At 69.2% G+C, this 41,766-nt stretch carries 39 protein-coding genes, 1 tRNA gene and 1 pseudogene (1 of these 41 running past the window's edge); 16 read left to right on the top strand and 25 right to left on the bottom strand.

Annotated elements, in window-relative coordinates:
* Nucleotides 1-276: 276 nt before the first annotated feature.
* The gene (locus ABVF28_RS13080; protein ID WP_371030792.1) at nt 277-1,797 is read right to left on the bottom strand and encodes an amino acid permease; all 1,521 of its coding nucleotides are present in this window, start codon (nt 1,795-1,797) and stop codon (nt 277-279) included.
* A 128-nt stretch (nt 1,798-1,925) separates the two neighbouring features.
* On the opposite strand from ABVF28_RS13080, the gene ABVF28_RS13075 reads away from it, so the two are divergent.
* Nucleotides 1,926-2,429 (top strand): VanZ family protein, encoded by a 504-nt coding sequence (locus ABVF28_RS13075; RefSeq protein ID WP_371030791.1) that lies wholly within the window; start codon nt 1,926-1,928, stop codon nt 2,427-2,429.
* On the opposite strand, the gene ABVF28_RS13070 is transcribed toward ABVF28_RS13075, so the two are convergent.
* Together ABVF28_RS13070 and ABVF28_RS13065 are read right to left on the bottom strand one after the other, a co-directional pair.
* Nucleotides 2,426-3,541, bottom strand: coding sequence for a sensor histidine kinase (locus ABVF28_RS13070; RefSeq protein ID WP_371030790.1), 1,116 nt, complete (start codon nt 3,539-3,541; stop codon nt 2,426-2,428). The two genes, ABVF28_RS13075 and ABVF28_RS13070, sit on opposite strands and share 4 nt — an antisense overlap.
* Nucleotides 3,538-4,233, bottom strand: coding sequence for a response regulator transcription factor (locus tag ABVF28_RS13065; RefSeq protein WP_104311630.1), 696 nt, complete (start codon nt 4,231-4,233; stop codon nt 3,538-3,540). The genes ABVF28_RS13070 and ABVF28_RS13065 overlap by 4 nt, the downstream gene beginning before the upstream one ends.
* An 86-nt stretch (nt 4,234-4,319) precedes the next feature.
* Here ABVF28_RS13065 and ABVF28_RS13060 point away from each other — a divergent pair, with 86 nt between their 5' ends.
* Nucleotides 4,320-5,030: a M15 family metallopeptidase gene (locus tag ABVF28_RS13060; protein WP_371030789.1), complete on the top strand. Its 711-nt coding sequence runs from the start codon at nt 4,320-4,322 to the stop codon at nt 5,028-5,030.
* A gap of 1 nt (nt 5,031) precedes the next feature.
* Here ABVF28_RS13060 and ABVF28_RS13055 read toward each other — a convergent pair whose 3' ends face one another.
* The 3 genes from ABVF28_RS13055 to arfB form a co-directional block, all read right to left on the bottom strand.
* On the bottom strand, nt 5,032-6,456 hold the full coding sequence (locus ABVF28_RS13055; RefSeq protein WP_371030788.1) for a cytosine permease: 1,425 nt from the start codon (nt 6,454-6,456) through the stop codon (nt 5,032-5,034).
* Nucleotides 6,453-6,869, bottom strand: coding sequence for a nuclear transport factor 2 family protein (locus ABVF28_RS13050; protein ID WP_179556973.1), 417 nt, complete (start codon nt 6,867-6,869; stop codon nt 6,453-6,455). The genes ABVF28_RS13055 and ABVF28_RS13050 overlap by 4 nt, the downstream gene beginning before the upstream one ends.
* Before the next feature lie 196 nt (nt 6,870-7,065).
* The gene (arfB, locus tag ABVF28_RS13045) at nt 7,066-7,488 is read right to left on the bottom strand and encodes an alternative ribosome rescue aminoacyl-tRNA hydrolase ArfB (RefSeq protein WP_104311626.1); all 423 of its coding nucleotides are present in this window, start codon (nt 7,486-7,488) and stop codon (nt 7,066-7,068) included.
* An 89-nt stretch (nt 7,489-7,577) separates the two neighbouring features.
* Here arfB and ABVF28_RS13040 point away from each other — a divergent pair, with 89 nt between their 5' ends.
* The 4 genes from ABVF28_RS13040 (at nt 7,578) to ABVF28_RS13025 (ending at nt 11,283) form a co-directional block, all read left to right on the top strand.
* Nucleotides 7,578-8,252: a cyclase family protein gene (locus ABVF28_RS13040; RefSeq protein ID WP_371030787.1), complete on the top strand. Its 675-nt coding sequence runs from the start codon at nt 7,578-7,580 to the stop codon at nt 8,250-8,252.
* A 251-nt stretch (nt 8,253-8,503) separates the two neighbouring features.
* The gene (locus ABVF28_RS13035; RefSeq protein WP_371030786.1) at nt 8,504-10,405 is read left to right on the top strand and encodes an ABC transporter ATP-binding protein; all 1,902 of its coding nucleotides are present in this window, start codon (nt 8,504-8,506) and stop codon (nt 10,403-10,405) included.
* Nucleotides 10,406-10,477: 72 nt separating this feature from the next.
* Nucleotides 10,478-11,020 (top strand): HEAT repeat domain-containing protein, encoded by a 543-nt coding sequence (locus ABVF28_RS13030; protein WP_371030785.1) that lies wholly within the window; start codon nt 10,478-10,480, stop codon nt 11,018-11,020.
* Nucleotides 11,021-11,070: 50 nt separating this feature from the next.
* Nucleotides 11,071-11,283, top strand: a complete 213-nt coding sequence (locus ABVF28_RS13025; protein WP_371030784.1) for a hypothetical protein — start codon at nt 11,071-11,073, stop codon at nt 11,281-11,283.
* Here ABVF28_RS13025 and ABVF28_RS13020 read toward each other — a convergent pair.
* A tRNA-Pro gene (locus ABVF28_RS13020) sits at nt 11,262-11,338 on the bottom strand. The genes ABVF28_RS13025 and ABVF28_RS13020 overlap by 22 nt on opposite strands.
* A 116-nt stretch (nt 11,339-11,454) precedes the next feature.
* Nucleotides 11,455-12,237: an acetoin reductase gene (locus ABVF28_RS13015; RefSeq protein ID WP_371030783.1), complete on the bottom strand. Its 783-nt coding sequence runs from the start codon at nt 12,235-12,237 to the stop codon at nt 11,455-11,457.
* Between the two features lie 281 nt (nt 12,238-12,518).
* Between ABVF28_RS13015 and ABVF28_RS13010 the strand changes: the two genes are divergently transcribed.
* The 4 genes and pseudogenes from ABVF28_RS13010 to ABVF28_RS12995 all read left to right on the top strand — a co-directional run bounded on the left by ABVF28_RS13010 (nt 12,519) and on the right by ABVF28_RS12995 (nt 16,598).
* On the top strand, nt 12,519-13,757 hold the full coding sequence (locus tag ABVF28_RS13010; protein WP_371030782.1) for a hypothetical protein: 1,239 nt from the start codon (nt 12,519-12,521) through the stop codon (nt 13,755-13,757).
* A 184-nt stretch (nt 13,758-13,941) separates the two neighbouring features.
* Nucleotides 13,942-14,226 (top strand): annotated as a pseudogene (locus tag ABVF28_RS13005) (MFS transporter); the annotation flags it as partial.
* Nucleotides 14,124-15,191, top strand: coding sequence for an MFS transporter (locus ABVF28_RS13000; protein WP_371030794.1), 1,068 nt, complete (start codon nt 14,124-14,126; stop codon nt 15,189-15,191). The pseudogene ABVF28_RS13005 and the gene ABVF28_RS13000, both read left to right, overlap by 103 nt.
* A gap of 144 nt (nt 15,192-15,335) precedes the next feature.
* Nucleotides 15,336-16,598: an MFS transporter gene (locus tag ABVF28_RS12995; protein ID WP_371030781.1), complete on the top strand. Its 1,263-nt coding sequence runs from the start codon at nt 15,336-15,338 to the stop codon at nt 16,596-16,598.
* A gap of 511 nt (nt 16,599-17,109) precedes the next feature.
* On the opposite strand, the gene ABVF28_RS12990 is transcribed toward ABVF28_RS12995, so the two are convergent.
* From ABVF28_RS12990 to ABVF28_RS12970, 5 genes are all read right to left on the bottom strand, one after another.
* Nucleotides 17,110-17,547: a hypothetical protein gene (locus ABVF28_RS12990; protein ID WP_371030780.1), complete on the bottom strand. Its 438-nt coding sequence runs from the start codon at nt 17,545-17,547 to the stop codon at nt 17,110-17,112.
* Nucleotides 17,548-17,879: 332 nt separating this feature from the next.
* Nucleotides 17,880-18,860 (bottom strand): glutaminase A, encoded by a 981-nt coding sequence (glsA, locus tag ABVF28_RS12985; RefSeq protein ID WP_371030793.1) that lies wholly within the window; start codon nt 18,858-18,860, stop codon nt 17,880-17,882.
* Nucleotides 18,861-18,969: 109 nt separating this feature from the next.
* Nucleotides 18,970-20,016 carry a glutaminase A gene (glsA, locus tag ABVF28_RS12980; RefSeq protein ID WP_371030779.1) on the bottom strand — a complete coding sequence of 349 codons (1,047 nt, stop codon included), beginning with the start codon at nt 20,014-20,016 and terminating at the stop codon, nt 18,970-18,972.
* A gap of 9 nt (nt 20,017-20,025) precedes the next feature.
* Nucleotides 20,026-21,738: a flavin monoamine oxidase family protein gene (locus ABVF28_RS12975; protein ID WP_371030778.1), complete on the bottom strand. Its 1,713-nt coding sequence runs from the start codon at nt 21,736-21,738 to the stop codon at nt 20,026-20,028.
* Nucleotides 21,735-23,243: an amino acid permease gene (locus tag ABVF28_RS12970; protein ID WP_371030777.1), complete on the bottom strand. Its 1,509-nt coding sequence runs from the start codon at nt 23,241-23,243 to the stop codon at nt 21,735-21,737. Before ABVF28_RS12970 ends, ABVF28_RS12975 begins: the two co-directional genes overlap by 4 nt.
* Before the next feature lie 134 nt (nt 23,244-23,377).
* Between ABVF28_RS12970 and ABVF28_RS12965 the strand changes: the two genes are divergently transcribed.
* From ABVF28_RS12965 to ABVF28_RS12945, 5 genes are all read left to right on the top strand, one after another.
* Nucleotides 23,378-24,886 (top strand): PucR family transcriptional regulator ligand-binding domain-containing protein, encoded by a 1,509-nt coding sequence (locus ABVF28_RS12965; RefSeq protein ID WP_371030776.1) that lies wholly within the window; start codon nt 23,378-23,380, stop codon nt 24,884-24,886.
* A gap of 157 nt (nt 24,887-25,043) precedes the next feature.
* Nucleotides 25,044-26,786 carry a sensor histidine kinase gene (locus ABVF28_RS12960; protein WP_371030775.1) on the top strand — a complete coding sequence of 581 codons (1,743 nt, stop codon included), beginning with the start codon at nt 25,044-25,046 and terminating at the stop codon, nt 26,784-26,786.
* Nucleotides 26,774-27,454 carry a response regulator gene (locus tag ABVF28_RS12955; protein ID WP_371030774.1) on the top strand — a complete coding sequence of 227 codons (681 nt, stop codon included), beginning with the start codon at nt 26,774-26,776 and terminating at the stop codon, nt 27,452-27,454. Before ABVF28_RS12960 ends, ABVF28_RS12955 begins: the two co-directional genes overlap by 13 nt.
* Nucleotides 27,455-27,528: 74 nt before the next feature.
* Nucleotides 27,529-28,089 carry an RNA polymerase sigma factor gene (locus ABVF28_RS12950; protein ID WP_104311611.1) on the top strand — a complete coding sequence of 187 codons (561 nt, stop codon included), beginning with the start codon at nt 27,529-27,531 and terminating at the stop codon, nt 28,087-28,089.
* Nucleotides 28,086-29,024 carry a hypothetical protein gene (locus tag ABVF28_RS12945; RefSeq protein WP_371030773.1) on the top strand — a complete coding sequence of 313 codons (939 nt, stop codon included), beginning with the start codon at nt 28,086-28,088 and terminating at the stop codon, nt 29,022-29,024. The genes ABVF28_RS12950 and ABVF28_RS12945 overlap by 4 nt, the downstream gene beginning before the upstream one ends.
* Before the next feature lie 136 nt (nt 29,025-29,160).
* Here the strand turns inward: ABVF28_RS12945 and ABVF28_RS12940 are convergent, their stop codons facing one another.
* The 3 genes from ABVF28_RS12940 to ABVF28_RS12930 are packed head-to-tail and all read right to left on the bottom strand — an operon-like array spanning nt 29,161 to nt 33,282.
* A complete protein-coding gene (locus ABVF28_RS12940) occupies nt 29,161-30,387 on the bottom strand; it encodes a serine hydrolase domain-containing protein (protein ID WP_371030772.1) in 1,227 nt (408 codons plus the stop codon).
* Nucleotides 30,388-30,430: 43 nt separating this feature from the next.
* On the bottom strand, nt 30,431-32,089 hold the full coding sequence (dacB, locus tag ABVF28_RS12935; RefSeq protein WP_371030771.1) for a D-alanyl-D-alanine carboxypeptidase/D-alanyl-D-alanine-endopeptidase: 1,659 nt from the start codon (nt 32,087-32,089) through the stop codon (nt 30,431-30,433).
* Nucleotides 32,086-33,282 (bottom strand): serine hydrolase domain-containing protein, encoded by a 1,197-nt coding sequence (locus ABVF28_RS12930; protein WP_371030770.1) that lies wholly within the window; start codon nt 33,280-33,282, stop codon nt 32,086-32,088. The genes dacB and ABVF28_RS12930 overlap by 4 nt, the downstream gene beginning before the upstream one ends.
* Before the next feature lie 169 nt (nt 33,283-33,451).
* Here ABVF28_RS12930 and ABVF28_RS12925 point away from each other — a divergent pair, with 169 nt between their 5' ends.
* Nucleotides 33,452-33,961 carry a hypothetical protein gene (locus tag ABVF28_RS12925; RefSeq protein WP_371030769.1) on the top strand — a complete coding sequence of 170 codons (510 nt, stop codon included), beginning with the start codon at nt 33,452-33,454 and terminating at the stop codon, nt 33,959-33,961.
* Nucleotides 33,962-34,072: 111 nt separating this feature from the next.
* Here ABVF28_RS12925 and ABVF28_RS12920 read toward each other — a convergent pair whose 3' ends face one another.
* The 9 genes from ABVF28_RS12920 to ABVF28_RS12880 form a co-directional block, all read right to left on the bottom strand.
* Entirely contained in the window at nt 34,073-34,300 is a 228-nt protein-coding gene (locus ABVF28_RS12920) for a hypothetical protein (protein ID WP_211890695.1), read from the bottom strand.
* Nucleotides 34,301-34,376: 76 nt separating this feature from the next.
* The gene (locus ABVF28_RS12915; protein WP_371030768.1) at nt 34,377-34,598 is read right to left on the bottom strand and encodes a hypothetical protein; all 222 of its coding nucleotides are present in this window, start codon (nt 34,596-34,598) and stop codon (nt 34,377-34,379) included.
* A 214-nt stretch (nt 34,599-34,812) separates the two neighbouring features.
* Complete coding sequence (locus tag ABVF28_RS12910; protein ID WP_371030767.1) at nt 34,813-35,835, bottom strand: MBL fold metallo-hydrolase; 1,023 nt, start codon at nt 35,833-35,835, stop codon at nt 34,813-34,815.
* Between the two features lie 246 nt (nt 35,836-36,081).
* Entirely contained in the window at nt 36,082-37,029 is a 948-nt protein-coding gene (speB, locus tag ABVF28_RS12905; protein WP_104312534.1) for an agmatinase, read from the bottom strand.
* 658 nt (nt 37,030-37,687) lie between these two features.
* A complete protein-coding gene (locus ABVF28_RS12900; protein ID WP_371030766.1) occupies nt 37,688-38,947 on the bottom strand; it encodes a M20 family metallo-hydrolase in 1,260 nt (419 codons plus the stop codon).
* Between the two features lie 8 nt (nt 38,948-38,955).
* A complete protein-coding gene (locus tag ABVF28_RS12895; protein WP_371030765.1) occupies nt 38,956-39,918 on the bottom strand; it encodes an NAD(P)-dependent oxidoreductase in 963 nt (320 codons plus the stop codon).
* 10 nt (nt 39,919-39,928) lie between these two features.
* Nucleotides 39,929-40,711, bottom strand: coding sequence for an amino acid ABC transporter ATP-binding protein (locus ABVF28_RS12890; protein ID WP_371030764.1), 783 nt, complete (start codon nt 40,709-40,711; stop codon nt 39,929-39,931).
* A complete protein-coding gene (locus ABVF28_RS12885; RefSeq protein WP_371030763.1) occupies nt 40,711-41,676 on the bottom strand; it encodes an amino acid ABC transporter permease in 966 nt (321 codons plus the stop codon). The genes ABVF28_RS12890 and ABVF28_RS12885 overlap by 1 nt, the downstream gene beginning before the upstream one ends.
* 40 nt (nt 41,677-41,716) lie before the next feature.
* On the bottom strand, nt 41,717-41,766 hold the end of the coding sequence (locus ABVF28_RS12880; protein ID WP_104311599.1) for an ABC transporter substrate-binding protein. The gene runs 841 nt beyond the window's last position; only the last 50 of its 891 coding nucleotides appear in the window; its start codon lies beyond the right edge, outside the window; the stop codon is at nt 41,717-41,719.

Raw genomic sequence — 41,766 nt, 5'->3', positions numbered from 1 at the left:
AACGCCAGAATGTCCGACCTACGCGCAGCAACAGACGCCGGATCCGAAGGGTCAAACCCCGGGTTCGGGAGGTCGTGCTCGCGGGGCTGTTGCATGCCCCCAACACTACGGACAACCACCGACATTCCGCGGTTTCGTGGATAACTTTCTGCACCGATCGCGACCGAACATCGGCCACCCTTGGACTTATCCCCAGACGTGGTTGGAACCTAGATTCCCGACTTCCCGAACATAGCTTCGAATCAACGGGTCAGGCAGTGCAGAAATCAGGTTCACTTACTTCTTCTGTGCGTTGTCAGATCCGGGCGCCTCAGTTCCTGCAGCCCCTTCGTTCACCTCTCCGCGCAGCAGCTGCACGGGGTCGACGCCCTGCCTGCGCAGGTGCCGGTTGGTGAGCGCGCAGGCGACGGCGATGACCGCGGTCATGCCCAGCGTCGCGAGCAGCTGCTCCCGAGAGCCCTCGTTCAGCATGGTCAGCACGACGATGACGACGAGGATCACGGCCGCCAGGATGCTCAGCCAGGGGAAGCCGGGCATGCGGGCTGTGAGGGTCTCGCCGCGCGCATCCGCTCGCCGCCGCAGCACGAGCTGGGAGGCGGTGACGGTCGCCCACAGCACGATGAGGGTCGAGCCGACGATGTTGAGGAGGGTCGGCAGGACGGCGTCGGGCGCGAGGAAGTTGAAGATGACGGTGAGGAAGCCGACCCCGACGGAGACGAGCACGGCGACGGTCGGCGTGCCGTTGCGGGCGAGGCGCTGCATTCCGCGGGGCGCGAAGCGGCGCTCGGACAGCGAGTAGACCATGCGGGAGGCGCCGTAGAGGTTCGCGTTGAGTGCCGAGAGCAGGGCGATGACGATGATGGCCGACATGATGAGGTCCACGCCGGGGATGTTCGTGAGGGCGAGCACGGCGGCGAACGGGCCGGCGACGACGGCCGGGTCCATCCACGGCAGAGCGGCGACGATCACGAACACGGAGCCGATGTAGAAGAGCAGGATGCGCCAGAGCACGCTGCGCACGGCGCGGCGGATGCTCGTGGCGGGGTCGCGGGTCTCGGCGGCGGCGATCGCGGTGAGCTCGGTGCCGCCGAAGCTGAACATGACGATGAGGAGCGCGGCGGAGATGCCGAGGATGCCGGTCGGCGCGAAGCCGTCGTGCGCGACGAGGTTGGACAGCCCGGGTGAGGGCACGTCGGGGATGAGCCCGCAGAGGAGCGCGGCGCCGAGGGCGAGGAAGCCGATGATGGCGGCGACCTTGAGCACCGCGAACCAGAACTCGAAGGAGCCGTAGCGGCGCACGCCGAGGAGGTTGATGAGGGTGAACGCCACCATGAAGGCGAGCGCCCAGACGCCCTGCGGGATGCCGGGGGTCCATGCGGCCACGATGGCGGCGGCGCCCGTGGCCTCGGCGGCGATGACGATGACGAGCTGCATCCAGTAGAACCAGCCGAGCGTCGCACCCGCGGTGGCGCCGAACGCCTTCGCGGCGTACACGGAGAAGGCACCGCTCTGCGGGTCGGCGGCGGCCATCTCGGCGAGCATGAACAGCACGAGGATGACGAGGAGGCCCGCGACCGCGTACGACACGATGACGGCGGGTCCGGCGACCGCGATCGCCTGCCCGGAACCGACGAAGAGGCCGGCGCCGATCGCCCCGCCGAGGCCCATCATCGCGAGCTGCCGCGGCGTCAGCGAACGCTGCAGGTGGTGCGCGTCGCTCTTCTGGCCGGCGACGGCTTGCGGTTCGCGCGCGGCCTCATGCGGGTTGCTGTTCTCGGATGCGCTTGCGGAAGTCACAAGCCGGAAGTCTCTCACGAATGGCGAGCGCGGCCCGTCGCCTGTGGAATCCGCCCACCCGCCGGGTATCGTCCGCGTATCGAAACTCGCATACGCTCCCGCAACACGCCCCTCGAGAGGCTGTAGCCATGAGCTACAGCCGCGCAGACCAGACCCTCGAACTCCCGACGACCGGGGCGTTCGTCAGCGCCCAGCGCCAGCCGCGGACTCGTCGTCCGTCGCGCGCGCCGCGCTTCCTCGTGGCCGTGCTCTTCCTCGCGTACCTGGTGATGCTCACGTGGCTCATCGTTTGGAAGCTCGAGGCCCCGTTCGTCGGATGGGGTGAGATGCGGGCGCTCAAGCTCGTCCCGTTCGTCGCGAGTGAGGGGTACGCGGCGAGCCTCCCGCTCGAGGTGCTCGCGAACGTCGCCGTCTTCATCCCGTTCGGCCTCTGCACGGGCTACCTGTGGCGTCGGTCGCCCGGCCCGAAGACGTTCTTCGCGGCCGGGTTCGCGAGCCTCGCCATGGAGACCACCCAGTTCGCGCTTGCCGTCGGCAGCTTCGACACGAGCGACATCATCGCGAACACGGTCGGCGCGCTGATCGGTGCCGCGGTCGTCGCGCCGAGCGTGCGGCGCTCGGCGTTCAGCTAGGTGCTGCCGCCCGCCGGTGCGCCCGTCGCGGCATCGGTGGCGAGCGGCAGCCGCACGGTCACGCGCAGCCCGCCGCCGTCTCGCGCCGCGAGCCGCATGGACCCGCCGTGCGCCTTGACGACGCTCTTCACGATCGCCAGCCCAAGCCCGACACCGGCGTGGTCGCTGCGCGCACGCTGCTCGCCTCGCTGGAACGGCTCCGTCAGCGTGGCGAGCAGGCCATCGCCGATCGGGCTGCCGGTGTTCTCGACGACGAGGACTGCCGCATCCGTCGCCGAACTCGTCGTGAGGGTGACCGAGCCGCCCTGCGCCAGGTTGTGCACGATCGCGTTGTGCAGCAGGTTCGTGGTGAGCAGCGAGATGAGCGCGGGCGAGCCGATCGTGGTCGCGGCCTCCCCCGCCGTCTCGATGGCGACGCCGCGCTTCTCGGCGAGCGGCAGCAGCGTCTCGGCGGCCTCCTCGGCGACGAGCGACAGGTCGACGCGCTCGGTCGCGAACGTGCCGTGCTCGGTGCGGCTCAGTACCAGCAACGCCTCGGTGAGCTCGATGGCGCGCGCGTTCACCGAATGCAGGCGCCCGAGGACCTCGTCGTGGTCGTGGTCCGGGTCCCTGCGGGCCACGTCGAGGAGCGTCTGCGAGATGGCGAGCGGCGTGCGCAGCTCGTGCGAGGCGTTCGCGGCGAACCGCTGCTGCTGGTCGACGTGCGCCTCGAGCTGCGCGAGCATCGCGTCGAAGCTGTCGGCCAGCTCGGTGAACTCGTCGCTCTTCCCGTAGAGGCGGATGCGGTGCGACAGCGACCCTGCCGCGGCGGCCCGCGTCGCGGAGGTGATGCGGGTGAGCGGGGCGAGCATCCGCCCGGCGAGGAACCAGCCGCCGACGAGCGCGAAGACGAGCAGGAACAGCAGTGCCCACGCCGCGGCGGGAACGAACGCGCGCACGAGGTCGGTGCGGCCGGGGAAGAACGTCCACTCGCTGGCCATCGCCTCGGCGGGCACGTAGCGGAGCAGGAACGCGTAGACGACGGCGAGCAGCAGCGCGCCGGCGATCATGAGGAAGCCGGCGTAGCTCAGGGCGAGCTTCAGCCGCACGCTGAGCCCGCGCTGCCGGGTCACCGCTGGTCGTCCTCGTCGAGCACCGAGTTCGCTTCGGCGTCGATGCGGTAGCCGACACCGGGCACGGTCATGATGAGCCAGGGCTCGCCGAGGCGCTTGCGCAGGGCGGAGACGGTGATGCGGACGGCGTTCGTGAACGGGTCGGCGTTCTCATCCCACGCCTTCTCGAGCAGCTCCTCGGCGCTGATCACTCCCCCGCCCGCGCTCATGAGCACCTCGAGCACCGCGAACTGCTTGCGCGTCAGCGCGACGTAGCGTCCGTCTCGGTACACCTCGCGGCGGAACGGGTCGAGCTTCAGGCCAGCGATCTCGTGGATGGGCGGGCGGCTGTGCGCGCGGCGGCGGTTGAGGGCGCGCAGCCGGAGCACGAGCTCCTGCAGCTCGAAGGGCTTCGTGAGGTAGTCGTCGGCGCCGAGCTCGAAGCCGGACGCCTTGTCATCGAGGCGGTCGGCGGCCGTGAGCATGAGGATGAGCACGCCGCTGTTCGACGCGACGATGCGCTTGGCGACCTCGTCGCCGGAGGGGCCCGGGATGTCGCGGTCGAGGACGGCGACGTCGTAGTCGTTGACGCTGAGCAGCTCGAGCGCGGCGTGCCCGTCGCCGGCGATGTCGGCGGCGATCGCCTCGAGGCGCAGCCCGTCGCGGATCGCCTCCGCCATGTAGGGCTCGTCCTCCACCAGCAGCACACGCATGTGCCGATGATACGAGCCGCGGCATATTGCCGGCGTATGCGAAAGACGGAATGCCCCTTCAACGTGCGCGCACGTGGACTTGTCGTATGACGCTCACCAGCCCGACCCGCCACCAGCGCACCGACGACGACCAGCCACCTCGCAAGCGAGGCGTGCGACTGCTGCTCGGCGGCGCATCCCTCGTCGCGCTCGCAGGCCTCGGGGTTGCGCTGTTCTCGGCGCAGCTCGGCGAGACGACGGCGTCGCACACCGAGCTGCCCGTGCAGGACACGCTGCTCGCGGAACCCTCAGAGCTTGGGCCTGTTGAAAACGGCGACTCACCTGTCTCGGAGACAGACGGCGCCGAGAACCCAGACGGGCGCCTCCAGTTCGGCACGACCGCCTTTGACACCGAGTACGCGGGCATCGGCAAGCTGTCTCCCGAGCTGCGTGATGCGCTCCAGGCAGCGACGCGCGACGCGCAGTCGGCGGGCGTGTCCGTCATGGTCAACAGCGGCTGGCGCTCCGTCGAGCTCCAGGAGCAGCTGCTGCAGGATGCGGTCGCCGAGTACGGGTCAGAGGACGAGGCGTCGCGGTGGGTCGCCTCGCCCGAGACGTCGCTCCACGTGTCGGGCGACGCCGTCGATGTGGAAGGCAACGGCGCATCCGACTGGCTCGCCACCAACGGCGCCAGCTACGGGCTGTGCCTGACGTACCTCAACGAGCCGTGGCACTTCGAGTACCAGGCTGGCGCATCCACGAACGGATGCGCGGAGCCGTACGCCGACCCGACGGACGACCCGCGGTTGCGCGGGTAGGTCAGCGGCCCCGCGTCGGCTGCCCCGCCTCTTCCTCCTCGTCGAGCAGGTGCCCCGCCTTTATGGCGTCGCGCGGATCGGCGAGCGCGAGCGGCTTCACGCCGCGCAGCGCCCAGGTGAGGCCAAGGTAGAGGGCGAAGCTCACCGCGAAGGCCGGGATGTTCGCGCCGATGGGGCTCGGCGCGACGTACGCGAGCACGTAGGAGAGGGCCGCTCCGACGATCCATACGGCCACGGCCACCCAGTTGATGCCGCGCAGGTACCAGTAGCGGCTCTCGCGCCGCTCCTGCAGGATCTGCCGCGAGTAGCTGCGGCGCTTCAGCAGGTAGTAGTCGGCGATCATGATCGCGAAGACGGGCACGAAGAACGCGCTGATGATGAACAGGAAGTCGGTGAACTGGTTCAGCAGGCCGAGGAACGTGGACCCGATGATCGAGATGATGCCGAGGATGATCGCGGTCGGCAGGAAGCGCAGGTGCCACTTCGACTGCGCGTTGATGACCGAGGTGACCATGCCGAAGACGACCATGGTGTTGGTCGCCATGACCGACAGGAAGATGGCGATGCCGAGCGGCCAGCCGAACTCGGCGACGATGACGGTCGGGTCGAACGCGATCGCCTCGCCGCCGCGAAGGAGCACGACGCTGAAGGCGACGAGGCCGAGGAACATGGCGATCGTGGTCGAGAGCGTGTAGCCGACTCCTGAGCCGATGACTCCGGCGACGCTGTTCTTCGCGTGCCGGTTCATGTCGGCGGAGAGGACGGTCCACGAGATCGCCGTCGCGATGACCAGGTCGAGGGTGATGAACGCGGTGCCGCCGAGCTCCGCATCCACGGTCATCGCCGCGAAGTCTCCGGGGCTGAACGCGCCGAACGCCGCCGCGAACACGAAGCCCATCACGACCAGGATCACGAGCGCCAGCCACGGTTCGACGCGCGAGATGCCCGTGTGGCCGAAGATCGCGAGCACGACGACGATGCCCTGGCAGATGGCGGAGAACAGCATCGGGTTCGAGAAGCCCGTCGCCTCGAACACGAGGTAGTCGACGGTGACGCCGGCGAGCATCGCCTGCACCCAGCTCCACCCCATGAGCACGATGAGGTTGGAGGCCGCCGGCACGAGGCTGCCTCGGATGCCGAACGCACCGCGCGTGAGGGCCATCGTCGGCAGGCCGGTGCGGGTGCCCATGTTGCCGATGAGCACCAGCACGACGACGCCGAGGAGCGTGCCGAGCACGATCATGCCGGTGGCCGTGCCGAACGAGACGCCGGGAACGAAGAGCGTGCCGGTGAGGAGCGTCGTGACGACGAGGTTCGCGGCGAGCCAGATGAGGGCGATGCGGATGAGCGACTGGGTGCCGCGGACGGGGCCGGCTGAGTCGTCCTGGCCGTCGAGGTTCAGGGCCATGGTCTTCGGGCCGGTCATGAGGTGGCCTCCGTGTCCGTCGTCGGCGCAGACAGGTGCTCGTGGATCGCGAGGAGGGATCCGTCGTCGCCGACCGTGAAGACGATGCTCTCCCGCTCGAGGTACGAGTCGGGGCCGTCGGCCGAGTCGATGCTGGTCGCAACCGTGTGGCTGAAGACCGCGCCGCCCGGGAAGACCTGCACGAGGCGGTCGGTGGATGCGCAGGAGGTGACCCGCCAGCCGCCCGCGATCCAGCCCGCCCACAGCGCTTCGTACTCGGCGCGCGAGTCGAGCCGCGCGGGCTCCGGGTGGAAGATGAACGACGCGTCGGGCGCGAACCCGGCGAAGTACGCCTCGGTGTCCGTGGCGCGGAACGCGTCGATGATGGCGTCGGCGGCGTCGAGCACCGCGTCGTGTGTAGGTGTGGTCGACATTCAAGTGCTCCCTTGGACTTGGCGTGCCCTGCCGCGCAGGTGTCGCACGGCGATGATGCATGCAACTGCCGCACTGCGGCCGCCGCTCTACACCAAGGAAACACCCGCTGCCCGAGTCTCGTCCAGGGAACAATCGAACAAGTTTCGGTTCTTGAGGGGCGATTCGCCCGGACGACCGTGGGCTTCGGTCGCCGTCTTAGTCGGCGGCCGGACGCCTGCGTTGCGCCTTGGTCGCGGAGCGCTGGCCCTTCGATTCGAGCCTCCGCCGCTGCGAGCCCTTCGTCGGCTTCGTCGCCCGACGCTTCGGTCCGGGCGGGGCGAGGCCTTCGCGCACGAGGTTCGCGAGCTTCTCGAGCGCCGCCTCCCGGTTGCGGAGCTGCGAGCGCCGTTCAGAGGAGGCAACCGTGAGCACGCCGTCGACGAGGCGCTTCCCGAGGCGATCCAGGAGCATCCGGCGCCGGTCATCGGTCAGCACCAGGGATTCGCTGATGTTCCAGGAGAGCTCGACGCGACTGTCGGTGGTGTTGACATGCTGCCCGCCCGGCCCTGAGGATCGCGAGAACCGCCAGCCGAGCTCCGCGGCCGGAATCGTGAGCGAGCGCGACACCTCCAAGTCCATGCGCCAAGCCTCCCACGCGCACGCAACCCGTGCCGGCCGCGGAAGGCGCAGCGCCTCGCGGGACGGCCGTCGGTGCCTAAGGTGGCCCCATGTCGCAACCGCATCGGAAGCTCGTCGACCTCACGCATCCGCTCGCCTCTGGGATGCAGATCTACCCCGGCGACCCGGAGGTGCGGATCGCGCCCGCCACCTCGCTGGCCGAGCACGGGGTCGTCGTCCATGGTCTTCAGCTCGGCACGCACGCGGGCACGCACCTGGATGCACCCTCGCATTCGATCGCCGGCGGAGACACCGTCGACAGCCTCGACCTCGCTCGGCTCGTCGCGCCGCTGCACCTCGTCGACGTGACGGCAATTGCGGCTCCCTCGCGTCGGATCGCGCTCGCCGAGGTCGCCTCGCAGCTCGATGCGGTGCAGCCTGGCGCGATCGTCGTCTTCAGAACGGACTGGTCAGCGCGGTTCGGGCAGCCGGACTACCTCGAGCATCCCTACCTCGACGTCGCGATCGCCGAGCGGCTGCGTGCTGCGGGCGTGACGGTCGTCGGTGTCGACACCCTCAGTCCGGACCGCACGGACCCGACTGCCGAGTCTGCCGAGCTGCCGTTCCACGAGGTCTTTCTGGGCGCCGGCGGCGTCATCATCGAGAACCTGACGAACCTGCCGGCCGTCGACCCAGCGCGCGACCCCTGGATCTCGGCGCTGCCGCTGCCGTTCACGGGCCTCGACGGGTCCCCGGTTCGAGCGGTCGCGATGCATCGCGCCTGACCGTCGGCGGCGTCGCGATCGCCGAGTGGGTCTCCGTGCAGGCGGCGTGGAACGGAGACCTCGCCGAGCACTCCTTCTCCCCGATTTCCCGCGCGTCCCGAGCAGCGACTCGCCCTAGACGCATCTGTCGAGGCCGACTCCAAGCAGGTGTGGATTACCTACATCGAACGTCCTTCGCCCCTGGCGGACAACGGCAAACGCGGGCAAACCGCGATCTAGGCTGAGCCTCCTGCCTAGGGGAAGGAACCGCTATGAGCATGGAAGGCGCGGCCTGGAGTTCGCTCTACAAGATCTCGTCCGCGAGGGATGGGAAGCACGGCTTCTCGCGTGAGTCGGTGCGGCGCATCCTGACGTTCGCGGTGCCCTACCGGTCGAAGCTGGTGCTCTTCATCGGCCTCTCCATCGTGGGTGCGTTTCTCGCGGTCGCGACGCCCGTGCTCGCCGGGCAGGTGGTCGACGTCATCGTCGCCAAGGGCGCTCTCAGCACGATCGTCTGGCTCGCGGTCCTCATCGCCATCGTCGCCGTCGCGGACGCGGGCGTGTCGCTCGTGACGCGCTGGTACTCGGCGAGGATCGGCGAAGGCGTGATCCTGGACCTCCGCACCGCCGTCTTCAACCATGTGCAGAAGATGCCGATCGCGTTCTTCACCCGCACGAGGACGGGCGCCCTCGTGAGCCGCCTCAACAACGATGTGATCGGTGCTCAGCAGGCCTTCAGCGGCACACTGTCGGGCGTGGTCACGAACCTGGTGGCGCTCATCCTGACGCTCATCGTCATGCTCAGCACGTCCTGGCTCGTGACGGTGCTCGCCGTCATCATGCTGCCCATCTTCCTGATCCCCGCGCGGCGCATGGGCAGTCGCCTGGCCGCGCTGCGCCGCGAGGCCGCCGACCACAACTCGGCCATGAGCACGCAGATGACGGAGCGCTTCTCGGCGCCCGGCGCCACGCTCGTCAAGCTGTTCGGCCGGCCCGACGAGGAAGCCGAGGAGTTCCGCGTCCGCGCGGCCCGGGTCCGCGACATCGGGGTCCGCACCGCGATGCTGCAGTTCGTCTTCTTCACCGCGCTGATGCTCGTCTCAGCGCTGGCCCTCGCGCTCGTGTACGGACTCGGTGGTGCCCTCGCGCTCGGCGGCCAGCTGGAGACCGGTGACGTGGTGACCCTGGCACTGCTCCTCACCCGCCTCTACGCGCCGCTCACGAGCCTCGCGAACGCTCGCGTGGAGATCATGAGCGCGGTGGTCAGCTTCGAGCGCGTCTTCGAGGTGCTGGATCTCGAGCCGCTCATCAAGGAGAAGCCAGACGCCAAGGTCGTTCCCGAGGGCCCGGTGTCCGTCGAGTTCGACGATGTGCACTTCGGGTACCCGTCCGCGGACAAGGTGTCGCTCGCTTCCCTCGAGGAGGTGTCGACGCTGGATACGCGTGGCGGCGAGGAGGTGCTGCACGGTGTGTCCTTCCGGATCGAGCCTGGGCAGACCGTCGCCCTCGTCGGCACGTCGGGTGCCGGCAAGTCGACGATCGCGCAGCTCCTGTCGCGCCTCTACGACGTCGACAGCGGCGCTGTGCGCCTTGCGGGGACGGACGTTCGCAACGTCACCTTCGCCTCGATGCGGCACACGCTTGGCATGGTGACGCAGGATGGCCACCTGTTCCACGAGACGATCCTCTCCAATTTGAAGCTCGCGAGGCCGGAGGCGTCTGACGATGAGGTGTGGGATGCGGTGCGCCGTGCACGGCTCGAGCCGCTCATCCGGTCGCTGCCTGACCAGCTGGACACCATGGTGGGCGAGCGCGGCTACCGGCTGTCGGGCGGTGAGCGTCAGCGGATGACGATCGCGAGGCTCCTGCTGGCCCAGCCGCGGGTTGTCATCCTCGATGAGGCGACGGCAGCGCTTGACTCGACGTCGGAGGCGGCCGTGCAGGCGGCGCTGAGCGAGGCGCTCGAGGGGCGGACGGCGATGGTGATCGCCCACCGCCTGTCCACGATCCGCAGCGCTGACATGATCCTCGTGGTTGAGGACGGCTCGATCGTGGAGCGCGGCACGCACGAGGAGCTGCTCGCCGCGGCTGGGCGGTACGAGGAGTTGCACCGGACGCAGTTCGCAGTGCAGAAGAAGCTGGCGGCGGATGCGGATGCGGCGGGCGGATCTTGAGTTCGACGCGGGAAGGCGCCTCGCGGGCACCTGACCTGAGCGCGGTCGGCGTAGGGTGAGGTGATGCCTGACATGCCCTCTTCAGTTCCTGCGCCCGTTCCTGTCGACCTCCCGCTTGAGCAGCGGTTGGCGGCGGCGGTCGAGCGGTACGGCCAGTCCGAGTTCGTTGAGCGAGTGCTTGGCCTCATCAAGGGGCATGACGAAGGCGACGACCTTCTGCTCTTCGTCGGTGGCGATCACGCGCAGGGGATCCTCGATGGTGCGCCTGTGCTCTACTGGCCCGAGCTCTGGGGCACCCGAGCGTTGCTGTATGTCTGGGATGAGTCGGCGGCGCCTGCGGTGATCGGCACGCTCGGTAACCCGGCGTGGCGCGTCCGTGAGATGGGAGCGAGGGTTGTCGCAGCGCGCGTGCTCCCGGCAGCATCCGAACTGGCCGAACTGCTCGGCGACAGTGTCGCTCGAGTGCGGTCGGCAGCCGCGAGGTCACTGGGCGCTGTAGGCGCGCTCGAGGACGTGGATCGCCTGCGCCCGCTGCTGAAGGATCCCGAAATCGATGTGCGGCGAAGTGCGCAGCAGAGCATGGAAGCATTGCGCGCGAGGTTCCCGAAGAACTAGCGCATGCCGACGAGGTTGCGGCATCAGACGATGCCCTCGCCCGAACCCACATGAAACTTCTCATCCAGGACCTGGATGTGACGGTCATCAACGCCGCCACCGGCGAAGTCCTGCGCGAGCTCACCATCGATCTCGGCAAGGACTACCGAGCCACCGGCAACCCCAGGGACCGGCCAGAAAAACGAAATAGCTCGAACCTGCATTGCAGGTTCGAGCTATTTCTACGTCTTGCGACATCACATGGTCGGGCTGACAGGATTTGAACCTGCGACCCCTTGACCCCCAGTCAAGTGCGCTACCAAGCTGCGCCACAGCCCGTGGCTTGTGTTCTCCGCGAGGACAACTCGACCATCCTAGCGGAACCTGGGGACTCCGCGCACCACCGTGTCGCCGTCGTGTCGCGAGGGGCGAAGTGGCGCGCGGAGCCTCCGCCGCTAGTTGTAGAGCATCCCGCCGTCGACGAGCAGCACCTGGCCGGTGACGTAACCCGCGTTGGGGCTCGCGAAGAACGAGACCACGCCAGCGACGTCCTCTGGCGTCTCGATGCGGCCGAGCTGGATCGACTCGACGTTCTCCTTCAGGTTCTGGCCGAGCGGCTTGCCGTTGATCTTCGACAGCTCGCTGTCGATGAGCTCCCACATGCCCGTCCCGACGATGCCGGGGCCGTACGCGTTGACCGTGATGCCGTGCGTCGCGAGCTCCTGCGCAGCAACCTGCGTGAGGCCACGTACGGCGAACTTCGACGCCGAGTACGCGCCGAGGATCGGGAAGCCCTTGATGGCCGCGATCGATGCCGCCGAGATGATGCGCCCCTTCACGCCCCGCTCAATGAAAGACTCCGCGGCAGCCTGGATGCCGTACACAACCGAGTTCACGTTGATCTGGAAGATCTTGTTGAGCTCCTCCTCCGTGATGTCGAGGATCGGCTTCACCTGCGCGATACCGGCGTTGTTGACGATCACGTCGAACCCGCCGAGCTTCTCAACCGCCGTCGCGACCGCAGCCTCGACGTCTGCCTTCTTCGACACATCCGCCGCCACGAACACGGCGCGACGACCCAGCGCTTCGATCTCGGCGACAACCCCGGCAGCCTTCTCCGCCTGGAAGTCGAGGTCGGCAACCACGATGTCGTAGCCATCCGCAGCCAGCTTCAGCGCAATCCCGCGCCCAATTCCCTGACCTGCTCCGGTGACAAGCGCGACCTGTGTGTCGGTCATGACAACTCCTAACTCGAGGTGCGGCCAAGCAGGCTCCGCCTGCGACCGCTGAACGACGCCACAGTAGGCGCGCATCCACGCCAACCGCGAAGGCACCGGATGTTCGACTCGGCTCCCCCGCGGCACCCCGCCGGACGACACCCCACGCAACCCTCGGCAACCCCCGACCCCCTCCAGGCAACCCGCACGCGAATGGGGTTGAATCGACTCCTGGCGCCCCGACTCCAGCACGATGCCAGCAGACGCAACGACGCGAGCCGGTCCGCCAGAAAGGCGACGGCATGACGCTCCCCCTCGAAACGGCGTTCCCCTCCACTCACGACCTCACGTCGTACTCGCGGCTCCTCAGCGACGTCTACGACGCGGAGTTCTCCGGAAAGCAGGCCCCCGCGCATCCACGCGACATCATCGCCGACTCGTGGGCTCGGCTTCGCCGCCGCGGAATCCGCCCGACCCGCGGGCCCGCGAGCGCGAAGCAAACAGGCTCGGAATCCACTGCCGCTTCCGCGACGAGCGAACTGGACTCCGACGCATTCCTGCTGACGTCGCTCATCCGCGCGAACCTCGGCCACCTCTCGACTCTGCTCCGCGACGACACCGCCGTCCTCGTCGTCAGCGACCGCCACGGCCGCATCGTCGCCCGAAGCGGCGGCACGCAGATGCTGTCCCGCGCCGACGAGCTCGGGTTCGTCGAAGGCGCAGCGTGGGGCGAGAACAGCATCGGAACAAACGCCATCGGCACGGCCCTCGCCGCCCGCCGCCCAGTGCAGGTGCACGGCGCCGAACACTACTCCCGCTCGCAGCACCTCTGGAGTTGCACTGCAGCCCCCGTCCGCGACCCCAGAAACGGCCGAACCCTCGGCACCGTCGACCTCTCCTTCGAAGTCGCCGACGCGCACCCCATGTCCCTCGGCCTCATCTCCCTCCTCGCCCAGGCAGCAACACAAGACCTCCGCGAGCGCCACCACCGCGACATCGCCGAGCTGCGAGCGGCGAGCTTCAGCGCCACCCGCGAACTCGACCACCCGTGGGCCGTCGTCGACGAATGGGGCTGGGTTGCCGCGTCACACGGCGTCGACGTCAGCTCCCGCGTCCCGCTCCCCCGCGACGTTCAAGCCGGTGACACCTGGACCACCCCATCAGGCGAAGTGCTGGTCACAGGCCTCGACCGCGGATTCCTGCTCGGCCCGGCACGCTCATCCAAGAGGCACGCGGATGCGCCGCCCGAGACCACGCTCACCCTGTCGGCCACCGGCACGGGAGCGCTTGTCGAACTCCGAACCCCAACCGGCTCGCGCGAGGTGCGCATCCCCTCCCGCCAGGCCGACATCCTCTTCCTCCTGGCAGCAACACCAAGGGGACTTACGGCACCCGAGCTCTCCACACGCATCTACGGGACGCCGGAACACGACGTGACCGTGCGAGCGGAGATCAGCCGCCTGCGCCGCCACCTCGGGGACGTACTTGTCGCCGCGCCCTACCGGTTCGCGCCCGGCATCACCGTCGCCGGGCCCCGCTGAGACGGAGGTCCCCGCCAGGCAGGTGCAACAACGCCTGAACTGTCGCTCTTCGGCCAACTTCTCGCCGACCCCTTAGCGGCCCGTCGACCCCTGACTACGCTCGGCGCGGGGGCACGACAGGAGCACGCGATTGATCACTGAGCCGCAACCGCCGAGCCACGTTCCAAGCACCGGCACGAGCCAGGTGCTGCCGACCAAGGCCGCGGTATCCCCGCCGGCCCCACGTGGCAGCTACCCGCTCATCACGGGCCTCTACGTCACCCAGTACGTAGGTATCGGGTTCCTCGCGAGCGCGCTCATCGTGATCCTGCGCGGCAACGGCACGCCGCTCGACCAGCTTGGCCTCATCTCGCTCGTCGGCATCATCTGGCCCATCAAGTTCCTCTGGGCGCCCATCCTCGACCGCTGGGGCTCGGCACGCTTCGGCCACTACCGCGGCTGGATCCTCGTGCTGCAGCCCCTCATGGTGCTGACGATCCTCGCGATGCTCCCGTTCGGCGACCTCACCGACCTCGGGCCCATCGTGGTCCTCGCGGTCCTCGTCGCCTTCCTCTCCGCGACCCAGGACACGGCCAGCGACGCCCTCGCGATCCGCGCCATGCATGGACAGGCCCGCGCATCGTCAATGGCATCCAGGTCATGGGCGGCTACCTCGGCAACCTCCTCGGCGGCGGCGTCACACTCATCATCTACGGCGTCGCCGGCTGGACGCCCGCGATCCTCTTCCTCGCCGTCATCACCGCACTCCCGCTCATCACCCTCGCCCTCTACCGGGAACCAGCACGCGACGCGGGCCGCGTGCAGCCGACCCTCGGGCAGGCGTTCCGCGCCCTCGGCAACGTCCTCAAACAGCCAGGCGCACCCACCTGGGCCCTCGCCGTCTCGCCCCTCTCCCTGTGCGGCATCACCGTGCTCTCCTCGCTCATCAGCGCGGCACTCGTGGATGCGGGGTGGAATGAAACCGAGATCGGCACCCTCAACGGGGTCATCATCGGCGTCGCCGGCATCGCGGGAGGACTCATCGGCGGCGTCCTCATCCGCCGCTTCGGCCGCTCGCGCACCCTCGCCGTCACGGGCAGCTCGATGCTCGTCGCGACCGTCCCCTTCATCCTCATCGCGTTCGGCGGCGCCCCCTTCGCGGGGACGGCCCTCGCGATCGGCCTCGTCATGTTCGCGTACACGGCCCTCAGCACGGTCATGCTCACCGTCTCCATGGACTACGCCCGCCCCGCCACAGCCGGCACCGACTTCACGCTCATCGTGTCGATCGCGCAGCTCGCGTCGTTCCTCGCATCGGCACTCTCGCTCGTCGCCGCCGAACACCTGGGCTACACGGGCGTCGCGTGGTTCTCGATCGTGCTGACCGGAGCGGCGCTCCTTTTGGGGCTTCGGCACCTGCGCGTGCACGCGGCGTTCCTCGCGACCCGCGCGTAACTGGGGCCGACCCCGCCGCGAGCCGCACCACATCCACTCGGCCGATTGTTCGCACAATCTGCTTCCTGGGAATAGCCTGGTACCTGCGCAGTGTTGCGAACCCAGTCCCCTATCTCAGAAGCAGAGGTCCGCAACATGCAGGTCATGCCCGAACTCACCCCCTTCCGGCGCGGAATCGCCCTCTTCGCGCTCGCGCTCGGAGGCTTCGGCATCGGCGTCACCGAGTTCGCCACGATGGGCCTGCTGCCCGACATCGCGCGCGAGCTGCTGCCCGGCTTCGAGCAGAACCCGGATGCGGTCATCGCGCAGGCGGGCATCCTCATCTCCGCCTACGCCCTCGGCGTCGTCGTCGGCGCCCCGGTCTTCGCGGTGCTCGCGGCACGCATGTCGCAGACGAAGCTCGCCTTCTGGCTGCTCGGCATCTTCATCGTTGCCTCCGCCGCATCTGCGCTGATGCCCGACTTCGGCACCACTGCCGTCATGCGGTTCATCGCCGCGCTCCCCCACGGCGCGTACTTCGGCGTCGCCTCGCTGCTCGCGGCCCGCATCATGGGCCCAGGGAAGCAGGGGCAGGGCGTCGCGCTCGCGCTCTCCGGCCTCACGATCGCTAACATCTTCGGCGTGCCCCTGGCGACCTGGCTCGGCCAGGCCAGCGGCTGGCGCTACGCGTACATCCTCGTCGCCGCCATCTTCTTCGTCACGTTCCTGCTCGTCTTCTTCTTCGTGCCCCGCTACCCGGGCAACCCAGAGCGCAGCGCCATGAAAGAGCTCATCGCCTTCAAGAACCCACGCCTCTGGATCATGGTCGCCGTCGGCGCGATCGGCTTCGGCGGGTTCTTCGCCGTCTACTCGTACATCGCAGAGGTCACGACCCGTGAGACGGGCCTCGGCCCCGGCATCGTGCCCTGGGTGCTCGCAACCCTCGGCGTGGGTATGACCCTCGGCAACCTCATCGGCGGCTGGGCCGCAGACCGCAACCTCACGCGCACGATGTTCGTCGGCTTCGCCTCGTTCATCGCCTCACTCGTGTTCTACAGCCTCATCGCCTCGAACCCTGTCGGCCTCTTCATCGCCGTGTTCTTCCTCGGCCTCACCTCGTCGTCGCTCCTCCCTGCCATCCAGTCGCGCCTCGTGCGCATTGCCGACGAGGCCGCGCTGCTCGGCGCCGCCATCAACCACGCCGCCTTCAACGTCGGCAACAGCCTCGGCGCCTGGCTCGGCGGCCTCGTCATCGCGGGCGGCCTCGGCTACCTCGCGCCCGGCTGGGTCGGCGTTGTCCTCGCCGTCCTCGGCATGGCGCTGACGGCGCTTGGCGTCTCGGTCGAGCGCCGCGACAAGCGCCACTCCCTCGACACCACCGGCCTCCGCACAATCCCCGCTGCCGAGCGCGCCGACATCGACGCGTAGGGCAACGCCGACCGCTGGCCGCGACTGTCGCTCGCCGCAGCTGTGGACGATCGGGGCGGAAACCCGCTCCACCCCGCACCGGCGACCGAATCCCGACATGCAGCCTGATGGCGGGTGCTGGCCCCTGTGGAGAGATCCCCCGGGCAATGGTGGAATTCAGCTAGAGTCCCCGCGACGGTTGGGGGACCATGGAAATCTGCGGTGCACGCACACGGAGCGGGATGCCGTGTCAGAACGATGCAAGGACGTGCGAGTACCACTTGACCTCCGGAGGAATCGCAGTCCTGAGTGAAGCTGCCCCGCTCACCACTCCGAGCGAGCAGTCCGCACCCCGGCGGAGCGCCATCCGCAAGTTCGACCCGCCCGCTCACGATGCGCCGCAAACCACCGGCCCATCAGCACCACACGGGCAGCAGAGGATAACGACACCACCGGCAGCTCATGATGCGAACCGAGCAGAGGCCACCCCAGCACCCGCGGAGCGCAAGCCTCACCTCGCCGGTTGGTTCGGTCAGCTGACCTCTTCCGCTGCGCGCCGCCGAAGCCGCGGCAGGTAGCCGACGTAGCCCGGGCGCGACAGCCAGCCGAACCCCACGAGGGCCTCCAGGCTGAGCGCTGTGATCGCGCACCAGAGCGGAACACCGAACCACACCCAGGCGAGCGCGGATGTGGCTGGCACGCTCAACACCTCAAGTGTGAGGCCGAAGTCGGCGATGAACGTGCCAACCGCCACGACGACGCAGCCGACGAGCGACCCGAGCAGCGCGTACAGCACGCTCCAGCGTGCGTCCCTTACCCCGCCGACCAGCCACGCCGCGAGCTCCGCGAAACCGACCGCGAGGACCGGCAGCAGGAACTGGCCAGGCGCCACCGGGCGAATGCCGTCCTCCGGCGTTGTCCCCCACACGCCCCAGAGCACCAGCACCGCGAACGTCACAAGGAACGCCACGAACTGCGCCGCAAAACTCGACGCGTACCAGCTAAGACCAGGCAGAAAAGCCCGACTGCGCACACTCATGAAGACCCCCATCCCCCGTGCGCCCGAATCTAGCACCGGCTAGGCACGCCCCAGCCTCTGCCGGGCGCCGTCGAGTCCACATACACGCGCCGGCCTCGGAACTCCGAGAAAGCGGCCACGCACTGCACAGCATCGCTGCCCGGCGTTTCACCCCCTGGGAGCTACTCCAGGGGGCGAAACGCCGGGCAGCGATGGGCTGGACGGGCGCGAGCGCGAGCGCGGGCGCACCGCGAGGGCGCCGCGGCGCGCACCGCAGAGACCAGCTACTGCACGGTCGACGCGAAGAGGTTCAGCCCGAGCTTGTTCGACAGGTGCCTCGTCGCACGGATGCCGCGCACGCTGTTGCCGGCCGCATCCAGTGGCGGGGAGAACGTCGCGAGCGAGCCCTTGCCGGGCGCGATCGTGACGATGCCGCCGGAGACGCCGCTCTTGCCGGGCATGCCCACCTCGAACAGCCAGTCGCCGCTCGCCTCGTACATGCCGTTCGTCGCCATCACCGATAGGACGTCGCGGCTCACGGACGGGTCGACCACGTCGACGCCAGTGATGGGGCAGTCGCCGCCGTCGGCGAGCGTCGCGCCCATCGTCGCGAGGTCCTCAGCGGTGATCAGCAGCGAGCACTGGCGCGTGTACAGCTCCGTGACCTGGATGGGGTCGAGCGAGATGTGCCCGTAGCTCTCCAGCAGCCTCGCGATACCCCGGTTGCGGGTGTTCGTCTGCATCTCCGACTCGTAGACGCGCTCGTCGATCTCGAGCGTGCGCCCGGCGAACTTCGACAGGCCCTCGTGGATGAACGCCCACTTCTCATCCCACGTCGTGCCGGGCACCAGCGACGTCGTCGCCAGCGCGCCCGCGTTCACGAGCGGGTTCATGGTGCGCCCACCGTTCAGCTCGATCGCCATCACCGAGTTGAATGGCAAACCGGTGTTGTTCACGCCGATGCGTTCCCGCGCCTCCACGTGGCCCAGCTCCTGCACGACCAGCGCGTACACGAACGCCTTCGAGATCGACTGGATCGAGAACGGCAGCTGCGCATCCCCGAACGAGAAACGATGCCCCGTCGCCGAGGTGAGGCTCAGCCCGAACCAACCAGAATCAGCCTCGGCGAGCGCCGGAATGTAGTCAGCGACCCGCCCGTCCTGCACGTCGCGGTACCGCTCGTAGGTCTCAGACAGCATCTCGCGCACCCGCACCGGGTCCGGGAGGTTGCCGGTCGACACGACCCGACTGTCCGGTGCCACCAGGTCGGGTTCGTGCGGGAACTCGGTCGGATGCTCGAGCAGCGTCGACGGCGGGGCGTCCGCTGCCCGCTCGGGGAGCGCCTGTTCGGGGAGAGTCGTCACACCCACGAACCTAGTCCTGGACGGTGCCAGACGCGAAGAGGTTCATGCCGAGCTCGTTCGACAGGTGCCTGGCCGCCTTGATACCGCGCACGCTGTTGCCGGCGTCGTCAAGGCGCGGCGAGTAGCTCGCGAACCCGCCCTTGCCCGGGGCGATCGTGACCAGACCGCCCGAGACGCCGCTCTTGGCGGGCATCCCGATCTCGTACAGCCATTCGCCGCTCGCCTCGTAGAGCCCGTTCGCGGCCATGACAGCGAGGGCATCCCGGGAAGCTCCCTGACCGATCACCTGCTCGCCCGTCTTCGGGTTCTTCCCGCCGTCGGCGAGCGTCGCCCCCATGACCGCGAGGTCTTCCGTGCTGACAAGCAGCGCGCACTGGCGCGTGTACAGCTCCGTCACCTCGTGCGGGTCGAGCGTGATGTGCCCGTAGCTCTGCAGCAGGCGCGCAATGCCCTGGTTGCGGATGTTGTTCTTGCGCTCAGACTCGAACGCCTCCTCGTCGATCTCGAGGTCACGCCCAGCGAAGCCGGAGAGGCCGCGGAGGATGAAGTCCCACTTCTCCTCCCACGTCTCCCCCGGCGCGAGGGCCGACGTCGCGAGCGCGCCCGCGTTGACCAGCGGGTTCATGGTGCGGCCGCCGTTGAGCTCGATCGCCATGACCGAGTCGAACGGCAGGCCCGTGTTGTTGACGCCCACGAGCTCGCGCGCCTTCGTGTGCCCGACCTCCTCGCGCACGAGCGCGAACACGAACGCCTTCGAGATCGACTGGATCGTGAAGAGCAGCTCCGCGTCGCCGCGACTGTAGCTCTGCCCCTCCGTCGAGACGATGCAGATCCCGAACAGGTCGGGATCCGCATCCGCCAGCGCAGGGATGTAGTCGGGCACCTCGCCGTCGTCGACCGACGAGAACTGCTCGTACGTCTCGTCGATCGCCGTCTTCACGTCGTCGGAGTCGGGCAGCTGGCCCGTCGAGATCGCCGAGCGGCTCGAGTGCACCATCTCCGGCTCGTCGCCGAACATGTGCGTTGCGTCTATGGAGCCGTTCCCAGTGTCAGTCACACGGGAAGGCTAGTCGAGGCGCACCGGAGCAAGCTCCGCCCACACGTCCCCCGGTCCAGGGTTCTCGGCAGCGGATGCGCCGCCCAGGTGCTTCGCGACGCCCCATACGGCGTTGAGGGCCGTCGTGACGGCGCCCTCCGCCCAGCCCGCCGTGAAGGAGATGTCGTCGCCCGCGAGGAAGATCCCTCGCTGCTCGGCGGCGAGCTCGTCCTGCACGAAGTGCCCGAAGAGGCGCTCCTGGTACCGGTAGTGGCCCGGCAGGTTGTTCTTGAAGGCGCCCATGTAGTTGGGGTCGGCCTCCCACGACACGGTGATCGGCTCGCCCACGATGTGCGCGCCGATGTCGAGCCCTGGGTAGATCTTGTCGAGCGAGTGCAGCATGAGCCGCGTGCGCTCCGACGCGTCGAGGGCCAGCCACTTGAGGGCGTCGTCGTTCCACGTGTAGGAGAGCAGGATGACCGCCGGCTTGTCTGGCCCCTCGTCGATCAGGTAGGTGGCGCGAGGCAGGCGGTCGGTGAGCGTCATGCTCATGACGGGCTTGCCCGTCGCCGGGTCGAGGTCGCGCCAGAACGGGCGGTCGACCATGACAAACGTCTTCGACGAGAGCATGTAGTGGCTCTTCTCGATGGCCGTCCACATCTCCGGCGTGAACAGCGCCTCGTCGGTGTCGATGCGGGCCGAGAGCAGCCACGACTGGCACGTCACGATGGCGGACGCGAACTCCTGGGTGCGCCCCCACTTCTCCGTGATGCTGACCCCGCCGTTCGCGCCGCGCCTGATCGCGGCGACCGCGCCGCGCGGCACGCCGCCGTGAAGGCTCGCGAGGCTCGTGCCCTCTGGCCAGTGCTCGAGCTCGGTCGGCTCGTGGTGCCAGAGGTCGACGGGCAGCTTCTGCGCACCACCCACGATGCGGCGGTGCGCGTCGTCGGCGTTCGTGAACACGACCCGCAGGATCTCGAGGATCGAGTTGCCGAAGTCGGTGTCCCATCCACCCGTGCCGAAGCCCACCTGCCCGAAGGCCTCGATGTGCTCGAAGCTGAGATCCCTGAAGGCCGCGCTCTCTGCCACGAAACCGTAGAACGAGCGGTTGTCGAACTTCCCCACCAGCTCGTTCCAGGCGACCTTCAGGGTCTCGGTGTCACGCGCCCGGATGGCGTCCTGGATGCGGACCAGGTCGGCCTCCTCCGTCAGCGCGCGCTTCCACGCCTCGGCCACCTCCGTGAAGAACGGGGGCAGATCGGCGGGAGTCTCCGCGTAGAACGAGGTCCCGGCGAGCTCGATGACGGTCGACGGGGTCACCTCCGCGAGCGGGTTGGGGAACGCCTGCGTCTCGAGCCCGAGCAGATCGACGTAGTGGTAGAACGCGCGCCCCGACTCGGGGAAGCGCATCCCACCCAGGTCGGCGATGACGCTCGGAGCGGCGTCGAACGAGCGCGTCTTCAGGCGCCCGCCGATGCTGTCAGCCTCGAAGATGACGGGCTTGAGCCCCATCTTCATGAGCTCGTACGCGGCGACGACACCTGCGACTCCGGCGCCGACCACGGCCACCTCGGTGCCGTGGCGGTGCTCCGGCACCGAGCCGAGGCCCGCCGGGTGCGCGAGGAACTCGTCGTAGCTGAACGGGAAGTCCGGGTTGAGCATGGTCACCGGCTGCGGGTCCTGCGGCGTGGATGCGCCTTCAGCGCGCTGGGGGCCGCTCGGCATCGGGGTCGCGATGGTCACTTGTGCTCCTTCATGATGACGGGGGTCGCGGCCGTTGCCGCGTTGACGTAGTCGTTCTCGCTCATGGCGCCGACGATGGAGTGCTTCCGACCGTACGCGAAGTACAGGGCGACGCCCACGACCATCCACAGACCGAACACCATCCACGTCGTGCCGCCCAGGGTGACCATGAGGCCGAGGCACATGACGATGCCGAGGATCGGCACGACAGGGAAGAACGGCACCTTGTAGCTGCGTGGCAGCTCGGGGCGTGCCCGGCGCAGGTAGATGACCGAGAGGTTCACGAGCGCGAACGCGAACAGGGTGCCGATGCTCGTCGCATCCGCCAGCTCGCCGAGCGGGATGAACGCGGCCACGATCGCGATGATCGTCCCGACGATGACCGTGCCAGCGACCGGGGTGCCGGTCGAGGGGCGCACGCGGCCGAAGATCTTCGGCACCATGCCGTCGCGCGACATGCGGAACAGGATGCGCGTCTGCCCGTAGTAGACGGTCAGCACGACGCTCGCGATGGCGATGACGGCGCCCACCGAGAACATGAGCGCGAGCAGCGGCTGGCCCGTGATGTCGGTGAGGATGCGCACGAACGCGGCCTCGCCGTCGTTGAACTCGGTCCACGGGAGCGCGCCGATGGCGGCGACCGCGACGAGGATGTAGACGACCGTGACGATGATCATCGACAGGATGATGGCCCGCGGCAGGTCCTTCTGCGGGTTCTTCGCCTCGTCGCCCGCCGTGGAGGCGGCGTCGAAGCCGATGTACGAGAAGAAGAGGCGGCTCGAGGCGGCCGCGACACCGGCGGCGCCCATGGGGGCGAGCGGTTCGAAGTTCTGCGTCGTGAACGCCGTGAAGGCGATGAAGACGAAGATGAGCAGCACGATGACCTTGATGGCGACCATGACCGTGTTGACCCAGGCGCTCTCCTTCGCGCCGCGCACGAGCAGCAGCATCGCGACGATCACGAGGGCCGCGGCGGGCAGGTTGAAGAAGCCGCCGTCGAGGCCGATCGGGTTCGCGAGGGCCGGCGGCAGGGCGAGGCCGAAGACACCGAGGGTCTCGTTGACGTACTGGCCGGCGCCGACGGCGACGGCCGCGACGGACACGCCGTACTCGAGCACGAGACACCAGCCGCACACCCAGGCGACGCCCTCGCCCATCGTCGCGTACGAGTAGGAGTAGCTCGAGCCGGACACGGGAACGGAGCTCGCCATCTCGGCGTAGGAGAGGGCGGAGAGGAGCGCCGCGAGGCCAGCGACCGCGAAGGCGATCCACACAGCCGGCCCAGCGAGCGGGACCGCGGTGCCGAGGATCACGAAGATACCCGTGCCGAGCGTCGCACCGACGCTGATCATCGTCAGCTGCCACATGCCGAGCGTGCGCTTCAGGCCGCCCTCGCCGGACTCGGTCAGCGACTCGTCGGTGAGCTGCTCCAGCGGCTTGCGGCGCAGGAGCTGCGCGCCGAGCGGCGTGCGGGACCTGCCGGTCGTGGTGGGTGATGTCGCCATTGACGGTTCCGTTCTTGATCAGGGATCGATCAGCTCTGTTGAGCGTGGCCATCGTATGGTCGCACCGCGAAGCGCAGACACGGGCGATATGCTCGGTTCGTCGCGAAGATGCGACAGAATGCACGGGAGCTCGCATGCCATCACCCTCGTCACCGCACGGCCAGATCACGATCGCCCAGCTGCTCGCACGTCCCGAGCTGCACCTCGAGGCGGTCGTCGACGGATCCCTCGACACGAGCATCCGCTGGGTCGCCTCGAGCGACCTCCCCGACCCGACCCCGTACCTCCTCGGCGGCGAGTTCCTGCTGACCGCCGGTGTGGGCCTGCGCGGCCTCGACGAAGCCGGCCTGGCCCGCTACATCGAGCGGGCCGTCCGGGTCGGCGTCGTGGCGATCGGCTTCGGCATCGACCCCGTCTTCACCGAAGTTCCCCCCGCGCTCGTCGACGCGTGCCGGGCGCACGCCCTCACCCTCATCCGCATCCCGAGCGACACCCCGTTCGTCGCGGTCACCCGCACCTTCGCCGAGATGACCGAGCTGCGGCGAGTGGATGCGCTGCGCACGCTCGCCGACGCCACCCGCAGGCTCCTGCGCGCCGCATCCGCCGACCAGCCGGAGACCGCCGTCGCGGCGGCGCTTGCCGAACGCCTCCACTCGTGGGCCGCCGTCGTCGGCCAGGGCGGAACCGTGCGCGCCCGGGCGGGACAGGTGCCGCCGGCGCCCGTGCTGGGCGCCCTCGCGGAGGCCGCCGACCCGACCAAGAGCGGCCACGCCATCTACCCGCTGCGCAGCCTTGGCGGCGCGTCCCTCGGCACCCTGCTCGTCGAGGCCGCTCCCCCGGCCGGCTCGACAGCCCACGCGTTCCTCACGACGGCCCACGGCATGCTCGAGCTCATCGCCCGACAGCGCACCTCCGGCAGCGTCGCGCCCGGGCAGCTGCTCGTGCCGCTGCTCCTCGAAGAGGGTGACGTCTTCGCGCGCTCGACCGTCGGCCAGGACGGCGAGCTCTGGCGCGAGCTGCTCGCGCAGGCCGCAGGCGGTGATGCGCGCGCCCGGACGCTTCGGGTCGTCGTCGCCTGCGCACCATCCGCCGCGAAAGGCACCAGCGAGCTGCACCGCTGGCGGAGCCTCTTCGACACGAAGCTCGTCACGATCTCCGCCGAGCACGCCACCGTGACGCTCATCACTCGCCTCGACGTCACCGAACGACGACTCTCATCCCTCGTCGACGAAGGCTGGAGCTTCGTCGTCGGGCGGCCCGTCGCACCCGAGCAGCTGCGCGCATCCGCCGCCGAAGTCCGCGCCCTCGAGCGTCGCGCGCGCGAAGACGGTGGAGTGGTGCGCGTCGGCGCCGACCTCGCCCCCGTGCACTCCTTCATCGGCACAGCCTCCGGCCGGGCGCTCGCCGACCGGCGCCTCGAACCGTTGCTCGCCCTCGACGCCGTCGCGCGGGATGCGAAGCTCGCGCTGCTCCGAGCCTGGCTGCACGCCAACGGGCACTGGGACGCGACCGGTCGCGAACTCGGGATCCACCGCAACAGCGTGCGCCGCGGCATCGACCAGCTGCGGGGGCTGCTCGGTCTCGACCTCGACGACGCGCGTGTGCGCGCCGAACTCGTCATCGCCCTCGACTACGTCGAATAATCCCCGTTCATCACCCGGGGAGATAGTTCACTCGGCGCGAGCTGGCGCGCCGGGATAGGCTTCGGTCCACGCTCCCCCAGCGCGCAGAGCTGCCTGTCCTCGGTCACCGAATCCGGACAAGCCGAGCTGCATCTCTTGGCCTGAGCCGAGGTGACCCGTGACCCGTTCCACCGACTCGCTCCCTCTGCCGACACGACTGCGCGCCAACCGAGGCGATGCGCTGCGCCCCGCCCTGCTGCTCATCGCCGTGCTCGCGATCGCCCTCGGCGGCATGCAGCTCGCCGTCGGCGTGGATGCGCCCGCCCCGTTCTGGGTGCCGGTCGCGTTCACCGTCGTCTTCTTCGTCTGGACCGCCGCCGGCGTCATCGCGTGGTGGCAGCGGCCGCTGAGCATGGTCGGCGGTCTGCTGCTCGTCGGCGCGATCGCGATGTTCCTCGGCGGGGTCGGCAACCTCGGCCTGCCCGTGCTCGTCGAGCTGAGCACCGTCTTCGCCACCCTCATCCTCTCAGTGACCGTGCACCTGCTGCTCGCGTTCCCCTCCGGACGGCTCCAGGGGCGGCTCTCCATCGCCACGGTGTCCGTCGGCTACGGGGTGACGCTCCTGCTGCAGATCCCGCTCTACGCGCTGCCGCCCGACTCCACCTCGCACGTCATCGCCGTCTGGGTGCAGGCGGCCGTCGGACTCAGCGTCATGGGCGTCACCGCCGCGCTGCTCATCCGCCGCCTCCGCTCCGCCGACCCGAAGAACCTGCGGGTGCTGCTCCCCCTGTACCTGTACGGGATCCTGGCGGTGCTGAGCATTCCCCTCTCCGCCAACGTGCTGCGTGTCCTCGGCGCTCCGGGCGAGGTGATCGGCTCCATCCAACTGGTCGTCATCGCGGGCATCCCCGTCGCATTCCTCCTCGGTGTGCTCATCGGCGGTTACGCGCAGACAGTGGAGGCGGAGGCGCTCAGCGCCTGGTTCAGCCTCGCCGGCTCCGCGCGCACGGTCGTCGGCCCGGCGCTCGCCCGTTCCCTCGGTGACGACTCGCTGCGTGTCGCGTACTGGGCGGACGAGCGGGAGGCGTTTGTCGACGAGGACGGGCTCGACGTGGATGTGCGCGCCCAGTCCGAGCCGCGCCGCTGGCAGGAGGTGCACGTCGAGTCCCGACTGGTCGGTGCCATCAGCTACGACGGGCGGATGATCGCCGACCCGGAGAGCGTGCGCCGGGCCGGTCGCGTGCTCGCCATCGCACTCGACCGCGAACGACTCACCGCGGCGCTCCTCGCCAGCAACGAAGCGCTGCAGCAGTCGAGGCTCCGCATCGTCGAGACCGCCGACCGCGAGCGCGGCCGCATCGCCCGTGACCTGCACGACGGGCTCCAGGTGCAGCTCGTGCTGCTCGCCCTCGAGGCGCAGCAGATCGCGAACTCCGCCGACGCGCATCCGTCGACCGTGACCGAGGCGACCGCCTTGCGGCACCGCATCGACGTCGCCGCCGCCGACCTGCGCAGCCTCGTGCACGCCGTGCTGCCGTCGGCGCTCGTGGAACGCGGCCTGACCGCGGCCGCGGAAGACCTCGTCGACCGGCTGGAGATCCCCGCCAGGCTCGTGAGCGACGGCGACGATGCCGCTCTGCCCTCCGCCACCTCGCAGTCGGCGTACCTCATCGTCGCCGAGGCCCTCACCAACGCCGTCAAGCACTCGGAGGCGCGCTCGGTGGAGGTGCGCATCACGCAGACGGGAAGCCTGCTGAGCGTCTCGGTGCGCGACGACGGACGCGGCGGCGCGCGCCTCGAGGGCGGCTCCGGGCTGAAGGGGCTCGTCGACCGCATCGACACCCTCGGCGGGTCCTTCGCCTTGATCTCCCCCGTCGGGTCGGGAACGGAAGTACGAGTGGAGCTGCCATGCGAGTCGTGATCGGTGAGGATGAGGTGCTGCTGCGGGAGGGGCTCGGGCATGTCCTCACCAACGACGGCTTGGAGGTGGTCGCCTCGGTCGGGACGGCGGTCGAGCTGGAGGTCGAGGTCGAGCGGCACGTCCCCGACCTGGTGATCACCGACATCCGGATGCCGCCGAGCTACACCGACGAGGGTCTCGTCGCGGCGCTCCGCATCCGCCAAGCCCACCCCGAGGTGGCGGTCGTCGTGCTCTCGCAGCACGTGCAGCGGCGATACGCGAGCGAGCTCATCGGGGAGCGCGACGGGGGCGTCGGCTACCTCCTCAAGCAGCGCATCGCGGATGTGCGCGCGTTCACCGCGGACCTGCGCCACGTGCAGGCCGGCGGCACGGTGCTCGACCCCGACGTGGTCGCCGTGCTCGTCGCGCGCGCGAGCAAGCTCAGCGGGCCCGTCGGAGACCTCACGCCCCGGCAGCTCGAGGTGCTCGGCCTCATGGCCGAAGGGCGCAGCAACAGCCACATCGCCGCGCGCCTCGGGTCGTCCGAGAAAGCGGTGGTGCACCACACCTCGAACATCTACGACACCTTCGGCCTTCCCGTCGCCGCCGACGACCACCGCCGCGTGCTCGCGGTCGTCCGCTACCTGGCGGCGGCGGGCGACCTGGATGGCGGAGCCGGCATCCACTGAACGCACCCGCGTGTCCGTCGACCGCGATCTGCGCGGATTTGTAACAGTCGCTCGTTTCTGGGCATGTAGGAGATGTGAGCCCGAACAGACTCGAGAACCACCGCGCGGAGCGCTTCTCCGCGCTGTACGACGACAGCTACGTCGACGTGCTGCGATTCCTCGCCCGCCGCACGTCTCTCCACGCGGCCGAGGACGTCGCTCACGAGGTCTTCCTGACCGCGTGGCGCCGCCTCGACGACGTGCCGCCACTGCGCGACGAGGCGCGCGCCTGGCTGTTCGGCACGGCGCGCAACTGCCTGCTGCGCGAGTGGCGCGAGAGGGGCAAGCGGAACGACCTCAGCGTGCGGATCGCGGACGCCGAGCAGACGCTGCCGTTCAGCGACGAGGCGCGGGCAGCTGACACCCGCCTCGACCTCGCCACCGCGTGGAGCCGACTCGACCCGAGCCACCAGGAGGTCCTCTCGCTCGCGATCTGGGAGCAGCTCCCCTCCTCCCTCGCCGGGACGGTGCTCGGCATCAGCGCCCAGAGCTACCGCGTCCGCCTGCACCGCGCCAGAGCCGCGCTGCGTCAGCACCTCGAAGAGCCGACACCACCACCGCATTCCCCCTCGACCGTCACGGAGCACCAGGCATGAACGTCGACGACGAAACCCTGAAGCAGCTGCGCAAGCTCGACGCTGCACCGTTCACGACCCTGACCGAGAACCAGCGGGCACGAGCCGCGACGGGCAAGGCGAGCATCCTCGCCACCCCTCTCGAGAGTGAAGCGCAGCCGGTCCCCTCCGCCCGTTCTCGCAGAGGCCGCGCACACACTCGCTCGCGCCTCGCGTGGAGCGTCGGCCTCGTCGCGGTGACGGGCGCAGCCGTGGCAGCACTCGTGTTCGCCGCGACCACCTATCTCGGCGCCCCGGGCCCCGTCGTCGGCACCACGCCGGACGCGACGAGTGAGCCGTCACCGTCGACGCCCGCGCCCGCAGAACAGCCGCAGCTGACCGAAGCCGAGGCTGTTGCCGGATGCGTCGAGGCGTGGCGACCAGATCCGTCCATCCAGTCACCAGAGCGGTACAACGCCACCTACGTGAACGACAAGGCCATCGCGAACGTCGTGGACGGCGAATGGCAGATCACCCTCGTTCCAACGCGGCAAGTTGAGGCCGAATGGAACCTCTTCTGCAACTCGTTTGGCGAGGTCGTGACGACGTTCACCAACGGCTACGAGGATTGGCCGACGCTCCCGTCACTCCTGGCGACAACCACCGGTGAGACCGTGCTGCTCACACCGGAGCACTCGCCCACGCGCCCGATGTACAACCAGGTGATGGGGACACTCGAGTTGAGTGACACCGGCTGCTGGTACCTCGTCGATGGCCGGAGCCGGGCGCTGCTGCAGTTCCCGTTCGGTTCCGTCCTGAGCGACGACGGCCAGAGCGTCGACGTTCCAGGGCTCGGCACCGTGCGCGCAGGCGTCGCGATCGATGGGACCGGTGAAGTCGGATCGGCCCCGTCTGATACCCCGGAGAGCTGCGGCGGACCGGCGCAGCCAATGGCGTTCTGGCACGTGACCTCGTGACGCGCCGGCCCCAACCTCTTCAAGACGCCGACACGTCCGGTGCCATAGGTCGTTTTCACCCCATTCGACCGCCCCAAGAGGGGTGAAAACGACCCAATTGCGGGGGCGCGGGCGCGGGCGCGGGCGCGGGCGGACGCTAGCCCTCCACCGGCTTGCTGTACAGCGCCCCGATGAGCGCCTTCGCGATCTCGGTGGCCGGCCCCGCGCCGTTCGCCGCCGGGGCGAGGTTCGCCCACACCACCAGCGTGACGTCGGCCTCCGGGTCGTAGCCCATGAAGGAATTGAAGCCGGGAAGCTCGCCCGTGTGGCCGTAGAACTGGCCGAAGTGCGCGATGTTGTAGCCGTACGACGGGTCGGCCGGGTTCTTGCTGGTCGGCTGGAAGCTGTCCATCCGCGCCTGCTGCATGTCCGGTTCGAGGATGTCGCCGCTCTTCCCGCCGAGCGCTTCCACCCAGTCGGCGAGGTCGCCCGCGGTCGAGAGGCCGGCGCCAGCCGACCACGCCCACGACGGGTTGTCGAGGGTGCCGTCGTTGGGCGTGAACGTGCCCTCCTCGACCTGCTTCATGAGGTCCGGCGGCAGCTTCGACGAGCCGAGCGTGTTGACGTTCGTCCACCAGAAGTAGCCGTCCGAATGCGGTGACGGGATGCTGCTGTCGCCGATCTCGGGGAACGACGTCTCGTCGAGGCCAAGCGGCGTGAAGATGCGGTCCTGGTAGATCTCGGCGAGGGGCTTCCCGTCGAGGTCCTGGGCGATGAGGCCGAGCAGGATCGTGTTGGTGTTCGAGTAGTGGTAGTCGGTGCCCGGCTCGAAGTCCACGGGCAACGGCAACGCCAACTTGATGAGCTCCTCCGGCTGCCACACCCGGTCGGGTTCCTCATCCAGTGCCGTGTTGAGCTCGAGCGTCTCCGTGTAGTTGGCGAGCCCGCTGCGCATGAGCAGCATCTGCTCGATCGTGATGCTGTCGCCGTTCGGCACGTCTGGGCGGTACTTCGACACCGGGTCCTCGAGCGCGATCTTGCCCTCCTGCACGAGCTGCAGGATGACGGTGCCCGTCCACGTCTTCGTGTTGGAGCCGATGCGGATGTGGTCGTCGACCGAGACGGGCGTGCTGCCGCCCGGCTTCGTCACACCGTAGGTCGCCGTGAACTCCCCCTCCGGCGTGCGCAGCAGCATCACGGCGCCCGGCTGCCCGAGCGCCTCCGCGGTCTCCTCGAAGACGACCGTGACCGCGGCTTCGTCGAACGGCTTGAGCGTGGATGCGGGTGCCGAGGCTGCCGGCGTCTCAGCCGCGCAGGACGCCAGCCCCAGAAGGGCCACCAGTGCTGCGGCGGTCACCGTCGTGCGCTTCGCGATCGTGGACATGTCCTGTCTCCTCATCTGGTTCGTGCGCGTGCATCCTGGTCGGTCAGTAGGCCTGCTGGATGATCGCCGCGACCTGGCCGACGTTGTCGTTCGCCTCGAAGACGCCCGGCATGCCCTCGTAGAAGCCCTGGTTCACGATGATCGTGAAGGCCAGGTTGCGGCCGGACTCGGTCTGCATGACGCCGCCGAGGGTCTTGGTTGCGAGGCGGAGCCGATCGTTGAAGGCGTCGCCGCCCACGAGCGTGCCCGTCTTCGCGTAGACCTTCCCGGCTGCCGGGCTGTCCTTCTGCACGTCGGCGAGCGACCCGTCGACGCCCAGGATGGGCATCGTGTCGCGCCACCGCTCGGCATCCGGCCGCTCGGCCATGAGCGACTGGATCTGCACGGCGTTCTTCGGCGTGATGTAGTTGCCCTCGAGGCCGGAGCCGTCGACGAGCGAGGCGCCAGTCGTATCGAGGCCGGCCTCGGCCCAGATCGCCTGCGCGACGCCCATGCCATCCTCGTCGCAGTCGTTCTTGCCTGCGTCGACCGCGAGGCGGCAGATGAGGGTCTGGGCGCCGCGGTTGTAGCTGACCTTCATGACGTAGGTGATCTCTTCGGCGAGTGGGAGCGACTCGAGCTCGGCGACCGCGGGCAGCGCCTCGACGGCATCCCACTCGGGGAGCGCCGACGTCGGGTTCTCCGCGAACGGGTCCGCACTGACCGTCACTCCCGCGCGCTCGAGCGCCTCGATGAAGGCCGTACGGGCGAACGTCGACGGGTCGTCGAACTCGAAGACGCGCAGCACGGGGTCAGCATCCGCGGCGATCGTGCCGGACACGACAAGCGTGTTGGGGTCGCTCGCCGATACCTTCGGCGCGGAGACCTTGGACTCCTCGCCCGCAGGCACCGTCTCCACCTGCAGGTCCAGCGTCCACTTGCCGACGGCTGGCGTCAGCGCGGCAGTCGCAGGCTGGCCCGCCTCGCCCGGGGTGACGAGCACGTCGAGGAGGTTCTGGTTGATGACGATCGGGGTGATGGGCTGCTCGGCGAGCGTCCCCTCAAACAGGCGGTCGTCGATGATCACGTCGCCGTTCACCGTCGTGATGCCGGACGCCTTCACCTGCCCGGCCAGCTCGTCGAGGCCCGTGAGCGGGTCCTCCGGGGTGAGCGTCGCACCCGGCAGCGGGTTGGCGTCGTTGTGATCGAGGTTCGCGAAGCTGACCGTGCCGTCGTCCTTCGTGCGCCCGCCCATCGTCAGGTCTCCCTGCCCGACGAGCACGAGGTCGCCATCGAGGGTGCCCGCCGAGACCTCACCGGACTGCTTCACTGGCGTCGTGACCGTGTGGTCCGGCCCCCACTTCACCCACGCAGCTCCTGCGCTGTACGTCTTCACGAACGAGCCCGGCTCAGCGAGCTTCTCCGCGTCGAGGTCGATGAGCGTCTCCCCCGTGTCCAGGTCCTCGACGGAAATCGACCACCGGCCGCTCGAGAACTGCGGCTGGTTCATCACCTCGAGCGCCTCGTCCGGGAGCCCCGGGACCGAGACCAGCGTCGTGCCGTCCCAGACCGGGACGTCCGCGTCGTTTGCATCGGCCGCGACGCACCCCGTGAGCAGCAGCATCGTGACGGCCCCCGCCGTCAGGACGCTTACGCCGCGGCCGAATTCTGGTCGGCGCATCCGCGCGGCACCCTCGCCCGAGTTGGGCTGGCCGGCGATCATGCGCCCATTCCGTTCGCGAGGGCCTCAGCCAGCGCACGGAAGCCCTGATCCGCTGGATGCGCATCCGGGTTATTCGAGACATTCATGTAGACGACGATGCTCGCCCCAGTTGCCGGGTCGTGGAAGGTCGCGGCCGTGAAGCCGAGCCCCTCGCCGTTGTGCCCAAGCCACCCGTTCGTCTCGCCCATGCCGACCGCGTACAGGTCGTAGGGCGGGCTCGGGATCTTGTGCCCGATCTCCCGCAGCTCCTGCGTCTCCGACTTCAGCAGCGCGCCCGTGCCGAGCGTCTCGGCCCACGCCCTGCCGTCTTCGAGGGTCGAGAACAGCGAACCGGCCGGCCCGAGGATCGAGGAGTTCTCCTCCATCGGCATCGGCTCGCCGTCGATAACGTACCCGGTGGGATGCGGCTCCGCCCAGTCGTCGACGTCCGCGATGTACGTCGTGCCGGTCTGCCCGAGCGGGGTCAGGATGCGCTCCTGGATGGCGTCCGCGTAGGCCGCGCCGGTGACCTTCTCGACGACCGCGCCGAGCAGGTTCGTGTTGGCGTTCGTGTACACGTACTCGGTGCCGGGCTCGAACTGAGCTGGCTGGTCGAGGACGAAGCTGTTGAGCTCCTCGAGCGTGTAGACCTTCGTCGGGTCGGCCAGGAACTTGTCCTGGAAGGCTTCGGTGACGTAGTCGGCGTTGCCGCTCGACATGTTCGCCAGCTGCAGCAGCGTGATCTTGTCGCCGTTCGTGACGCCATCGACGTACTGGTCGATCGTGTCGTCAAGGCTCAGCTCGCCCTCGTCGGCGAGCTGCAGGATCATCGAGACCGTGTACGACTTCGTGATGCTTCGGATGGGCCACGACATGTCGGTCGTCGTCGGTGTGTTCGCCTCCACGTTCGCGAGGCCGACAGCGGTCGTCCACGAGCCCTGGCCCGGAATCCACACACCGACAGCAGCGCCCGGAACGTCGTACTCGGCCATGACCTCATCGAGCGCTGCCCGCAGCTCGTCCTGGAGCTCAGCGGGCAGCTCGCCCTCCGGGGCGGCCGACCTGGTCATCTGCGGCGAGGCCGGGTCTGCGGAACTGCCGCCGCCGTCACCGCCGGCACTCGTGCATCCGCTCACCAGCAGGCCGAGGACGGTCGTCAGCGCCACGAGCGGCAGGATTCGGGAGGTTCGGTGTGGAGCCTGGTGCGTCGGCATGATTCCTCATTCGTCGAGGTTCCCTGAGACGCGTCGGGGGGGGGGGTGGCGTCTCAGGAAACAGACTCGCGGACGAGTGCGGGGCGCGGAAGGGACCTAGGTCCCTGCTGGTCAGGCGCGGTCGAGAGGCTTCTCGGAGGTGTTCCTCAAATTCAGTAGCATCACGCTCATGAGCGAAGCGCGCGTGAGGGCACGACGAACCAAGGCAGGCCGGGCGCCGACGGCGAGACGACGCCGCGGGGTCAGCGTCGCGCTCGGCGTCGCGATCACCTTCGGAGGGGCACTCACCGCGTGTGCGCCGACCGCGCAGCCATCGGAACCGGGCGAGACGATCTGGCCAGCGCCGGGGCCCGCGAGCACGACGACCACCGACACGACCATCCTCTACGCGGCTGGCCGCGAACCGACGTCCGTCATGGAGGCGAGAGTCACGGGCACGCTCGCGCTCAGCGAGGGCGGATGCTGGGTCGTGGGCACGGGCGATGAGCAGACCTTCGTGCAGTTCCCCTTCGGCTCGGTGCTCGCGCCCGGCGGGCAGAGCATCGACGTGCCGGGCTTCGGAACCGTCGGCGCCGGCGACACCATCGACGGAGGCGGCGGGTACGGGAGCGCGCCGGCTGATGCGCCCGAGGCCTGCGGGGCCCCCGGTCAGCCGATGGTGTTCTGGCAGACGACCTGAGCGGCCCCGGAGGGCGAGCGGTGGGGCTCAGACGGAGGGGTCGGCTTCACCCGGAGGCGTGGACCTCAACCGGAGCGGGTGGGCTTCAGCCGGAGCGCGAGCGACGAGGCCTCAGCCGGAGGGATTCTCAACCGGGAAGCCGTCGGCATCCGTGCCCGCTTCAGGGTCGACCTCGCTCGGCGGGGTGGGCACGCTCTCGTTTCGGGCCGCGTCCGGGTCGCCGCGGTCCTCGCCCACGGCGCGGACGCTTCTCAGCGCGTCGCGCTCGGCCGCTTCGGCCGCCTCCGCTGCGCTTGGACCCTCGTCGGACGTGTCGGCACCTGCTGGCTCGTTGGTCATGGCCCGGACGCTACGCGACGAAGATCTGTGGCGCCGAGGGGTTGCGCGCCAGCGCTGGCGGTGCATCCCTCCGCGATCAGCGGCGGCCGGTGCCCTGGTCGCCGCCCTCACCCGACGAGACCTGTGCGTCGCGTCGCCGGCGGGCCGCCTCACGGTAGACGACCCAGAGGAGCGTCGTCGGCAGGATCAGCAAGATGCGATGGAACAGGTCCCCGGTCTGGAAAGACGCGGCGACGACGAGTACCGACAGCAGCACGAGGCCCGCGAGAATCCAGCGGCGTTCGGTCCTGGTGTTCATATCGACCTCCGGTGTTCGACATTGTGGTTCGCGTTCCGGTCGCGCGCCCGTGAAAGCGCCCGCGACCCCAGCCAACCAGTCGTCGTTCCGCGTTCGCTCCGCACGCTGCCGCGCATCTGCCAGGAACGTTGGTATGGCGATGCGGTGACGCTCCAGCGGTCCGGCGTACCGGCGGTCCGGCGCACCGCCGACGGAAGCCCGGGCAAGGCTGCGCTCACGCCGAGCCGGTTCGCACCGTGTCAGCGTGCATCGCCGTCTGCTGGAGCGCCGAGCGCAGCGAGAAGCCGGCGAGCTTCTCCCAGCCGGCCGACCACGTGAGGCGCGAGGCGATCTCGAAGATCGAGGCGTCCGGCGAGACGGCGAGGGCGTCCAGCACCTCGTCGGTGCGCTGCTGGTGGTGGCGCGCATGCTCGACGCACCGCTGCGCGAGACCCGTGAACCGGAAGCCGTGGCCCGGCACAGCCTCGTCGACGCCGAGGCCGCCGAGGCGCCGCAGCGAGCGCTGGTACTGCAGCACCGGGTTGGTGCCGTCGTCGCCGCCGAGACCAAGCCCGGGGTGCAGCACCGGCGAGACGTGGTCGCCGGTGAAGACCAGGCGAGCGTCGTCGTCGACGAGCGAGAGGTGGCCCGGTGTGTGTCCCGGCGTGTGGACGGCGCGCATCCGCCGCCCAGGGACGTCGAGCAGCTGAGCATCATCGACGAGCACGTCGGCCTGCAACGACAGGGGCGTCGCCGACCGCCCCACGAGCGTGAGGATCTCCGTGTGGCGTTCAACCGGCACTCCCCACGCGGTGAGCCGCGTGCGTTCGGCGGCGACGTCCGGGCGGTCGGCCGCGAGCCGGTCGAGTGCCGCCTGTTCGGCCCGGTGCAGCACGATCGGCGCCCCCGTCGCACTCCGAAGCCGTTCGGCCAAGCCGAGGTGATCGTGGTGCAGGTGCGTGACGATGATCGATCGCACCTGGTCGAGCCGGTGTCCGGTGGCCGCGATGGCCGCGGTGAGGACGCCGAGGTTCTCATCGGAGCCCGAGCCCGGATCGACGACGTGCACCCCGTCCGCATCATCAGCGACGACCGATGCGAGCGTGCACGGGATGCGCCCGCCCGGCGTCGGCCCCGGTGGCATGGGAATGCCCACTCTCCAGATTCCGTCACGGACGAGTTCGAGCGGCGCGACGGCTCCCGCATTCCAGGCCGCTTCCTGCGGGGCGCTGCTGGCTACGACCCCGGAGCTGCTCATCGCTCGTTCACCAGGTCGGACACGTTGCCGCACGCAGTGCTTCCCATGCCTGAAGCCTAGGACGTCGCAGCCTCTGGCTCACCGGGGGCGTCCGGGCGGCTCGGAACGGCAACCCGCCGCGCCCTGCCCCGCCTCGTGTCCAACATCAGTGCGAAATCGGCCGAAACCGCCTCCAGAACGTCGATCGGGCCCGATATTGCACTGATGTTGGACAGCGAACGCGGCGAGCGCGCGCCGGTGGACGCGCTAGCTGCGCACCGCGAACATCGACACGAGTTCGTACACGACGTGGGCCGCGGCGACGCCGGTGAGTTCCGCGTGGTCGTAGGCCGGCGACACCTCGACGACGTCGGCGCCGACAACGTTGAGGTCAGCGAGCCCGCGCAGGATCTCGAGGAGCTCGCGGCTCGTCATGCCGCCTGCCTCCGGCGTTCCTGTGCCCGGCGCATGCGCCGGGTCGAGCACGTCGATGTCGATCGAGATGTAGAGGGGGCGGTCGCCGATGCGCTCGCGCAGCTGCTGCACGACGGCGTCAGCTCCACGGCGGTAGATGTCGGCCGAGCTGACGATGCCGAAGCCGAAGCGCTCGTCGTCCTCGAGGTCCTGCTTCCCGTAGAGCGGTCCGCGCGTGCCGACGTGGCTGAGCGCATCCGTGTCGAGCAGCCCCTCCTCGAACGCGCGACGGAACGGCGTGCCGTGCGTGTAGGCAGCCCCGAAGTAGGTGTCCCACGTGTCGAGGTGCGCGTCGAAGTGCAGCATCGCGACGGGGCCGTGGATGCGCGCCATGTTGCGCAGCAGCGGCAGCGCGATCGTGTGGTCGCCGCCGATGGTGACGATCTTCGCGCCGGTGTCGCTCAACGCCTTGGCTGCCGCCTCGACCGTGCCGAGCGCCTCCTCGATGTCGAACGGGTTGACGGGCACGTCGCCCGCGTCCGCGACCTGCTGGGCCGCGAACGGCGACACATCGAGCGTCGGGTGGTACGGCCGCAGGAGGCGGCTCGACTGGCGCACGTGCGCCGGACCGAAGCGGGCTCCGGGGCGGTACGAGACGCCACTGTCGAAGGGAACGCCGAGGATCGCGACGTCGAGCTGCTCGACCTCGTCGACACGCGGCAGCAACGCGAACGTCGCGGGGCCCGCGAAGCGCGGAACCTGCGCCGAGTCCGTCGGTCCGATGTTGCCGTTCTGCGTCACCCGAGGCGGGTTCGTCCAGAAGAAATCGTTGCTCACTGTGGGGCCTCCTTGCCGCGTGCTTCTCAGTCGAAGCTAGCGAAGGTGGCCCATCGTGATGCGCGCGCTTTGCACCGTCGCCTACAACTGCCGGTGCAAAGCGCACCCCTCCGGGCGATCTCGTCCCGACCGGTGCCGACGGCCGTGACTCTGCGCATCCACCCCGCGCCCGACCAAGCCCAGCCAGGACCAGCAGAGACCAGCAATGCCCCGGCTGTGTCACCCGCGACCGCCATCGCTGCCAGCCGAAGCGCCCTTCAGAACCGCCGTATAGGGGCCATCTGGCTGGCAGCGATCGTCGCAGAGTCAGCCGGAGCGGCCAATTGGCTGGCAGTGATGGGCGATGTGCGAGCGGATGCATCCACCTGGCCGGCGGCGACCAGCGTGCACGGCCCGCTCATGCACGGGTCTCACCCAAACAATCGCGATCACTGCCAGCCGAAGCGCCCTTCTGAACCGCCGTCAAGGGCCATCTGACTGGCAGCGATCGTGGCAGAGCCAGCCGGAGCGGCCAGCTGACTGGCAGCGATTCGGCCCGTCGGCAGCGGATGCGGCCGCACTGGCAACGGATGCGCCTACACCGGCAGCGGATGCGGCTAACCGGCTGGCAGCGATCAAGGGCCTAGGAGAGCTCGCCCCGAACGAGGCGCCGGACGACTTCGGTGAGCACGTCGAGCCCTGCGACGAGGTCGTCGGGCTTCGTGTACTCGCCTTCGTTGTGCGAGATGCCGTCGACGGAGGGCACGAAGAGCATGACCGTGGGCACGAGCTCCTTCATGTTCGTCGAGTCGTGGCCGGCGACGGTCATGATCTCGTCGTTCGAGAGCCCGAGTTCCTCGGCGACCGAGCGCGCCAGCTCCACGCCGGCGGGCTGGTATGGGTTGACGTCCCACGAGTGCGAGAGGGTGCGCTCGATCTCGACGCGGGCCTTGGCCTCGATCTCCGCGAAGCGCGCGTCCAGGAGGGCGTTGGCCTCGGCGAGCAGCTCCTCGTCGTCGCTGCGCAGGTCGAGCAGCAGCGTGACCTCGCTGGCGACGACGACGGGCGAGTTCGGGTACACGTCGAGCTGTCCGACGGCCGTGTGCAGCTTGCCGGGGAAGCGGTCGGTGAGCTCTCGCGCGAAGACGACGAGCAGCGAGGCACCGTAGAGCGCATCCTGGCGGTCTTCCATGACGGTCGCGCCGGAGTGCGCCTGCTCGCCTCTGACGACGACGCGGTACTTGCTCGCGGCCCAGGTCGCGGTGACGAGGCCGATGGTCGTGCCGGCGTTCTCGAGCAGGCGCCCCTGCTCGATGTGGATCTCGGCGCAGAGCGCGGCGACGGGGCCGGCGCCCTCGCCGAGGAATCCGGTCGGGCGCAGCGCCTGCTGGACGCTGATGCCCGCCTTGTCGCGCACGGCGAGCGCATCCTCGAGCGGCAGCACGCCCGTGTACACGGAGGATCCCATCATGGAGGGCACGAAGCGCGATCCCTCTTCGTTGAACCAGTTGACGACGGCGACGTTGTACCTGGCGCCGGCGACTCCGCCGGCAACAGCCTCATCCGCGATCCGGAATGCCGCGTGGGCCGCGGCGAGCACGCCGTAGGCGCCGTCGTACTTGCCTGCCGTCGGCTGCGAGTCCATGTGCGAGCCGATGAGCACGTATGGCGCACCGGGCACGAGCTCGAGCAGCCCGAACTGGTTGCCGATCCGGTCGTACTCGACCGTGAAGCCGTGGCCCTCGAGCAGGCCCTGGAACCAGCGGCGCTGCTCGTTGTCGGCGTCGCTCGCGGCCTGCCGGTCGACGCCCCCGTGCCCGGTGGCCCCGAAGTCACCCATCGTGTCGAAGTCGCGCAGGAAGCGCTCGTGCGCGTCGGAGAGGAGGATGCTGCTGTCTGTCATGAGGGACTCTAGGTGGGGTCGGCGGGTGCGCCGAGCTCGGCGATGATGTTGAGTGCCGGCTGGGCCTCGTAGCCGGCGAGGGCCGCATCCGACCACCAGGCGGTGTGCGGGGTGATGAGGGTGCCGGGGTCGGTGCGCATGGCGTCGCTCGGATGCGGCGGCTCGCCGTCGAGGACGTCGGCCGCGTAGGTGCGCAGCGCACCGCTCGCGAGGGCAGCCTGGATGGCGGCCTCGTCGACGAGGCCCGCCCGTGAGACGTTCACGACCACCGCGCCGTGCGGGAGCAGGGCGAGGGCGGCTGCGTCGAGGATGCCACGCGATTCGGCGGTGAGCGGCAGGTGGAGGCTGAGCGAGTCGGATTCCCGCAGCAGGTCTTCGAGCGAGTCGACGAGCTCGACACCCTCCGGCGCCTCGTTGGCGTAGGGGTCGAAGGCGAGCACGCGCCCGAAGCTGGGTCGAGCGATCTCGGCGAGCCTGCCGCCGATGCGACCGAGGCCGACGAGTCCGAGGGTGAGGGAGCTGAGGCGGCGCGGAACCTGGAGGCGGGCCGTGGCCTCGTCGGTCCACTCGCCGCTGCGCACGAGCTGCAGGCTGCGGAGCAGCGAGCGCTCGGCGGCGAGCAGCAGGGTCAGCGCGTGCGCCGCGACCTCCTCGGTGGCGACCCCGGCGAGGGTCACGACCTTCACGCCTCGGGCGGCAGCCGCATCCGCGTCGATCATGTCGGTGCCGACGGAGCTCGTCGCGAGCAGGTGCAGCGACGGGAACTGCGCGAGCACATCCGCCGTGATGCGCGCGTAGCCGACGATGGCCGCGACCGCGTCGAGGTGCTCGCGCGGCACGACCGCGTCGAGTCCGGGCGAGGTCGGCAGCTCGAGGTGGGCGGTTGCGTACCCCGCCTCTCGCAGGAGCCTGGCTGCAGGCTCCTGCGAGAGGTCGGTGGTGTCGGTGAAGATGACGAGGGGACGTGTCATGTCAGCTCTCTCACTTGAGGACGCGTGCGAGGAAGCGCATCGTGCGCTCGTGCTGCGGGTTCTGGATGACGTCCTCCGGGGCACCCTCCTCGACGATGACGCCGCCGTCCATGAACACGACGCGGTCGCAGACGTCGCGTGCGAAGCCGATCTCGTGGGTGACGACGACCATGGTCATGCCTTCCTTCGCGAGCTTCGTCATGACCTGCAGCACCTCGCCGACGAGCTCCGGGTCGAGCGCGGACGTCGGCTCGTCGAAGAGCAGCACGCTCGGCTTCATGGCGAGCGCGCGGGCGATCGCCACGCGCTGCTGCTGTCCGCCGGAGAGCTGCGACGGGTAGTTGTCGCCCTTGTCTCCGAGGCCGACCTGCTCGAGCAGCACCTTCGCGTCGGCGATGGCCGCCGACTTCTTGTGGCCGAGGATCTGCACGGGCGACTCGATGATGTTCTCGATGGCCGTCATGTGCGGGAAGAGGTTGAAGCGCTGGAACACCATGCCGATGTCGCGCCGACGCTTGGCGATCTCGTTCGGACGAAGCTCGTAGAGCTTGCCGTTCTTCTCCTTGTAGCCGACGGGCTCCCCCGCCACCCGGATGACGCCGCGGTCGGCGGTCTCGAGGTGGTTGAGGCAGCGGAGCAGCGTCGACTTCCCTGAACCGGAGGGGCCGAGGATGCTGACGACCTCGCCCGCGTGGACGTCGAGGGAGATGTCCTTGAGCACCTCGACGCTGCCGAACGACTTGGCGACGTTGCGCAGCTCGATCATCGGGGCGGACCCAGTGGATACGGGCATCAGCGGAGTCCCTCTCTGCTTGTTCCTACAGACCTGCGGTTGGGCAGGATCGAGTTGAGCACGCGCTTCCAGACCGGTTCGGGGGTCGCGAAGCCGCGGGACTTGCCGAGCTTGCGCTCGAGGAAGCCCTGGCCGATGCTCGCGATCGAGGTGAGGATCAGGTACCAGATGCTCGCGACGAGCAGCATCTCCATGCGGCTGAAGTCGGCGGCGCCGATCTGCTGCGCCCTGGTGAGGAGGTCGCCTGCGCCGATGACGGACACCAGCGAGGTCTCCTTCAGGAGCGTGACGAGCTCGTTGCCCATGGGGGGAACGATCGAGCGAAGCGCCTGGGGCAGGATGATGCGGAACATGATCTTGCCCTGCGTCATGCCGAGCGCCTCAGCCGCCTCCTTCTGACCTGGGTCGATGGAGATGATGCCGCCTCGGATGATCTCCGACATGTAGGCGGACTCGTTGGCCGCGAGCCCCAGCACGGCCGCGGTGAGCGGCAGGATGAGCGCGTTGGTGTCGAGCTGCACGAACACGAGGTCGATCTGCGGGAAGAACAGCGCCAGGTTGAACCAGATGAGGATCTGCACCAGGATCGGCGTCCCGCGGAAGATCCACACGAAGCCGCTCGAGATGGCGCGGAGCACGGCGTTGCTGGAGATGCGCATCACGGCGAGCGTGATGCCACCGATGATGCCGAGGATCATGCTGACCACGGTCAGCATGATGGTGATGAGGAGGCCCTGCATGATGGCCTCTGCGAAGACTCTCGAGCCGACCTTCTCCCAGCGGATGCTCGATCCCGTCGCGACGTCGTAGACGAGCTTCGCGAGGAAGAGGAGCACGATGGCGGCGAAGATCCATTGGCCGTAGTGCCGTAGCGGGACGATCTTGGGGGCATCGGCCGCGGGCGCGGCGGGGGCGGTGGTGACCGCTCCCGTCGCGCCCGCGGAGGGGCCGGTCGAGGTGTTCACTGTTCTTCAGCTCCGTTGTTGTTCGTCAGCTCCGCGGGCGCTATTCGGCGCCGTTGATGGTGACTTCTTCGACGGCTCCGCCTTCCTGGC

The organism is Pseudoclavibacter sp. JSM 162008, assembly GCF_041366455.1.
Classification (GTDB): domain Bacteria; phylum Actinomycetota; class Actinomycetes; order Actinomycetales; family Microbacteriaceae; genus Pseudoclavibacter.
The sequence above is the reverse complement of the archived record's forward strand: the minus strand, read 5'-3'. Positions and strand labels throughout refer to the sequence as shown.

What these genes read in the sequence shown, in the direction of transcription:
- ABVF28_RS13065 (WP_104311630.1), bottom strand. Translation starts at nt 4,233, where the DNA reads ATGCGTGTGCTGCTGGTGGAGGACGAGCCCTACATGGCGGAGGCGATC.
- ABVF28_RS12910 (WP_371030767.1), bottom strand. Translation starts at nt 35,835, where the DNA reads ATGAGCAGCTCCGGGGTCGTAGCCAGCAGCGCCCCGCAGGAAGCGGCC.
- arfB (WP_104311626.1), bottom strand. Translation starts at nt 7,488, where the DNA reads ATGGACTTGGAGGTGTCGCGCTCGCTCACGATTCCGGCCGCGGAGCTC.
- ABVF28_RS13010 (WP_371030782.1), top strand. Translation starts at nt 12,519, where the DNA reads ATGACGCTCCCCCTCGAAACGGCGTTCCCCTCCACTCACGACCTCACG.
- ABVF28_RS12925 (WP_371030769.1), top strand. Translation starts at nt 33,452, where the DNA reads ATGAGCGAAGCGCGCGTGAGGGCACGACGAACCAAGGCAGGCCGGGCG.
- ABVF28_RS12915 (WP_371030768.1), bottom strand. Translation starts at nt 34,598, where the DNA reads ATGAACACCAGGACCGAACGCCGCTGGATTCTCGCGGGCCTCGTGCTG.
- ABVF28_RS12965 (WP_371030776.1), top strand. Translation starts at nt 23,378, where the DNA reads ATGCCATCACCCTCGTCACCGCACGGCCAGATCACGATCGCCCAGCTG.
- ABVF28_RS12970 (WP_371030777.1), bottom strand. Translation starts at nt 23,243, where the DNA reads ATGGCGACATCACCCACCACGACCGGCAGGTCCCGCACGCCGCTCGGC.
- ABVF28_RS13050 (WP_179556973.1), bottom strand. Translation starts at nt 6,869, where the DNA reads ATGTCGACCACACCTACACACGACGCGGTGCTCGACGCCGCCGACGCC.
- ABVF28_RS12945 (WP_371030773.1), top strand. Translation starts at nt 28,086, where the DNA reads ATGAACGTCGACGACGAAACCCTGAAGCAGCTGCGCAAGCTCGACGCT.
- ABVF28_RS12920 (WP_211890695.1), bottom strand. Translation starts at nt 34,300, where the DNA reads ATGACCAACGAGCCAGCAGGTGCCGACACGTCCGACGAGGGTCCAAGC.
- dacB (WP_371030771.1), bottom strand. Translation starts at nt 32,089, where the DNA reads ATGATCGCCGGCCAGCCCAACTCGGGCGAGGGTGCCGCGCGGATGCGC.
- ABVF28_RS13075 (WP_371030791.1), top strand. Translation starts at nt 1,926, where the DNA reads ATGAGCTACAGCCGCGCAGACCAGACCCTCGAACTCCCGACGACCGGG.
- ABVF28_RS12995 (WP_371030781.1), top strand. Translation starts at nt 15,336, where the DNA reads ATGCCCGAACTCACCCCCTTCCGGCGCGGAATCGCCCTCTTCGCGCTC.
- ABVF28_RS13015 (WP_371030783.1), bottom strand. Translation starts at nt 12,237, where the DNA reads ATGACCGACACACAGGTCGCGCTTGTCACCGGAGCAGGTCAGGGAATT.
- ABVF28_RS13030 (WP_371030785.1), top strand. Translation starts at nt 10,478, where the DNA reads ATGCCCTCTTCAGTTCCTGCGCCCGTTCCTGTCGACCTCCCGCTTGAG.
- ABVF28_RS13040 (WP_371030787.1), top strand. Translation starts at nt 7,578, where the DNA reads ATGTCGCAACCGCATCGGAAGCTCGTCGACCTCACGCATCCGCTCGCC.
- ABVF28_RS12895 (WP_371030765.1), bottom strand. Translation starts at nt 39,918, where the DNA reads ATGACACGTCCCCTCGTCATCTTCACCGACACCACCGACCTCTCGCAG.
- ABVF28_RS12900 (WP_371030766.1), bottom strand. Translation starts at nt 38,947, where the DNA reads ATGACAGACAGCAGCATCCTCCTCTCCGACGCGCACGAGCGCTTCCTG.
- ABVF28_RS12955 (WP_371030774.1), top strand. Translation starts at nt 26,774, where the DNA reads ATGCGAGTCGTGATCGGTGAGGATGAGGTGCTGCTGCGGGAGGGGCTC.
- ABVF28_RS13025 (WP_371030784.1), top strand. Translation starts at nt 11,071, where the DNA reads ATGAAACTTCTCATCCAGGACCTGGATGTGACGGTCATCAACGCCGCC.
- ABVF28_RS13060 (WP_371030789.1), top strand. Translation starts at nt 4,320, where the DNA reads ATGACGCTCACCAGCCCGACCCGCCACCAGCGCACCGACGACGACCAG.
- ABVF28_RS12890 (WP_371030764.1), bottom strand. Translation starts at nt 40,711, where the DNA reads ATGCCCGTATCCACTGGGTCCGCCCCGATGATCGAGCTGCGCAACGTC.
- ABVF28_RS12940 (WP_371030772.1), bottom strand. Translation starts at nt 30,387, where the DNA reads ATGTCCACGATCGCGAAGCGCACGACGGTGACCGCCGCAGCACTGGTG.
- ABVF28_RS13035 (WP_371030786.1), top strand. Translation starts at nt 8,504, where the DNA reads ATGAGCATGGAAGGCGCGGCCTGGAGTTCGCTCTACAAGATCTCGTCC.
- ABVF28_RS13055 (WP_371030788.1), bottom strand. Translation starts at nt 6,456, where the DNA reads ATGACCGGCCCGAAGACCATGGCCCTGAACCTCGACGGCCAGGACGAC.
- ABVF28_RS12930 (WP_371030770.1), bottom strand. Translation starts at nt 33,282, where the DNA reads ATGCCGACGCACCAGGCTCCACACCGAACCTCCCGAATCCTGCCGCTC.